Raw genomic sequence first — 57,671 nt, forward strand, 5'->3', positions numbered from 1 at the left:
GACGCTTCGAGCTTGCTCATGTCTATTCTGGCAGAGAGTTAATTGAGGTCGCTACATTTAGAGCACCACCCAAAAAAGCAGTCACTTCTGCTGCAGGTATGATTCTGCGTGATAATAATTGGGGCACCATCGAACAAGATTTTGCACGTCGAGATTTCTCGATTAATGCGATGTACTATCAACCTCGTAAAGGCATTGTCTTAGATTTTTGTAATGCTGTAGATGATATTAAGACCAAGACATTGCGTCTATTAGGCGATCCACAGCTTCGTTTTGAAGAAGATCCTGTACGGATGCTGCGAACTTTACGTTTTGCAGCCAAGCTGAATTTCAACATTGCGCCTGAAATTTTAGAAGTGTTTTCTGCTGAATTGACGATGCTATTACGTGATGTTTCACCACATCGTTTATACGACGAATCACAAAAATTGTTTACCATGGGGCATCTGCAACGTGTGATGCCAATGTTGATTGAATTTGGTATCTGGAAACAGCTTTTTGCAGAAATTCCACCGCAGATTTCAGATTTTATCGAGCGTGCTGCAAGTAATACAGATCAGCGCATACAAATAGGTAAGACCATCAATCCTGCATTTTTCTATGCAGTTTTGTTGTGGAAACCATTTTTAGAGCGTTGTGAGTTTTATGCAGCTAAAGGCATGGTTGCTGCTGAAGCTCGTGCTCAAGCAGGTTTGGATGTATTAAAACGCCAAGCAACACGTACCATTATTCCGCGTTTTGCTGAAACATTTATCCGTGAAGTTTGGGAAATGCAAACGCGTTTGCTCAATCCAAAACCGCAACAGATTGAAGCATTGTCTGGACATGCACGTTTCCGTGCAGGTTTTGACTTTATGTTGTTGCGTGAAAAATCAGGTGATGAAACGACACAAGGCATGGGGACATGGTGGGAAACTTACCAGAACATGTCTTTGGATGAAAGAGAGCGTGCCATTGGTCAATATAACCGCCAACGCAACAAGAGTCGTCGTAAAACTGCGTCAGTAGAAGAGCCAGCTGAAACTCAAAGCTCTGCTCGTATTGAACCTTTGGTTAAAGAGTCTGAGTCTCGTAGCCGACGTTCACGAAGCAAGCCAAACAATACTGGTTTTGAAGCACGTAAAGTCGCAAGTATTGAGAGTCAGACAGCTTCTGGTGACATCCATGCAGATCATCCAATATTGAAACGTAAACGTGTTCAACGTGATTTGAAAAAAGTGGTTTTTGGTCCAACACAATGAGCACAGTGACGTATATTGGATTGGGAAGCAATTTGGGCGACTCAAAGCAACTTTTAGCTGATGCTGTTCAACAGCTTAAACAATTTGGTGCAGTAAAAGTATCAAAGCTGTATCGAAGTCCGCCTATGGGACCTCAAGATCAGCCGTATTATTTTAATGCTGTCGCTCAGTTGGTCACAGCTTTAGCTCCACTTGCATTATTGGATGAATTACAAAAAATAGAAAATGAATCGGGTCGAGTACGTTTGCGCCATTGGGGCGAACGTACTTTGGATCTCGATTTGATTTTATATGGAGAGGAAAACATTCAAAATGAACGTCTCACTGTACCGCATGTCGGTATGATGGAGCGAGATTTTGTATTAGTGCCTTTGTTGGATTTAGATGCTTCATTACAAGTAAATGGTCAGCAAATCAAAGATTCTGACGTACTCAAGCACACGACATTGACTGTGCTCGCAGATGAATCTTGGGTCAATATTTAATTTAAGCATGTTCTAAGGAACTGATTTAGAGGACATCTTCATGATTAGTCTGAGCGATTTAAGACAATTCAAACAACAAGGTCGCAAGTTTTCTTGCTTGACTTGTTATGATGCAAGCATGGCAAAAGCAATGGAAATTGCTGAAATTGATAGTATTCTTATCGGTGATTCGCTGGGTATGACAGTACAAGGTCATGATTCAACATTGCCTGTGACTGTTGCAGATATGGCATATCACACCAGTGTTGTACGTCGTGGGAATCAACATTCATTTATCATGACTGATTTGCCATTCATGAGCTATGCCACTTTAAATGATGCTCTAATAAACGCACGTACTGTGATGCAAGCTGGCGCTCAAATGGTCAAGATGGAAGGTGGTGCATGGCTCAGTGAAACCGTTGAAGTACTCACTCGAAACGGTATTCCGGTTTGTATTCACTTGGGTTTAACACCGCAGTCTGTGCATGTGTTTGGTGGTTATAAACTTCAAGCCAAGACCCGTTCTGCGGCAGATCAATTGATTGCAGACTGTAAAGCTGTGGTTGAAGCAGGTGCTGCTATTTTATTGCTTGAATGTGTTCCAGCACAGTTAGGTCAAGAAATTAGTGCGTTATTTCCAAATGTTCCTGTGATTGGTATTGGCGCGGGTGCAGAGACAGATGGACAAGTCTTGGTGGTTCAAGACATGTTAGGTCTGACATTTGGACGTGTTGCTCGTTTTGTACGTAACTTTATGAAAGAGCAATCTGGCGAAACTGCAATTATGGATGCCTTTAAAGCATATCATCTTGCTGTTCAAGACAAATCCTTCCCTGCGAAAGAACATACGTTCCAAGTTGAACTGTAACTCGTCGAAATGTATCAAGCTGAGCTGTAAAAAATGAAAACTGAAACAACGATCCAAGGTTTATCTGCATCATTAAGTAAAGCGCGTAGTTCGCGAAAGACGATTGGCTTCGTACCAACGATGGGTAATCTACACGAAGGTCATTTAAATCTGGTTCGTGAAGCACGAAACTTATGCGATGTCGTTGTTGTCAGTATTTTCGTGAATCCAATTCAGTTTGGTCCAAACGAGGATTTCGATAGTTATCCTCGAACTTTGGATCAAGACAGTCAGCTCCTAGCTGAAGTTGGATGTGACATTGTGTTTGCACCGTCTGTTGAGCAAATGTATGGTGGTCAGTCACGTTTAACCAATATCAGCGTAAGCGATATCACCAATGATTTGTGTGGCGCACAGCGACCAGGTCATTTTGATGGCGTGGCTGTGATTGTGACCAAATTGTTTAATATCGTACAACCAAATTTTGCATTCTTTGGTCAAAAAGATTATCAGCAATTGGCCGTGATTAAACAGATGGTTGCAGATTTGAATATGCCAATTGAAGTGATTGGTGTACCCATTACTCGTGCGGAAGACGGTCTTGCTTTAAGTTCACGCAATGGTTATTTGTCCGATGAACAGCGTCAAACAGCACCAGCGATTTATAAAGCTTTGAAAAATGCTGAAGCCGAATTAAAAGCAGGTCAAGCTTTGGCAGATGTTATTGCGAATATTAAAGCAGATTTAGTTGCGAACGGCTTTGAAATTGACTATGTAGAAGCGCGCACACCAATGCTACAAACGATTGATCAATTTGATCAAGATGTGGTTATATTTGTGGCGGCGAAATTAGGTAAAACACGCTTAATTGATAATATTCAAGTGGCGTTCGTAGTTTAAAAGCTATTTAAAGTTTGAGTGGCGTTGATTTACTGAAACTTAATAGTATTCTAGAGCACACGTTTTAGAGTATTAAAATATAAATTGGGGGAGTGCTATGAAACGCATATTGATCGTTACAGGACAATCAGGTTCAGGTAAGTCATCTGCATTGCAGGTACTTGAGGATCTAGGTTATTACTGTATTGATAATTTGCCTTTAGCATTGCTCCCTGAAATTGTCGGAAAACTAGATCAAGAAAATAATTTAGAATTGTTGGCCTTGGGGGTTGATGTACGAAGTACACGTGCTGATCTGCAAGAATTTGATCAGGTTTTTCACCAATTACAAAATCATGGTGAAGTGGATGTCATTTATCTGACGACCAAAGATCAAGAGCTCATTGCTCGCTTTAGTTCGTCGCGTCGACCGCATCCGCTTGCCAATCGCTTTAAAAGTTTAAATGAATGTATTCAAGAAGAAAAACAACTGTTGCTTCCGATTCAACTCAAAGCCACAGTACATATAGATACTTCTGATAAAAGTGTTCATGACTTAAAAGATACATTATTATCTAAGCTTGGACAGGTCGATAATCTGATTGTGATTTTACAGTCTTTCGGCTATAAACACGGCATTCCGCTGGATACAGATTTTGTCTTTGATGTTCGACATTTGCCCAATCCACATTGGGATTTAGAACTTCGGAAATACTCCGGTTTAGATGAGCCTGTTCAAAATTTCTTGGCATCTCAAAATCAAACCAATGAGATGTTTCAAGATCTGTATGTTTTTTTAGAAAAATGGTTACCTGCTTTCGCAGAAGGTCACCGACATTATATAACGGTATCTATTGGATGTACGGGTGGGCAGCATCGCTCCGTATATATTGTGGATAGACTAAAAAAAGCGCTTGAGGCAAAATGGTCTATTCAAGTCTTGCACAGAGAAATGAAGCACTGGTCATGATTGACACAACTGTTGACGTAATTAACAAATTAGGATTACATGCGCGGGCATCTGGAAAGCTCATCGAAGTCACAACCAAATTTCGTTCATCGATTAAAATTGGGAAGGGCGATAAGCTTGTTGATGCGAAAAATATTATGTCATTGCTGATGCTCGGTGCAGGCAAGGGTACAACTTTACGTTTAGTGCTTGATGGCGCAGATGAAGAGAAAGCTTTATCTGAAATTCAAGCATTATTCGCAGCAAAATTTTACGAGGCAGAATAATCGTGGCACGTCGAACGCAACGTTTTACTGAAGATGATTTTGAATCTTTAGAAGGACGTGCAAGCAAAACCGAACAAAAGAAAGCTGTGCAACGCATGGCTGCTTTAGGTTCGCAACTCGCAGAGTTGCCGAAAAAGAAAATTGAACAACTTCCAGTGGAAGAACGTTTAATTGAAGCACTTTTAGATGTGCAACTCATTACTTCACACGAAGCACGTCGTCGCCAATTCTTACGTATTGGCAAGTTGCTTCGTAATGAAGACGAAACCATGATTTTGTCTTATTTAACTCCTCAACAAGGACTAAAAAAGCAAGCGCAATTATTACGTTGGGTCGATCGTATGATCGCTCAAGGTGACCCTGCGATTAAAGAATTCATGAAAATGCATAAGGCAGCTGAACATCATGCGATCCGTCAGCATATTTTGCGTGTACAACGTGATATTCAGAAAAACTTGGGTGAAGATGCGATTGCTGAGTCTAAGCAAGGACTCACCAATTATGTTCAGCAAGTAGCGCTTATTTCTGAAAATTCTTAATTGATTGTTATTGTTAAAACAGCGACGTTATGTCGCTGTTTTTATTTTACTTCTACGTTTTAACTGAGAAATGAGCATTATATTATGGGCTTAGAAATCCCAGAACAACTGCAAAACTTAAATGCCAATTGTGGTTTGTATGCCGTATGGATGATCCTGCAACATTGTGATATTGAGCTTGATATTCAAGATCTCGCAAATGTCTGTAACTATGATCCTGAAAATGGAACATTTACCATCGGATTGGCGGTTGGTCTTAAGAAAATGGGTTTTAAAGTCGCTTTTTATACAGAAGATGATTTGCATAAAGACCCAAGAGAATTACCAAGCTATCGTGATGCCGAACGGTTACAGATTCCGATTCATGAACCGCTTAGCTATGCAGACATTCAACATGCCATTGAAACTGGGCATTGGGTGATTGTGTATTACGACCTTTTGGATGGCGTTGGCAATCACTCTTTAGTTTACGATATCAATAATCAAGAGATTAGTTTCTTCGATCACTTCGATGTGATGACGCCAAAAGTTTTTCAACAGCAACGTCAAGCGGAAGGGATTTGTCAGCAAGCAATTGTGATCAGTCGTGAATTTTCTGCGCTTTAATTTTTGTGCCTTAAATCTTTCTGTTGAGACAGATTAAAACATAATAAAAAACGACCTTTAAAGATCGTTTTTTATCTTTAATGAAACACTCTTAGCGTTAACTAAATTCGCCTACGGAACGTTCTTTCGCCCAATCTCTTAATATGAATTTTTGTAGTTTACCTGTCGATGTTTTTGGAATTTCAGTAATCACGACATCTTTAGGCACTTTGAATCGTGCTAAATGTTGTTTACAGAATTCAATAATTTCTTCAGGGCTTGCAGTTTTACCTTCTTTAAGCTCAATAAAAGCACAAGGCACTTCTTGCCAACGTGGGTCGGGTTTTGCAACCACAGCAGCAGTCAGAACAGCAGGGTGCTGATACAGAATTTCTTCAACTTCAAGTGAAGAAATATTTTCCCCACCTGAAATAATCACGTCTTTAGAGCGATCAGTAATTTTGGCGTAGCCATCAGGTTGGCTGACAGCGAGGTCGCCAGTATGGAACCATCCACCTGCAAAGGCTTCTTCAGTGGCTTCTTTATTTTTCAAATAACCTTTCATGACAATGTTGCCACGGAACATGATTTCGCCCATGGTTTGTCCGTCATGCGGAACTGGTTCCATGGTTTCAGGGTCGATCACTTTCATACCATCTTGAAGCGGATAAGGCACACCTTGACGGGAATGTAACTGTGCTTGTTCTTGAATAGAAAGATCAGACCAACCTGCTTGCGATGCACACAATGCTGATGGGCCATAAGTCTCTGTCAAGCCATAAACATGAGTCACATTGATTCCCAAATTACGCATACCTTCAATAATGGCAGCGGGAGGTGCAGCGCCTGCGACCATCACTTCAACACGGTGTTCAATCGGTTTTCTTTTTTCTTCAGGTGTGTTGATCATCATCGACAGTACGATTGGCGCGCCGCAGAAATAATCGACTTTATGTTCTGAAATTAATTTAAAAATGAGTTCAGGATCGACCTTACGTAAGCAGATGTTGGTACCACCATTGGCTGCCATGGTCCAACCAAAACACCAACCATTGCAGTGGAACAGTGGCAATGTCCAAAGATAGGTCGCACGAGGCGTCATCCCACAGGCAATGATGTTACTGGCGGCGTTGATATAAGCCCCACGGTGATGGTAAACCACACCCTTAGGGTTGCCAGTCGTCCCAGAGGTATAACTTAAGCTAATGGCATCCCATTCATCTTGAGGTAAATGCCATTCAAAGTTTGCATCACCATTTTTGAGCCATTCTTCGTATTCAATCTTTCCAATGGATTGTGCAGTGGCATTGCCTTCATATTCGGCATCTGCTACATCAATCACGTAAATTTCTTGCGAGACCTGTTGCAATGCTTCTTTGGCTAAAACTGCAAATTCAGGGTCAACCAAAAGAACTTTAGCTTCAGAATGCTCAAGCATGAATGCCAATGTTTTTGCATCTAAGCGAGTGTTTAAGGTGTTGAGTACAGCGCCTGCCATTGGTACAGCAAAGTGCGCTTCAAGCATGGCAGGTACGTTTGGAAGCAGAACTGAAACGGTATCATTTTTGCCAACACCTAGATTTTGTAATTGATGGGCAAATTGACGACAACGATTATATTTTTCACGCCATGAAATGCGTCGAGCACCATGAATCATCGCATCCTGATCTGGGTAAATATAAGCAGCGCGTTCAAGATAACGTAATGGTGAAAGTGCGACAAAATTAGCGGGAGTTCTTGGCAATTCGTCGTACGGGCTTAAATTCATTTTTTCCAATCCATCTTCATTTTTATAATCCTGCATAAAAGATATGCAAAAAATGAATACATTACATTTATCCTTTAGTCGAGCTCAGACATGTTTTTTAATCACGAGAATAATCAAATAATTTCAATTTTATGATTTATGGTTCAATTTGATACTTTGAGTATTTATGACAGAACAATCTATACCATTAAATTAAAAATAGGTTACATTCTAATTTGAGATAAAAAATCATCATAATGACAGATGCTAAGCCACGGAATAGCTTAGTGATCAGGCAATCTCAGCATCAGTTGCGAAATAAAACAACAAAACACAGATCTGTATCAAGATAGTGCCAATAAGAGTGCAGTAATGGAGTACGCAATATGAATCTAAATCCAGATCATGGATGGTCAAACTGGTCGGGTTACTGCCAATCACAGCCAAAGAAAATTGTGACTCCAAATGATCTAGAACAGTTACAAACGATGGTTGCTGAACATGAAAAAATTCGAGTCGTTGGTGCAGGACATTCTTTTACACCGTTGGTTCAAACCAATGAAACCCTGATTTCTTTGGATCGATTTTCCAATGTACATCATGTAGATCAGACGACATGCCAAAGTACTTTAGGCGCTGGGATTCGTTTGTATGATTTGGGTGCTTATCTTCAACCTTATGATCAGGCATTGATCAATCAAGGTGATATTGATCAGCAAAGTTTGGCAGGCGCAATCTCTACAGGAACGCATGGGACTGGAGCAGATTTACAGTGTCTTTCAGCATATGTCGAAGGGTTTGAGTTGTTAAAAGCCAATGGAGAATTGATCCAATGTTCAAGGAATGAAAATATCGATATCTTTCATGCGGGGAGGGTGGCACTGGGTAGCTTGGGAATTTTGACCAAAATCACCATGCAGAATCGTGCCAAATATAAATTAAAAGAAAGGATTCAACTTGCACCTGTACAGGAGAGTCTGGATCAATTTACAGCGTTAATGAAAACGCATCGACATTTGGAATACTTTATTTTTCCTTATACGAATCAATTGATGTTGAAAACTTTAGATCTCACAGAAGATGAAATTCGACCACGAGTTGAATCTAAGCCTTCAGAAGATCAATTACTGAAATGGTGCTGTGAAATATCGCAAAAAATGCCTTTTTTGACTGGGTATTTACAGAACTTGGTGGGTGTATTTGTCAAACCGACCGAGTTTGTGAATTGGTCGAGTGAAATTTTTGCTTCACCTCGTGATACCAAGTTTAATGAGATGGAGTATCAGATTCCCATTGAGCATGGTATCGAATGTGTCAAAGAAGTCATTGCCACTTTCAAGAAGTTTAAGATCAATTCATTTTTTCCTATCGAATTGAGAGTGGTGAAAGGGGATGATATTTGGTTGAGCCCTTTTTATCAGCAGGACAGTATTTCAATTTCAGTGCATCAATATTTTAAGCAATCACCACGCAAAGTTTTTGATTTGATAGAACCCATTTTCCAGAAATATCATGGACGTCCACACTGGGCCAAAATGCATCAGCTCAATCAAAGACAACTGAAAGCCTTATATCCCAAATGGAATGACTTTATTGAGATTGGTGCTGCTGTAGATCCACAGAAGAAATTTCTAAATCCATATTTAGAACATTTGATGATGGCAAAGATTTAGAGGCGCTGAGATGAATGATTTTTTTCAACAACTCAATCGTGATTTAAAACAGCAAGGGACAGGCACTCCCCAACTGATCATCGACTCATCACGACTAGATCAGAATATTGCGTATGTCCAGCAACAGTTAAAAACGGCACCCCATCTTCAAGCACGATTAGTAGTCAAATCTTTGGCGTGTATGTCCTTGTTAAAAAAACTCAGTTGTGACTTCAATTGCAGACGTTTTATGGTCTTTCATATTGCGCATTTGTCACAGATGTTTGAGGCTTTTGATCAGTCAGATTTACTTTTTGGTAAGCCCATGCCAATAAAAGCCGTGGAGCAATTTTATCAGCAAATTTATCAGCAACATATTGAAATTAAAAATAATCAGCTGCATTGGCTCATTGACCATATTGAGCGATTAAAACAATACGTTGAACTGGCAAAGACAATTGATGTAAAGTTGCGAGTCAATATTGAAATTGATGTGGGACTGCATCGGGGTGGCGTTCGAACCATCTCTGAGTTTGATCAGCTACTTAACTACATTCGACAGCATTCGGATCTGCTTGAACTCACAGGACTTATGGGCTACGACGCGCATGTCACTAAAGTACCGAGCATCATTAAAAAAACGGAACGTGCGTATGAAGAATCTCAACAGATTTATGCAGATTATATAGATCATTTAAAAACCCATCATGCAGATCTGTGGCATGACCAATTATGTTTCAATGGTGGTGGCAGTCCAACTTTTGAATTTCATGTGAAAGATAGTGTGTGTAATGACCTATCTTTTGGGTCAATGTTATTCAAACCCAGTGATTTTGATAGTCAATATTTAAAGAATCTTCAACCTTGTTTATTTATTGCAGCGCCAGTATTAAAAGTTTTAGATGCGGTAGAAATGCCGAGCATGCCTTGGCTAAATCCATTCAAAGGATTGCATCATCAACAAGCGGTGTTTATTTATGGCGGTTATTGGATGGGCCAATATGTTTATCCGCCCAAAACACGTCCTCATTTGCTGTATGGTCGTAGTACCAATCAAGAGCTCGTTTGTATATCGAGAGATTACCCGATCCATCGAGATGACTATGTTTTTGTCAGACCGTCACAAAGTGAAAGTGTGATTCCTCAGTTTTCACATAGCTATCTTTATCAACATCAGTCTTCAGAAGTGGAATTATCTCAATGCACTTTTCAAGTATGGGAAAATTTTAGGGAATAAATGACGAATCCTTTATTCCCTATGTTGTTTATAAAATACCGCCGTAATGAATACCTGTAAGTTGATGCATTTCTTTTTTCCAAGTGGTCAGATCATCAATGCTAAATTGATTTAAATGATGGTGACCACAAGCACGTGCCATAACTTGCATCAACTCGATTGATGCACTTAAGAAATTGTGTAACTGCTGTGCAGATTTATCAATTTCCAGACGACGACGTAAATGATCTTGCTGTGTTGCAACACCGACAGGACAATCATTGGTTTGACACGCACGCATGCCTAAACAGCCAATAGCTTGCATCGCTGAGTTTGAAATGGCAATGGCATCTGCACCTAAAGCCAGTGCTTTAATAAAGTCGGCAGGGACACGCAAACCACCTGTGATGACCAAACTAATATCTGAGCGACCCAAACGATCTAAATGGCGACGTGCACGGGCAAGGGCGGGAATGGTAGGTACGGAAATATTATCTCGGAACAGTGTTGGAGCAGCACCAGTGCCTCCACCACGACCATCTAAAATAATGTAGTCCACACCAATACTTAAGGCTGCATCAATATCACGCTCAATATGCTGTGCTGAGAGTTTATAGCCAATCGGAATGCCTCCTGTTTCTTCACGAACATAGTTAGCGAAGTCTTTGTATTGTGAAAGTTCTGTCCAATCAGGGAAAGTCGATGGTGAAATGGCCGCTTGACCTTCTGGTAAATGGCGAACTTCAGCAATTTTTCCTTTGACCTTTTCACCTGGTAAGTGACCACCAGTTCCGGTTTTCGCCGCTTGACCACCTTTGAAATGAAAAGCCTGACATTTTTTGACTTTCTCAATGTCATAACCAAAACGACCCGAGGCTAACTCATAAAAATAACGTGAATTTGCTGCTTGTTCTTCTGCCAGCATACCGCCTTCACCAGAGCAGATGCCTGTACCTGAAAGTTCAGCACCTTGCGCTAAAGCGATTTTGGCTTCTTGAGACAGTGCGCCGAAACTCATGTCCGATACAAAAATAGGAATATCCAGTTTTAATGGCTTTTTGGCATTTTTGCCAATAATGACTTCTGTTGCTACAGGTGCATCATCCAGTAATGGAACTTTCCAAAGTTGTGCTGTGACCAATTGAATATCATCCCATTTAGGGACTTGATCAAATGGCACACCCATCGATGCTGTTGGACCATGGTGTCCAAATTTTTTAAGACCATTACGTGCAAGTTCTAAAATCAGTTTATTGTTTGGTTCTTCAGGACCACTTTGTGAATCTGCATAGAGACCTTGATATTGATCTCGCTGATATTTTTGTGGATTTTTGACTTCCCAAGCGGCAATTTCTTCAGCATCAACACAGACAAAACCATCTTCTATCCAAGCCTTGAATTTTTGTAAATTTTTATTGATATATCTCGGATTTATTCCTGTTTTATAGATGTAATGTGAGCCATGTAATCCACAGACAATTTTATTGTCATGGATATGTGCATCAGACATGAGTGCACCACGATGCTGACAGCGTCCATACATGACAACCACTTGTTCAGGATCGTCATCAGGGAGTTTGAGAACGACTAAATCGACATTGGAAGAAAACGCATAAGTGGGTTTTAATATTTCGAGTGTGTTCCATGGAATGAGTTTTTCTGTGCGCATATTACCTGCCTATTTTTATTCAGTGGGTAAGATTTTGATCAATGTATTCAATCAATGTAAAAGGTTATCTATATGAAGTGTTAAATGATTTATCTAAAGATTATGGCATGTTGAATGAAATTGTTCTGTTATGTGCATGTGATTCTGTAATTTATGCATAGGACAATTTACGATCTGAAATATAAACTCAATATATAAAAGCTTATTTGAATTGTTTTTTTCAAAAAAGTTTAAAAAAAAACATAAAAGGTTTATTAAAACGTGCGAGGGGTGTAAAATTTTCGCACTTTTATGATTGTTCCACCGATTTTATCTTTTGAGCTTCGCTCGATCATAATCTCGCGGTGACATGCTCCATGGTACGGGGCATCACTCCTTAAGGATTTTTATATGCCAATTATTACTTTGCCAAATGGCGATCAAAAACAGTTTGATCACGCCGTATCTGTGATGGACGTTGCCCTTAGCATTGGTCCTGGTCTTGCAAAAAATACCGTTGCTGGTCGTGTGAACGATCGCTTGGTTGATGCATCTGATTTAATCACGGAAGATGCAACAGTTCAAATTATCACGCCTAAAGATCAAGAAGGCGTTGAAATTATTCGTCACTCTTGCGCGCATTTAGTGGGTCATGCTGTTAAGCAATTGTTCCCAGAAGCAAAGATGGTCATTGGTCCTGTCATTGAAGAAGGTTTCTACTATGACATCTGGATGCCACGTCCGTTTACACTAGACGACATGGCAGCAATCGAAGAGCGTATGAAAAAGCTTATCGATCAAGATTATGATGTCATCAAAAAAATGACACCGCGTGATGAAGTGATTGCAGAATTCACAGCACGTGGTGAAGAATACAAATTGCGTTTGATTGCAGACATGCCTAACGAGACTCAAATGGGCTTGTATTACCATCAAGATTATTTAGATATGTGTCGTGGTCCACACGTACCGAATACTAAATTCTTAAAATCATTCAAACTGACTAAAATCTCTGGCGCTTACTGGCGTGGTGATGCGAAGAACGAACAGCTTCAACGTATCTACGGTACAGCTTGGGCAGACAAAAAACAGTTAGCGGCTTATATCAAGCGTATTGAAGAAGCTGAAAAGCGTGACCACCGTAAAATTGGTAAGGCTTTAGACTTGTTCCATATGCAAGAAGAAGCACCTGGTATGGTGTTCTGGCATGCCAATGGTTGGACAATTTACCAAGTCCTTGAGCAGTACATGCGTAAAGTTCAACAAGAAAACGGCTACCAAGAGATTAAAACACCGCAAATTGTGGATTTCTCACTTTGGGAAAAATCAGGTCACGCAGCAAACTATGCAGAAAACATGTTTACGACTCATTCAGAGAGCCGTAACTATGCTGTAAAACCAATGAATTGCCCATGTCATGTGCAAGTATTTAACCAAGGTTTAAAATCTTATCGTGACCTTCCAATTCGTTTAGCAGAGTTTGGTTCTTGTCATCGTAACGAGCCATCTGGTTCTTTACATGGCATTATGCGTGTACGTGGATTTACTCAAGATGATGCACATATCTTCTGTACCACTGAACAAATTGGACAAGAAGTTGCAGATTTTATTAAACTAACACTCGATGTGTATAAAGACTTTGGCTTCGAAGAAGTACAAATGAAATTATCAACACGCCCTGAAAAGCGTGTAGGTGATGATAAACTTTGGGATGTCGCTGAAAAATCTTTAGCGGATGCATTAGATGCAGCGGGCTTGGCTTGGGATTTACAACCAGGTGAAGGTGCATTCTATGGTCCGAAAATTGAATTTTCATTGAAAGACTGTTTAGGTCGTGTATGGCAATGCGGTACAATTCAATGTGACTTCAACTTACCATTACGTTTAGATGCGTCGTATGTCACTGAAGACAATGATCGTGATCACCCTGTGATGTTGCATCGTGCAATACTTGGCAGTTTTGAACGTTTTATTGGTATACTAATTGAACACTACGCTGGTTTCATGCCACCTTGGTTGGCTCCGATTCAAGCATGTGTCATGAATATTACCGATTCTCAAGCGGTTGCTTGTGAGCAAGTGGTCGCAAAACTCAAAGAAAATGGAATTCGAGCAATTTCAGACTTGAGAAATGAGAAGATCGGCTTTAAGATTCGTGAGCGTACATTAGAACGCATTCCATACTTACTGGTTCTTGGTGACCGTGAAGTTGAAGAAGGTACAGTCAATGTGCGTACGCGTTCTGGAACAAATTTAGGGACTATGTCAATTGACGCTTTCGTTGACTTAGTGAAAGCAGCCGTAGCCGAACGTGGCCGGTATATTGTGGAGTAAGAAAGATTAAACAGCCTGACCGTAACCAACAACAAGGTGCTAAAAGCAATCGTCCTGCGCTTAATGACGAGATCCGTGCAAAAGATGTACGTCTCGTTGGAGCTGATGGAGAACAAAAAGGCATCGTTTCATTAGCTGAAGCGTTGCGCGCTGCTGAAGAAGCTGAACTCGATCTTGTTGAGATTGTAGCGAATGCAGAGCCACCTGTTTGTAAAATCATGGATTTTAACAAGCATTTATTTGATCTGAAGCAGAAGCAAAAAGATGCGAAGAAAAAGCAGCATCAAGTTCAGGTTAAAGAAATCAAGTTGCGCCCTGGTACAGACGTTGGTGACTACAACATCAAGCTGCGTGCTATTCTTCGTTTCTTAGAAGAAGGTAACAAAGTCAAAATTACTTTGCGTTTCCGTGGTCGTGAGATGGCTCACCAACAGTTAGGTTTAGCTCAATTACAAAAAATTGAAGCTGACGTTGCTGAGTTTGGTGTCATCGAACAAGCTCCGAAAATGGAAGGTCGTCAAATGGGTATGTTAATTGGACCGAAAAAGAAAAAATAACATGCATTTTTGACTTAAAAAAGCACTGCGATCGCAGTGCTTTTTTATTGTGTTTTAAAATTAGATTGATTTAAAAGATAAAAAAATGAATTTATAAAACAAGAAGACCAACCTAAGGTTGGTCTTGGAAAAACGATTTAGTGGAATTGACTTTAGCTCAACTGGTCTTGTTGAGATGACTCAATAACAGCTTGGCGTTTAGCACCAATTGGAATTTGACGAGGTAATTTTTCTTCCGGAATAATCCGTTGTAGCTCAATCGTCAATAAACCATTTTCATAGTCAGCATGTTGAACCTCGATGTGTTCATCGAGTCTTAAAGACAATTTAAATGAACGACGTGCAATGCCTTTATGCAAAATTTCTACATTTTGGTCGTGTTTTTGCTCTGAAGGTTTGCCTGCAATAGTCAAAACTAAATTTTCCAGATGAATGGAAAGTTCATCTTCTTTAAAACCAGCAGTTGCGACCACAATGCGGTACTGATTATCGCCTGTTTTTTCAATATTGTATGGAGGGTAATTTGGCGCTTCGCTTTGCATTGCGTAGTCGAATAAGTCGTTGAAGCGATCAAAACCAATGCTACGACGGAATAGAGGAGTTAAACTCATGTTACTCATTGATAGAACCTCCTGAGTTCAGCAAAGTTATATAAATAAGATAAAGTCTGTTGTGCTTTGCACCGACAGCGATTGTGTAATATCGATTGATCTTTACACACTTTTTAATATCGGTATGCGATGAAAAAATTCAAGATTATTTTAAAAAAATTTAGAGCGAAATTTCAGAAATTTTAAGTTTAAAAGAGTTTGTGAGTACGTCTATACAGTATGCTGATTAGCATTATTTACATTATATTTGAGCAATTTAAAGAAAATTTAAAATTATTATAAGGCTTTATGGTCATAAAAGTATCAAAATTTATTCAATGATAGAAGGTCTAAAAACATGTTATAACCGTGTGGTGGCTCAAGAACATTGCAGAGTATGAAAGGAAGAAAAATGATAGATCTTTATTATTGGGGAACGCCCAATGGTCATAAAATTACGATTGCCTTAGAAGAAATGGGGTTGGAATACCAAATATTCCCCATCAATATTTTAGAAAATGACCAATTTCAGGCAGATTTTTTGCGTATTTCTCCTAACAATAAAATCCCTGCAATTGTGGATCAGAATGGCCCAAATGATGAACCGATTTCTGTGTTTGAGTCTGGTGCAATTTTACAGTATTTGGGTCGTAAAACTGGACTGTATTATCCAAGCGATGAACAGAAGCGTGTTGAAGTTGAGCAGTGGCTGATGTGGCAAATGGGTGGCTTGGGACCCATGCTCGGTCAAAATCATCACTTCAATAAATTTGCTCCTGAACGTATTCCGTATGCGACGGAACGCTATATAAATGAAACTAAACGCTTGTATGGTGTATTGAATAAACAGCTAATAGGTCAAAAATTCGTGGCAGGTGAATACTCCATTGCAGATATGGCGATTTTGCCTTGGTTATTGCGCCATGAATGGCAGGGGATAGAGATTGATGTTTATCCTCATGTAAAAGAATATATAGAGCGTTTAACAGCTCGTCCCGCAATTCAAAAGGCACTTTCAATTAAGGTCACATAGGTGCTAAGTGACTCTGATAGGATGAATGGATGTACTTTAATGCAGTATCAATTTTCAATGATATGATCTGTTCATACGCTCAGATGTCTTGTGATTAATGGCTTATTTTTTACTTTTTCTCTCAGCTTTTGGTGCCGCAACACTCTTACCATTACAGTCTGAAGCGGTACTTGTTGGGCTTCTTGCACAGTCTCGGTATTCCATTATTGCGCTTATTTTTATAGCCAGCATAGGCAATATTTTGGGTTCATGCCTCAATTGGTACTTAGGTTTTAAACTAGAACAATTTAAAGATAAAAACTGGTTTCCAGTCTCAGAACAACAAATGTTGAAAGCTGAGCAAACTTACCGAAAATATGGCTATTGGTCATTACTATTCAGTTGGGTTCCGATTATAGGAGATCCCATAACCCTTATTGCAGGTTTACTAAAAGAAAATTTTGTTCGATTTTTACTGATGGTATCCATAGCGAAAATCGGACGGTATCTCTTTGTTTATCTAATTTTTATTGGACTTATCTAACTTTAAAGTCTAGTCACAAGCGTTTAGATTAAAATCTATTTGATCTTCAAATTTCAGTTTATAAAATTGGTAAAACTTACGCGTTGCAGAGACTTGAGCCTTGGACACAGCATCAATAACTTTAGAATCGATGTTGACTAAATTTGAACCTTGTATGAGTTTAATATCCGAAATTTTATTTTTTCTTGATAGTTTAAATTCAAACTTAACCATTCGGTCTTGTCGTTCTAATTCCGCCTTTTGGATGCTAAGAGGTGGTTTTTGTATATATTTAAAAGCCGTTTCTTGACCTTTAATTTGTTTATTTAATACGACTGAGTTGAAGGAATATGAACAAATAGGTTTCCTGACTCGATTAGATAATGGAGGCGATTTTTTTGTTGAAGAATAATCATGTGATATAAATTTAAAATCTTGAATAACTTTAATAAACTCTTGATCACTGTCGAGCGATGTGGGTCTTAATTTTGCTACTTTTACAGCACTTAAAATTCGATTGTCTAGTTCACTTAACCCTGAGCTTTGATCAATCTTTGCTTCTATAATTTTGCCAAATTTATCTGCTTGGATGATTACTGACACAGAGCGGGGTTTACCTTCTAGGTCACCTGCTAAAAAATTAACACGTGGCTGTCTACTCCAACCTATATGTTTTGCATGCATCACATTTGAATTGACATTATTGGTCGTTGATTTTTGATCTTGTAGTGTTGAATCTGCAACAACATAAGAAGCACTGCACAGGATTAAACCTGAAATAAGTAATTTTTTCATAAGAATATAGTTTTTATAAAGTCTGCATTTCTGCTTTAATGAATTAGCTAGAGATATGAAATCTCTAGCTTTTATCAATTATTTACAAGAATCAAAACTGAATTGGATGGTATCGGTTAAAGTCGATTTTTTATAAATCCATAAAGTACGAGCTGAACGTTGCGTACGGACTTGCGAATTGGTTACTGCATCTACAACCTTTTGATCAAGTTCATTGACACCAGACAATTTTTTCAGGTCTACATCGTGAATTTTACCTTGCTTATCGACTTCGAACTTAACTTTTACGCTGCGGTCTTGGTTTTTAAGCAAGTCTTGTTCAATTTCGATTTGTGGGGCTTGGACGTATTCAAAACCAACCGATTTATCTTTTTGCTGACGATCCCAATTTTTAGACAGACCATTCACATAGCAGATGTTGTTTTCAGATTGCTGTTGATCTGGTTTGAAACTAAATGTTTGATAACCAATGAGAGATTGGGTGTTACCATTTTTGCTAAAAGGTTTAGTTTTTGCAGCATAAACGGCTTTTAATAGAATTTGATCGAGCTTCTTAACGCCTGTACTTTCTTGAATAGAAGCATGAGTAACTTTGCCATTTTCATCTGCTTTAATTCGGACAATAGCATGGCGTTCACGGTCATTTAAATCTGCATCATCATATTGGAATTGAGGAAATTTGACCCAGTCAATACGTGTGGTTAAATGAGCAGGTTCTGCAGTGCTGATCTGTGTTGCCAGTTTTTTGCTATTGATATTTTCTTTACTGTAAGTTGAAGTCGCTGCAAGACACAACATTAAAGTAAAACATAATTTTGATTTCATCATTGTCTATCTTTAATTCGATTAGATTTATTGCGATTACCCTTGAACAAGACGAGTATTCACTGAAAAATAAATACTCGCAAGTTTTAATTCTTTATTTTATGAAGCTTGGTCTGTACCTTTGGTAATGTCTACGCCAAATAAATCTTTGGTTTTAGCCCAGCTGATGACCACCACAGCCATGGTCATACAACCACCAAAAACTGTAGCCATAATTGTGCCCATATATTTTGCGGCTAAACCTGATTCAAATGCACCAAGTTCATTACTACTCGATACAAACATGCCATTCACTGCCGCTACACGTCCACGCATGTTTTCAGGTGGATAAATCTGTAAAATGGTTTGTCTGACAACTACAGATATACTGTCACACGCACCTGTCATCGCCAGGGCTAAGAGTGATAACCACATATAATTTGAATAAGCAAAGAGCAGGGTAAACACGCCAAAGCCTGCTACTGCAAGAAGCATATTGCGCCATGCATGATGGGTAGGTGGAAACTTGGTGAGCACAATCATGGTCACTAAAGCACCGATAGATGGCGCAGCTCGTAAGTAGCCTAGACCTTCAGGACCTACTTTTAAAATGTCTTCTGCAAAAATAGGTAATAGTGCAATCACGCCGCCGAATAAAACAGAAACTAGATCTAAAGAAATTGCCCAAAGCACGATTTTAGTTTTCCAAATAAAGCGGAAACCATCTCCTAAACTTCTTAAAACATTTTCTGTTTCAATACTTGGAAATTTTCTCTTACTTAAGAGATTGATTAGAATAAAACAGATCGCTAAAAGTGCCGCAACTGCAAATAGACTGGTTTCACGGCCTAAAAATGCCAACATGAAACCACCAAGCATAGGACCAATAATTACACCGCTTTGCCATCCTATCGTTGTCCATGTTGCACCATTTGCATAGAGTTCACGTGGAATGAGAAATGGTTTGAGTGATGTTGCTGAAGGATTATAAAAACCTCGAATTGTACCTAAACCAAAAATGACCGCATAAATACCCCACGACAATGCATGAACACTGATTTTTTCTAATCCATAAGCATGAAAAAGCCCCCACAATATAAGTGGCATAGGAAAGGCAAAAAACAAACATATTTTCATAATGGTTTGTTTATTAAAGCGATCGGCAAAATATCCACCCCAAAGCGATAAGGCAATAAAGGGGATTGCTTCGGCTAAGCCAATGAGCCCCAGCGTAAGTGGGTCTTTGGTAATTTGATAAAGCGAGTAAGCGACAATAATTTCTTGAATTAAAATGGCTAAGGTTAAGCAAAATTGATTCAGAGTGACGATGGAAAAATCACGATAGCGTAACGCCGCGAAAGCATCCTGTGCAGGGTTCATAAACATACAAGAGAGATTTGTTGCGCAGATTATAATACTGAATGGGTTAAATGATGATCTGGCTTATGTATTTAGATATGGAAAAAACGAATAAGCTTGCGATCGGAATATAGATAAAAATAACTGAATATGCTTTTGTTTTATACACGAATGCTTTAGAATATTCGCTCCCTTACCTGCAGGTCGTTTTTGCAATGGTGCAGACGTTCCGAACAGGTGTTCAAAAGAGGTTGTTATGCCTAAGATGAAAACTCGCCGTGGTGCAGCTAAGCGTTTTAAAGCTACTGCTAACGGTTTCAAGCGTAAACAAGCGTTCAAGCGCCACATTTTGACCAAAAAATCTGCTAAGCGTATCCGTCAATTACGCGGCTGTGTAATGGTTCACGTTAGTGACGTTGCTTCAGTTCGCCGTATGTGCCCATACATCTAAGGAGATTATAAATGGCTCGTGTAAAACGTGGTGTACAGGCTCATCGCCGTCATAAAAAAATTCTTGACCGTGCTAAAGGTTACTATGGTGCTCGTTCACGCGTATATCGCGTAGCGTTCCAAGCAGTAATTAAAGCAGGTCAATACGCTTACCGTGACCGTCGTCAAAAGAAACGTCAATTCCGCGCTTTGTGGATTGCACGTATCAATGCTGGTGCTCGCTTAAATGGTTTGTCGTACAGCCGTATGATTTCTGGTTTGAAAAAAGCAGAAGTGATCATCGACCGTCGCGTACTTGCTGACATCGCTATGCATGACGCAGTTGCATTTGCTGCTTTGGCTGAAAAAGCTAAAGGCGCATTGGCTGCTTAATCATCTTCGATGATTTGAAAAAGACCGCTTTTAGCGGTCTTTTTTATTAATTCGAGGGCTATTTTTTTGAACAAATTGCTAAAAAAATAATAACTCCGATGGTAATAATTATGAATTTGGCAAATTCATAATGTGAAACTAACCAAAACACGCCATAAAGTAGGCCAAATGCAATCGCTAAAAATATAATTAAATAAATTGTCGAGGCAAATGTAGTCATAGTTTCCTTTTCATTATTTTCTAAATCTTCTATGTCAGTATTAGAATCATTTTCAATTGATTTATTTTTAAGTAGATTTTTAGAAATAGAATTAAAACCTTGATCTACATATGCATTTTGATAATCATTAGCAGCGTAAGCAATAAGTTCAATAAATTTATCACTCAATTCATTTTGAAAATTATGAATTTGGGAATAATTCCTATCAATATAAGCTGAATCAGATGATCTACCTTCTATCGACATGTATATCTCATTTTCAAGCATATCTTGTAAATCAATTAATTTATTAACGAGTGAAAATGCTAGATTAAGGTCAGGGCTTGCTGAATTAAGAAATGGGTATTCATATGAATCAGCAGAGATAAATAAATTATTAGTTAATGTTAAGCTCAAATCTTTTTTGAATTTAAATGGGTGATCTAAAAAGTCTGAACTCAATTCTTGATAATAATTTTTCCAATTTTGAGGTTGGTCAAATTCATCTAGCGTTTTTTGTTGTTTTTGATCTAGTTTAATTAATGTGAATAATGAGTACCCACAATATTGTTGAGTCGATGGAAATCCACTAAATTCACGTGGGTCAGGAGAGGTTGAAAATGGCTTCACTTTTTCTGAATGTATTTTCACTAATGCAAGGCTTTGATGCTTATTGGAAAACACAGCAAGTGGATAATTATAGGTTTCAAAATTAAATTTTTTGAAGTTGGCTGGTAGGTCAGAAAATATATGATTAAAGGGTATGATTTGGCACCGTTCAATTCCTTGTTCATGTAAATCAACGACTAGATGCTCAATCGAATCATATACAAGCTCATTGGTTTCTAAATCTCTGACTAAAAAGACATCATTACTTACCGCGCACCAATTATGATGCATATTGTAATGATGAAGATGAGCATCAAAGTAAAGTTGGGAGTTATGTTGTAACCCTAAAATAAATTGCCAGTAATTTTTTTGCATAAGTTCTTTTAATCGGATTCTTAATATGTGTTTTAAGTGATCTTAACGTGAAAATGAGAAGTTAAGAAACAAGAAGAGAATATAATTGATGAAATCAGATACACTAGGTATCGTTCAAAATTTATGATTTCTCCAATCAATAATAATCAAAATAGTCTGCTCTATGATGATTGAATTTCTGTCAGCAATTCATTACATAATCCCAACATCAAAAACATTGGTCATTTGCAGGCAATTCAATACAGTAAATTTGTACATCATTAAAATAGCGAGAAGCAAATGCGTGTTGAAATTGAAGGTATTCAACAAGGTTCAATAGAAGTTGAGCTTAATCTAATTCCGAGAATTGGTGAGGTCATCAAAGTCATGTACGGCCCTGATGCTGAAGTTAAGGGTGAAGTAAAATCCGTTGAGCACTATATAAATCAACATGCGAATGATCATAAAGTGATATTAAGTATTCGTCCTATAGATGATTAGGCTTAAGAAAATCGTATTACAATTCGCTTATTTCGATATTTAGAATAAATAATCTGTTTTTACATTATTTCATCGAAAACAACGCATAAAAAAGGAGCCATTTGATGTTCAAATGACTCCTCAATAATGAAAAAATTCTGAATCAGAGCCCGAAATAATACGCACAGATACAGATAATCACGGTAATTAAAATCAGGGTAAATACGCTGCCTTTATTACTATGTTTAACTGGATCAGGTGCTGACATGTCTGACTTTGAGTTAAAGAAGCGTTTGGCTGAATTATTTTGTGGTAGGTCTGAATCTAATGGTGAACTCATTTCCACGTTGCGAATACGTGCATTTTTATAATGGTTTGCCACTTTAGTGATAAATTTAGCGGTCAAATCTTCAAGTTTTTGGTGGAAATGCTTGAGGCTGAGTAAGGTTTCTTGTGTCAGGGCTTCGCCATTGTCATTATAAGGATGCTTGATCTTGGCTTGGACATATTGAGCAAGTGCATCTAAACGATGTAATGTTTCATTTGCATAATCTGCATGATAATCATCAGGCAATAAAGGTAAATCTATGCTTAATTTTGGCTGTTCTGAATCGAAAGCCTGTTTTATTTGATAACCATAATATGACAGATCGCGATTTGCAGGTTCAGTGAAACCTTTAGCTAATGGATGATCAAAGAGTTCATTGTCTGTATAAACTTGAATATCTTCCCAATTTGGTTGTTGTAAATCCGCTTCAACACGTTTGATATGTGTTGCATTTAGATCAAAACGCCACATGGTTTCAATACGGAAATCTGTTTTTTGTAAAGCAGGTGCTTCAAAATCATTGTCACTTGTATACCATTCTGCCAGTTCTTTACCACAAATCCATGCCGTTTTTTTGTTGGCATAATGCGTCACGATAAAATGAGGGTAAGGCAGTAACTCAACATTTGGATTCGGATTTTTCTCATCAAGAAGTAAACTTGAATTATGCAGGCTGAGTCTGGTCACGCCTTGTTTTTTCAACCCTTCAAGCCACACTTGAAAATGCTGTGCAAGCAGATGTTGAGTTGTTAGATCTCGAAAAGTAAAGATATGTTGATTAAAGATAGAATGTTTCGCCCACAAATGAAGACTTAAGTTTTGACTTAAATATTCGTTACCGTATGTGACTAATGCGAATTGCTGCTTCCAAATTTGGTCGAGTGCCATCGTTCAATATCTCAGTGACAATGTTGATATTTTATACTTTTTATAATCGAAAATACTAATCTAATTGACGATCTAATTTTCCTGTCTGCTAGGCTTCATCCCACTGCATAAAAACTGTTAGAATATAGGGTTATATTATTTTTCCTAAAATTGTTGCTTTGAGAGTTACTATGTCACTGGAAGCCCTGACCACTGAAGCGCTCGCTGCGATTGCAGCAGCTCAAGACCTTGCTACACTCGATCAAGTTCGAGTGCAATTTACGGGTAAGAAAAGCCAGCTTGCTGAACAATCTAAAGCACTTGGCAAAATGGATCCTGAAGAACGTAAAGTTTTTGGTGCGCAAATTCATGCTGTTCGTGAGTCAATTACTACTGCACTTACTGAGCGTCAAGCATCATTGCAAAAAGCTGCATTAGAACAAAAACTTGCTAGTGAACAAATAGATATCACATTACCTGGCCGTGGTCAAAGTGTGGGCAGTATCCACCCTGTGACGCAAGTACAAGAGCGTATTTGTCAGTTCTTTACCAAAGCAGGTTTTACTGTTGCGACAGGTCCTGAAGTTGAAGATGACTATCATAACTTTGAAGCATTGAATATCCCAGGTCATCACCCTGCGCGTGCAATGCACGATACGTTCTACTTTGATGCGAATCATTTGCTTCGTACACATACTTCTGGTGTGCAGGTTCGTACCATGGAAACACAGCAACCACCGATTCGTATTGTGTGTCCAGGTCGTGTATACCGTTGTGACTCAGATCAAACGCATTCGCCAATGTTCCATCAAATCGAAGGTTTATACGTTGCTGAAAATACCAGCTTCGCTGAACTTAAAGGTTTGTTGGTTAATCTTTTGAACGAATTCTTTGAAAAAGATTTAAAAGTTCGTTTCCGTCCATCTTATTTCCCATTTACTGAGCCAAGTGCTGAAGTGGATATTATGGATGAACGTGGCAAATGGTTAGAAGTATTGGGCTGCGGTATGGTGCATCCAAATGTACTTCAAGCTGCGGGCATTGATCCTGAAAAATACAAAGGTTTTGCATTTGGTTTAGGTGTAGAGCGTTTTGCAATGCTTCGCTATGGTGTGAATGACTTGCGTATGTTCTTCCAAAATGATGTGCGTTTCTTACGCCAGTTTGCTTAACGAATTTATTTATATAACCTCTCCCTGACCTCTCCTAAAAGGAGAGGGGTTGTTAGTATGCGACGCAGGATTCTCCGCCTTATAAAAAGGGGGAGTTAGAGGGGGATTTAAGAATTTAGATATAGGTTTTTATCAATGAAAATTAGCGAAAATTGGTTACGCACATGGGTCAACCCAGCGGTTGATAGCGATACCTTATCGAACCAGTTGACCATGCTAGGTTTGGAAGTGGATGATCTTGCACCAGCTGCAAAGCCTTTTACAGGCGTAGTTGTCGGTGAAGTCTTAACTGTTGAACAGCATCCAGATGCAGATCGTCTACGTGTAACGACTGTCAATATTGGTTCGGGTGAACCACTACAAATCGTCTGTGGTGCGCCAAATGTACGTGCAGGCATGAAAGCACCTGTTGCGACCATTGGTGCAGTGTTGCCAGGTGATTTCAAAATCAAAAAAGGCAAACTTCGTGGTGTTGAATCACAAGGCATGCTGTGTGGTGCTTCTGAAATTGACCTTGAAGATAAAATTGATGGTCTATTAGAACTTCCTGCAGATGCACCAGTAGGTGTGGACATTCGTGAATACTTAAATCTTGATGACAATGTCATTGATATCAGCATCACGCCAAACCGTGGTGACTGTTTTAGTATTCGTGGTGTGGCACGTGAAATTGGTGTGATTAACCAACTTCCTGTAACTGCACCAGCGATTCAAGAAGTTGCAGCCACTATTTCTGATGAGAAAAAAGTGGTTGTTGAAACTGATGGTTGTCCACGTTATTTAGGTCGTGTGATCAAAAATGTCAACACTAAAGCACCAACGCCTGAATGGATGGAACGAGCTTTAGCACGTTCGGGTATTCGTCAACACAGCATTTTGGTTGATATTACCAACTACGTTTTAATTGAATTGGGTCAGCCTTTACATGCATTTGATGGTGGTAAAGTTGAAGGTGCTATACATGTTCGTCAAGCGACAGCAGACGAAAAATTAACCTTATTGAATGATCAAGAAGTTGAATTGTCTGAAGATGTGATGGTCATTGCAGATGATGCCAAAGCACTCGCAATTGCAGGCATTATGGGTGGCTTATCTTCATCAGTGACAGATGCAACCACAGAAATTTTCTTAGAATCAGCATTCTTTGCTCCGCTTGCGATTGCAGGTCGTGCACGTAAATTCGGTTTGCATACCGATGCATCACAACGTTATGAACGTGGTGTAGATTTTGAATTGCCAATGATCGCAATGCACCGTGCTTCTCAATTGATTTCTGAACTTGCTGGTGGTGAGTTTGGTCCAATTACCGTTGCTGAAAAAACTGAAATTTTACCAAAACGTGAAGCGATTGAACTCAATCAAGCACAAGTGGATCAACTTCTTGGCTATAAAGTTGAATCTGATTTTATTACGGATGCGTTAACACGTTTGGGTTGTACAGTCATTGTAAAAGCACAAGGTGAGTGGAGTGTTGTTCCACCATCACATCGTTATGATATGGCGATTTATCAAGATTTAATTGAAGAAGTAGCACGTATTCACGGCTATGACAATATTCAAATCAGCTTGCCTGTGATTGATGTGAAATTAGCGAAGCACCAAGATCAATTTGAATTGCCTCAGTTACGTCAAACTTTGGTAACCTTGGGATATCAAGAAGCGATTAGCTTCAGCTTTGCAGACTTGAAACTTGAAAAACAGCTCAATCCAAGCGTGAATCCATTGGCATTGGCGAACCCAATTTCAAGTGATTTAGCGGTAATGCGTTCAACATTACTTTCAAGCTTAATTCCTTGTGTTCAATACAATATTAACCGTCAACAAAGCCGTGTTCGTTTCTTTGAATTAGGTTTGCGTTTTGATTATCAAGATGCTCAAGATATTGATGGTCTCAAACAAATTCCAACATTGGCAATGATTTCAGTTGGTGCAAAAACTGCTGAATCTTGGCATGGTAAAGCACAGCCAATGGATTTCTTTGACTTAAAAGGTGAAGTGGAAGAAGTTTTAGCAGCGGCGCGAGTTAAAGTGGAATATGTGCGTTCTGAGCGTGCATGGCTACACCCTGGCCAGTCTGCTGAAATCTTAGTCGATGGAAAATCAGTCGGTTACCTCGGTCGCTTGCATCCATCATTGGAAGAAACCCTCGATTTGAACACAACTTGGGTTGCAGAAATCGATCAATCGGCTGTTTTGCAAACTTATGTATCTAATTTTACAGAATTATCACGATTTCCATCGGTTAGACGTGATATTGCGCTTTTAATTAGTGATAAGATTAATGTTAGTGAAATTCAGCAACTTATCGAAAAAACGGGTGGTGAGCTTTTAGACTCTACTTGGTTGTTCGATGTGTACACCGGTCAAGGTGTTGAAGATGGCAAGCGCTCATTGGCATTTGCTGTGTTATGGCAACATCCATCGCGGACACTTGAAGATGCTGAAATTAAATCCGGAATGGATAACATTATTCAAGTGTTGCAAGACACTTACCAAGCGACATTGAGGACCTCATGACAGCATTAACAAAAGCAGAAATGGCTGATCATTTGAGTGAGCTTACGAGTTTAAATCGTCGTGAAGCAAAACAAATGGTCGAGTTGTTTTTCGAAGAAATTAGCCAAGCATTAATTGCTGGTGAACATGTGAAATTATCTGGTTTTGGTAATTTCGAACTACGTGACAAACGTCAACGTCCAGGTCGAAATCCAAAAACAGGTGAAGAAATTCCGATTTCAGCACGTCGTGTAGTGACATTCCGTGCGGGTCAGAAATTTAGACAGCGTGTTGGTACGGAGCAAGTTGATTAAGATCAGCTGCTTCAAATTATTTTAAATTGTTGAGGCCTCGAATAGTTCGCTATTCGGGGTTTTTTTCATCCTTAAAATATTTGATTTCTTTTAAAGACTTAGATTCTCAAATGAAGTGCAACAGAGATTAAATTATCGATGAAAATCCGTTCTTTTGCTCCATATACGGCGAAGCGACAGAGGGGTATTAAACTTAAGCTCTTCCTAACGTTCGCTTATGCTTCATATTAAAGAGGCATTTTTTTACTTGCTCAGGTGAGGCAGTTTTAGCATAAGCTTTAATGGATCAAAGAACGTTTGATCACAGAGATTTATTGCTTGTACAGAATGTGGCGATGTCGAAGCTTTTATTTTTCTAATCTATAAATAGTCGGCATAAAAAAAGAGAACCAGAGGTTCTCTTTTTCGTAATAATCGAATCGATTATTGAGCAGCAGAAGCAGCAGCAGTAGCGTCAGCAGCAGCAGCAGTTGCATCAGATGCAGAAGCAGCAGCGTCAGCAGCAGCAGCGTCAGCTTGAGAAGCAACTTCAGCAGTAGCAGCGTCAGCAGCTACAGCAGCTTCAGATGCAGCTTCAGTAGCTTCAGATGCAGCAGCAGTAGCGTCAGCAACAGCATCTTCAGTTTTTTTAGCACAACCAACGAAAGCTAGTGTAGTAGCAACGGCAGCAGCAATAGCAATTTTTTTGAATAACATGGCATCACTCTCATTAAAATAAATTGAGACATAAAAAACCTAAGTTAGTCTGTTGTGTGCTTTTATTATTCCTAACGTTAGTTAGTGGGTAATAACGCATGGAGCAGTCTAACTGGTATGCGCACATGCTATCACTGCGGATTTCGAATTGCTACTAGGGAATGCTAAAAAAGTGAAAAAAAAGCTTAAAAATAGGTCGTTTTTTAACATAAAATTACAATCAAGGCTAAAAGATAGATCGGCATTTTGTTTTGTAAGCATTTAAAACTTAATGGTTTTTAATTTAAAAAGATCAAATAATCAAAAATTTATAAATAACTTTACATGGCATCTCTGGAATTGTAGCGTTGTGTAAAAGATGTCAACGAAAAAAAAGACCCTCATTCCGAGGGTCTTTCATTTGGTATCTTGAATTAGTTGGCTGCTTTGCGTTTCATTTGATCAAAGAAATCATCATTGGTTTTGGTTTCTTTCATACGATCAAGCAAGAATTCCACTGCTGCTAATTCATCCATTGGGTGTAGTAGCTTACGAAGAATCCAAACTTTACGAAGATTGTCTTCAGACATTAAACGTTCTTCGCGACGAGTACCTGATTTCTTGATATTCATTGCAGGGAAGACACGTTTTTCAGCGATACGACGATCAAGCGTAATCTCTTGGTTACCTGTACCTTTGAATTCTTCGTAGATCACTTCATCCATCTTACTGCCTGTTTCAATTAAAGCAGTTGAGATAATGGTCAGTGAACCACCTTCTTCAATATTACGTGCAGCACCAAAGAAACGTTTTGGACGCTCAAGGGCATGAGCATCTACACCACCTGTCAAGACTTTACCTGATGATGGAATAACAGTGTTGTAGGCACGTGCTAAACGTGTGATCGAGTCAAGTAGGATGACCACATCTTTCTTGTGTTCAACCAAACGTTTCGCTTTCTCGATGACCATTTCTGCCACTTGAACGTGACGAGCGGGCGATTCATCAAATGTAGATGCAACCACTTCACCACGAACAGTACGTTCCATCTCTGTTACTTCTTCAGGACGTTCATCAATAAGAAGAACAATCAGGAAGACTTCAGGGTTATTACGTACAATCGATTGAGCAATGTTTTGGATCAACATTGTTTTACCCGCTTTTGGCGGTGCAACAATAATTGAACGTTGACCTTTACCAATAGGTGCAATGAGATCGACAACACGTGCTGTTAAATCTTCAGTTGAACCATTCCCTAATTCCATGATCATTTGTTCAGTAGGAAAGAGTGGTGTTAAGTTCTCAAATAAGATTTTATTGCGTGAATTTTCAGGCGTGTCGTAGTTAATTTGGTTCACTTTTAATAATGCAAAATAGCGTTCGCCTTCTTTAGGTGGACGAATTGTGCCTGTAATCGTATCCCCAGTACGTAAATTAAAACGACGAATTTGTGAAGGGCTCACGTAAATATCATCAGGTCCTGCAAGGTAAGATCCCGCTGCAGAACGCAGGAAACCAAAACCATCAGAAAGAATTTCAAGAACACCATCACCAAAGATTTCTTCACCATTCATTGCATGGCGTTTCAAAATGGCAAAAATAATGTCCTGTTTACGGTTACGTGCCATTCCTTCAAGGCCCATGAACTCAGCAATTTTGATGAGTTCGCCTATCGGTTTTTTCTTGAGTTCAGTTAAATTCATAAATTGGTCAGATTGAAGTAATGATGTGTGAAACACAGTAGAAAAGAAGCAAAAGTCGTCCGCAGTTCAAGGAAAGAGTTGCAACTGAAATTGCACAATAACAAACTCAGAATCTAGTTAGTTCTTTCGAGGAGAAATGTGTAAGAACAATTTCTTTAGCCGAGCGGCGATCTTATGTTTTGTGTCTTGTAAGAAACGAGGATGAAATCCAAGTGATTCTTGAACATGCAATATAAGTGAGATACATGGTTTTGTCAATTTAAGCTTTAAAAAAAAGCGCTATAAAATCATAGCGCCTTTTTCTCTAGATTCTAACGTTTTAAATGAGCATTTAGAATTAGATGTTTTCTTCAATAAAAGCAGCCAATTTTGACTTTGGCGCAGCACCTACTTGTTGTGCTACAACTTCACCATTCTTGAACATTAACAATGCAGGAATGTTACGAATGTTATAGTTGACAGCAGTTGCTTCACAAGAAGTGACGTCAACTTTAACAATTTTTACTTTACCTTCGTATTCATTCGATAATGCTTCAAGTACAGGTGCAATTGCTTTACAAGGCGCACACCAACCTGCCCAGAAATCTACAAGTACGGGAGTTTCAGAATTTAAAACGTCTGCTTCAAAGTTCGCATCCGTTGTATTTACAATATTACCAGACATGGATTTTGCTCCAAATATTTTAAAGATGATCTGCTTATCTATTGCTATAAGTATTACATAGTCATCTTTAACAAAGTAGGGGGATGCGTTAATTTTCGATATTTATTGTGAGTTTGTCCAATTGATGCTCACGATATTCACAATCGGATAATTACGCAATTAAATTTTCTAAAAATTAAAAGTTGCTTAAAATTGTTTGATTAAATGGCTTTTAAATTGTGAATATGTGAATTAATCTAAGCACAATCTGGAATAAACTTGTCTAAATAATGTCTGATTTTTTGATTGATGAAGAATTACTTGCTGCAATTGATATGGGATCCAATAGTTTCCATTTAGCCATTGCACGTGTAGACCATGGGGAAGTAAAAAAAGTCGCTTCAATGTCAGAAAAAGTTCAGCTTGCAGCTGGCTTAGATGAAAATAAAAATTTGACTGAAGCTGCTCAGCAGCGAGGTTTAGCGTGTTTAGCACGTTTTGTTGGGCGTTTAAGTTCTGTACATACCAACCGTATGAGAATCGTGGCAACCAATGCTTTACGCCAAGCAAAGAATGGTCATGAATTTATTCAAAAAGCTGCCGAAATTTTACCCAAACATATTGAAATCATTGCAGGTCGTGAAGAAGCTCGCCTGATTTATTTGGGTGTTTCTCATACGATGGCAAATAGTGGTCGTCGTTTGGTGGTTGATATTGGTGGTGGTTCGACGGAATTGATTATTGGTGAAGAATTTGAGCCTATTCACACCGAATCTGTACAAATGGGCTGTGTTTCATTTACTAAAACGTATTTTAGTGATGGCGAAATTAATCAAAAGAATTTTGATAAAGCTGTCGTTGCAGCGCGCAAGGAAATTTCAGGTTTAGCCAATACTTATAAAGCTGCGGGTTGGGATACAGTTGTTGGTTCAAGTGGCACAATCAAAGCCTGTCGTCAGATTGCGGTAAATATGGGCTGGAGTGATGATCAAGAATCATTGACTCGTGAAGGTCTGGAAAAACTCAAACAAAAATTACTCAAATACAAACATATTTCTGAAATGGAATTTGAAGGTCTTAAAGAAGACCGCCGAGCAGTTTTGCCAGCAGGCATTGCAATCTTACATGCTGTATTTGAAGTCTTAGGCATTGATAAACTGGTGTATTCAGATGGTGCGCTACGTGAAGGGGTCATGTATGACCTGTTAGGTCGTTTCCAACACGAAGATATTCGTGACAGAAGTGTACAAGCCCTCATGGGACGCTATGGTGCAGACCATAAACAAGCACAGCGCGTGGTCGATACCGCTCAGAAGCTGTTTAACTCGGTTGCTAAGGCATTGAAACTTAACAATGATGATAGTGATTTGCTTCGAAGAGCAGCTTATTTACATGAAATTGGTTTAGCGATCAGTCATAGTGGTTATCATCGTCATGGTGCTTACTTGTTACAGCATTCCGATATTCCGGGCTTTTCACAAATCGATCAAAATTATTTGTCACATTTGGTCTCTCATCATCGTCGTAAGTTACGTGTTGAAGCAAAAAATGATGTCTTTAAAGTCGGTGGGAACAAGCTTGTCTACCTAAGTTTGTTGCTTCGTTTAGCTGTATTGTTAAATCACAGTCGTAGCGATGAGATGCTTCCTGCCATTGAATTAGTCGTTATAGATGAGCAACAATGGCAACTTAGTGTTTCTGGTGATGCCAAACAATGGCCTCTGTTGGTTGCAGACTTGCACGATGAGCAAGTTCAATTTAAACATTGGAATATTGTTTTGAATATTCAGTCGGAAAAATTTATCGATTCTTAAGTAAATCGATAAACAGAAATTTATCAATTAATGCGTTAGTGCTTAATTTAGATTTAGGAATATTCATCGACTTATGAAAAATAAAGCTGCTCAGTCTAAAGCATGGAAAACGGTTCAAATTGCTCGCCATCCAGATCGTCCACAATTTTTGGATTATGTCGGTGAAATTTTTACTGAATTTGATGCCTTACACGGTGACCGTCTCTATGGTGATGATGGTGCAATGATTGGTGGTTTGGCACGTTTTAACGGTCAGGCTGTGATGGTCGTCGGTCAGCATCGTGGTCGTAGTACCCGTGAAAAATTGCAACATAATTTCGGGATGAGTAATCCTGAAGGTTACCGTAAATCACAGCGTCTCTTAGATATGGCTGAACGTTTCAACCTGCCTGTATTTACCTTTATTGATACCATGGGTGCATATCCAGGTGTAGGCGCGGAAGAACGTGGTCAGGCAGAAGCCATTGCAACCAGTTTGGCACAATTGTCGAGTCTAAAAGTTCCTGTGATTGCGACAGTGCTTGGTGAAGGCGGTTCAGGTGGTGCGCTGGGTATTGGTGTAGCCGATCGTGTGGTGATGTTATCTCACAGTATTTACTCGGTTATTTCACCAGAAGGCTGTGCGTCTATTTTGTGGAAAACTGCTGAAAAAGCTGAACAAGCCAGTGAAGCTTTAGCCTTGACTGCGGACAAATTAAAAGAGTTAGGCATTGTGGAATATGTGGTAGATGAAGGCGAAGGCGCGCATTTACATCCATATGATGTGATGGAACAACTTAAAAATGTGTTACAACAAGCACTTGATGAATTACTTCCAATGGATGCTGATGCAAGATGCGAAGCACGTTACCAACGTTTAATGAAGTTTGGCAGCGACAATTCAGGTCTGGCTTCTTAAAACAACTGTCCCAATTTGGTGATGACACCAAATTTTTAATCGGATGTAGCGGCGGCATGGATTCCATGCTGTTGTTATTTCTGATGTCTGCTTTATGCCCTGAGCGCATTCGAGTGCTTTATATCAATCATCAGCTGCAAAAAGTCAGTGATGATTGGGCCATATTTATTGCACAGCAATGTGAATTACTTCAAATTGAATGTCATATTCAAGCAGTTGATGTGCTCGAAGGCAATGTTGAAAGCCAAGCACGTGAAGCACGTTACACAGCATTTAAGCAACATTTAAAAGAACAAGAAATTTTAGTCCTTGCGCACCATCAACAAGATCAAGCGGAAACATTTCTATTGCGTCTTTTCTCTGGTACTGGAGTGCAGGGCTTAACAGCAATGAAAGTTATTGACCATCGAGATGAATTTTCGATTTGGCGTCCTTTATTGGATATTTCGCGTGAGCAAATTTGCCAATGGGTTGAACAGCTCAAAATTCCTTATGTCGATGATCCAACAAATTTAGATACACATTATGATCGAGCATGGTGTCGGCACGAACTTTGGCATATTTTGCAAAGCCGATTTCCTAAAATGCAGCAGTCGATCACACGTACCAGTTATTTGATGCAAGATGCCAATGAAATTTTAAATGAAGTTTTAGCACAAGATTTAGACATGTGTGGTACGTATGATGAGCTTGATCTTGAACGATTAACAAGTTTATCAACGCCAAGACAGCGTCAATTGTTATCAGCATGGATGCGAGGACAGGATACATACCGTCCATCATTTGATATGGTACAACGCTTGCAAGATGAAGTGATTCATGCGAAACAAGATGCTCAATCTGCTTTGCATTGGAATGGTTTTTATTATGTAAGGTATCAAGAGGTTTTGTATCGTTTAGACAAGGTCAAATATTTACAGAATAAAGATACTGAATCTGTACCATGTATGATGACATTTCAGTTGCATCAACAATGTGATGTGTTATCTGGCATATTTAAAATTGAGACAGCGGAAATGGGCTTAAGTTTTGCATTACTTGAACGTGAGCTTTTATTGAAGCCTAGAGCAGGCGGTGAAAAAATTCATCTCTATGGTCGCGTAGGTGCATGGCCATTAAAGAAAGCAATTCAAGATGCACAAATTTTTCCATGGTTACGCCATACAATTCAAATATTAACCATAGATAATGTTATGCTTGGTGTTTTTACACCTAAAGGGTTTTGGTTGGCTCAGTCTCAGTATTGTGAGGTTGGAGGATGGCAGCCAAAGTTAATCTCTTCGTTATAAAAAGATTTAAGGTCGAGTGTGATTCATGAGTACTGCGTTAAATTGTAATATTTGTTTTATTGGTGGTGGTAACATGGCTCAAGCCCTGATTGGTGGCTTGCTCAGTCGTGGTTTACCTGCGACTCGAATTACCGTATCTGATCCAGTTGAACAAGTACGTGAAATATTACAAGCGAAAGACGTTCATGTGACTAATAATAACATTGACGCAATTCGTGATGCAGACATCGTGGTTCTTGCGGTAAAACCTCAAGTATTATCCACAGTACTCAAGCCATTGAATGGTTTATTTACAGATAAATTGATCGTGTCGATTGTTGCAGGTGCTGAAATTCAGACCATTGCTCAATTTACAGGTTCAGAACTCATTGTTCGTGTGATGCCAAATACACCTGCTTTGGTGCAAACGGGTGCACATGGGTTATTTGCATACCCAGTGGTTGATGCAGAAAAACGAGAATTGGCAAGTCAGGTATTGGCAGCAACAGGATTAACACTTTGGGTTGATTCAGAAGCTCAAATTGATGCGGTGACCGCTGTATCAGGTTCTGGCCCAGCATACTTTTTCTATATGATGGAAAGTATGATTCGTGCTGGTAAAAATATGGGCTTAGATGAAAAAGTTGCGACTGCTTTGACTTTGCAAACTGCACTGGGTGCTGCTCAAATGGCAATTACCAGTTCAAATACGCCATCAGAACTTAGAAAAAATGTGACTTCGCCAAATGGGACTACCCAAGCGGCTTTAGAAGTTTTTGATCGTGCTCAAATTTCACAAAATATTCAGACAGCACTTGCTGCTGCTCAGAAACGTAGCCAAGAGTTGGCTCAAGAATTAAGTGATAGTGCTAAATAATCAATTTTATTAGGAAAGTTGAAGTATGGCAGCGAACCCTGCTCTAATTTTTGACATTATCATTAATGTTGCAATTCTACTGGTTTTTTTCCGCTTTTTAATGCAATTGGCGGCAGTAAGTCCTTACAATCCAGTGGTTTTATCGACTGTTAAAGCGACTAAAATCGTCGATGTTTTTGGCAGAATTTTACCTACTGTGGGCCAAGGGCGAGTGAATCTTGCAGCTTTGGTACTACTGGTATTGCTGTATTTTCTGAAAATGTTTGGCATTAAATATTTGAATGCTCAACCGACAGGCAGTACGGTTTATTTTGTAGTTTCAACTTTATTGGCAATGCTTCAATCATTGATCACGATTTTGAAATATATTTTGTTTGCTTACATTATTAGTAGCTGGATTGTGATGTTAACGCAGTCTCGTTCACCTTATATTGAAGTTTTACAGGAACTAGCTGAGCCTATGCTTGCTCCTTTCCGTAAAATTATGCCCAACATGGGGATGATTGATTTGTCTCCAATCTTGGCATTTTTCACCTTATATATTGCAGAGATGATGATTAAATCGATTGGTTAATATGCTAGAAATAAAAAAGGACTCGAGTGAGTCCTTTTTTATTTATGGTATAGAAGGTGGATCTCATCCAGTCTCCTTTTGAAAAAAGGAAGATAGAATGTCTTACAAACATTTTTAATAAGAGGATAGTATTTTATTTTTGGCCTATATCATTTTCGTAGAATGCCTATTAGTATTTCTTTTAAGTTAGATTTTTTAATTATTTTCAATATGCTTATAAAAAAATTGATCTTTTGTTTGAAAAAATATATCAAAACTACTGCTCATCCATGAATCTACACAACTTTGTTTTGTATAAATTTCTGCAATCGCTGAAATGTAGTAGTCAAGCCAATCTTCGATTCGATCAAAGGATGCTTTGGGACGTAGATTCGCATAGAGATTCTTTAAGTTTTCTGAAATACTTTGAATGTTTGGATTAAATAACCAAATGATGAGATCATTTTCTTTAAATTGTGATGTTTGGTATTTTCCTATTTCCTTTGTGGGTTCTATAGCTAATAGTTTTGCTCCGTTTTCACTATATTGTGAATATAAAAGTTTGGAAGATTGAATTTGCTCATGCTGTCCAACTTCCATTTCTCTAATCTGTCTTGAAATGTTTAAGCAGGTTGGAAGTTTTTTAAGGTCTGAATCTGCATTATTGGTAAAAAGACGGACTGCTTTATCAATGACATAGTGTTCACCTGTTCCCGTAATGATCCCCCCGTGCCAAGCATATAATTTAGAACTAATCTGTTCTTTTAAAAGATCATTTTTTTTATTTTCTAGGGTCAGATATTTGTTGTCTACAGCAACAATAATACTATCTTTGAGTTGAACAGCGACAATAAAAGTCATATTTAAAAGTGGTTAATTTATGCTAAAGTAAGTTTAACTATAAAATTATAAATGGCATAGTCATGGCTGGCGGTTCGCAAATCATCATTTCATCTGATGGTATAACAATAAAAACACCTAGAGAATTTAAAGTTTTCGCTGGGCAACATTTTTTTTAAAAGTGGTGAAAAAGTAGCTATACATACACCTCTTCTTCCCGAAAATAACTCTACATCGTTAAGATACCAATTTATTGATGATGATGGCATTCCTTATGAGAATACAAGATATTCGGCATATTACGCTAATGGTCGTGAAGTAAAGGGTATTACGGATAAAGATGGTTATACTCAAGTATTATTCAGTACAACTGAGCAAAATATAAAATTTATCTTAGATATTTGAGATTAATAATGACAACAGATGATAAAAAATCTTCAACAGCAAAAACTACTACTGAAGGCAACCAAGTTACTCAAAAAATTACTCGAAAAGTACAATTTTTTTTACTTTTTTGGGTTGCTGAAAAAGATAAGGCTAAGAATTTATTTCAAGAGGCTGCTCAAACAAGAAATATTATATTAAAAACAGAGCCTTGGTATGACCCTTTAATACATAAAGTACATCTCCCTGATATTACTAACTTTAGTAGTATCCAAAAAGCAATCGATTATTGGGTGAATTTTTATGGAGGAGAAACAAAAGCAGCAGTAAAAGAAGTGAGTTTTTTTTCACATGCTGCTACTCAAGGACCACTTATTTACAATGCTTATCAGTTTGATCCTAAGGAAATACTTATTTTAGTTGAATCTGGTAAACATCAACAGATGCTTGAGTCTGAATGGGCAAAATTAAAATATTATTGGGCAAATGGAGAAACAAGATTAAACTTCTTTGGTTGTAATACAGCAAAGTTAGATGCAAAAACAAAAAAATATGAAAAGGCTTTTGCTCGAAAAATATCTGCATATAAAAATTGTCAAAATGTCGTTGTAGCAGGACAACCAAGTTCGTCTTATCCGTCATTTTTGCCAGATCTAAGAATAACTGCAGAGCATATTGCTGTACATAAAGGTATTGGTTGGGATTATGCACCTACTTTCATGGTAGCAAGTGAAGGTGATAATGGTCTTAAAGCTATCACTACACGTAACGCTAAAATATTAACGATGAAATTTTTCAAAAATAAATTGCGTTTAAAAGATGATTTTCAATCTATTTTTAATGATTATCGAACAACACGGAATTCTGCCAAAACACCTGAATTAGCCAAGGTTCACGAATGGAATAAGTTAGGATATCGCTACCGATGAATAGATTTAAACATTTATCAAGCATAATAATTTTATTTTTTATAATAGGATGTAGTCCAATGAATGGACCAAATAACGTCACTTATGAGTTTAATATTGATCCTGCTGTAGATTTAAGTGGTTTAAGAGTAAACTTATATATTTATGGTAAAAGTACAGGATCATCCTGGTATAGCTATGACAAAATTATAACAGTAATTGATAAAGGTAAAGTTTTAGATAAAAATTTCAAAGATAATACTGATATTTCTTACATAATCGAGGCTGTTGATACTAAACGAGGACATTATTTTTACTATGATGATCCCTATGAACATGATGGTTTACGTACAGATTATATTCGAACATTTATTTTTTCTGATGACATGGTGAAACAAATCACTCATATTATTAGAAATCAGTATGAAAGTGATGCAGTCTATGAAAAGAATCTTCACTATGTTGAAAATAAAGATAATAAAAAATTAGAATTTTTTCATCCTAAGATAAGCAAATATCATATGTCTCAACCAGCACAGGAATGGCTAGATAAAGAAGTAGAAATAATGGGATTTGAAGGTTTAAAAACTGGACCTAAAATCAAAGAGAAAGATATTCTTCGTTTAAAGAATATTACAGATGCCCAAAAACAAGAATTGATTAAAATCCATAGTCAGCTTAAGTTTAATGATCCTTGAATTGAATATTGTTTTTATTTGTCATTAATTCGTGATAATTTTATTGTGAAATTGATATTTCAGTATTTAATTTAATGCAGAATATAGATAAATATGATGAATAAAATTATTTTAAGCAGTATCTTATCTTTAATTTCAATATTATCTTTTTCTATTGTAAATCGTGATTGCTCATCTAATCTTTATGGTATTTTTTCTATTTGGTTAATGGAAACAACTGGGTTCCATGAATATAGTTTTTTTATTCACGGATTTTTGATTAATTTTTTTATTTTATGTATTTTTTATTTTTTATTTTTTTATTTTTTTAAAAGAAAAATATCAAATAAATTGATTTTTATTCTTGTTATAACTTTAGCAGGTCTTTGTGTACACTTTGTATTTAAAACCGTTGTAAGAATACATATGGATTCGAGAAATTTAGTTCCTAAAGAATTTCTAGAAGACACAATTGATAGAAAAGTAACATTTTTCATGATCAATAGGGATATGGAGTGTCGTGAGTAAACTTTTATCAGTTTGTAAAATAGAACTGATTTTTAAATGAATATAATACAGCTTATACAAAAATTAATAGTATCAATAGTAAAAAGCCCAATCATTACTGATTGGGCTTTTTCGAATTTTAGGGTTTAATGCGCTTCATCCCAATTTAGACCTTTACCGACTTCAACCACTAAAGGCACAGACAGTTTCACAACACTTTGCATCGTTTCAGCAATTTTCACTGCCAATTCATCTGCAATGGCTTCATCCACTTCAAATACCAATTCATCGTGTACTTGCAGGAGTAATTTAGCTTGGTCTTTTGGCAAGATTTTATCGACTTCAATCATGGCCATTTTAATGATTTCTGCCGCAGAACCTTGTAGTGGCGCATTAATCGCAGCACGTTCAGCCGCTTTACGAATCATCATATTGCGTGCGTCGATGTCTGGTGTATATAGACGACGACCCGTAATGGTTTCCACATAACCTTGTTCCAGAGCGACTTGACGGGTACGTTGCATATACTCGTAAATACCTGGGTAACGATGGAAATATTGCTTAATATAGTTTTGAGATTCTTCACGGGTAAAACCAAGCTGACGAATCAAACCGAATTCAGACATACCATAGAGTAAACCGAAGTTCACCGCTTTGGCTTGACGACGTTGATCATGAGTCACATCTTCAAGGGCAACATTCAACACTTCAGCCGCAGTACGACGGTGCACGTCCTGACCATGGTTAAAGGCATCGACCAACGCTTCATCTTGAGAGAAATGCGCCATTAGACGTAATTCAATTTGTGAATAATCGGCTGCCAGTAATACGCGACCCTTCGGTGCAATAAACGCTTTACGAATTTGGCGACCAATTTCTTCACGCACTGGAATGTTCTGTAAGTTAGGATCGGTTGAAGACAAACGACCAGTTGCAGTCAACGCTTGATGATAACTGGTATGTACACGATGCGTACCATCATTGGCTTGTTTCAACAAACCATCGGTATAAGTGCTTTTCAGCTTAGTTAAACCACGATATTCCAGAATCAATTGTGCAATTGGATGATCAATTTTTTCTAAAATGCTTTCACTGGTACTGTACTGACCCGTTGCGGTTTTCTTGCCACCTTTGATTCCCATTTTTTCAAATAGGATTTCACCGACTTGTTTTGGTGAGCTGACGTTAAAGCTTTCACCTGCAATCTCAATAATCTGTTTTTCAAGATTTTGAATGGTTTCAGAGAACTCATTGCCCAATTGATCTAAAAAGGCTAAGTCGAGCTCAATGCCATTTTCTTCCATCGACGTTAAAACAGATGCAGTCGGCATTTCAACCTTATGCAAAATATCAATTAACGGTGCTGTTTCTTTCAGTTTACGGTCGAGCACTTCATACAAACGATACGTCACATGCGCATCTTCAGCGGCATAGTGTGCTGCAGTTTCAATCTCAATCTGATTAAAGGTTTTTTGTTTTGCACCTTTACCTGCAACCTGCTCAAATGTTGTGGTGAGATGGCTCAAGTAAACACGAGCAACATCATCCATACCATGACGTGTTGCCACTGCATTTAAAACATAAGATGCCAGCATGGTATCGAAATACCAACCTTGCAGATGAATGCCATGATTTTCCAAAATATGCGCATCGTATTTTAAGTGATGACCAATTTTTTCAACTTGTGGATTTTCAAGAATTGGTTTGATTTGTGCGATGACATCATCACGATTCAGCTGTTCAGGTGCACCTTCATAATCATGCGCAAGGGGAACGTAGTAGGCATCCTTGGCATCAAACGCCACCGAAAAGCCAACCATTTCAGCCACACGATAATCCAAGCTTGTCGTCTCTGTATCAAAAGCAAAACGTGTTGCCGTGCTGAAACGTTTAAAGAAGTTTTCCCAATCTGCTGTAGTTAACACAGTATGATAAGTCGCTTGACCGAGTTGATCATCGACACTAGTTGAAACTGCTTGATCTTCGATGACATTTTCTGATGGTGCCTGAGCACTTTGTTCAATGACTTGAGAGGTCTTTTTATAAGCTGAATTATTTGGATTGTTTGGATGATCAAGCGATTGCAACTGATTTCGGAATTCTAGTTCGGTATAAAGACGACGAAGTTCAGGCACATTTGGATCACAGAGTTTTAAATCGTCATAAGTGAGATTGAGTTCTAAATCACAAACAATACTTGCCAACTGATGATCGAGTGTAATGCCTTCAACATTGTCTTTGAGGCTTTGACCTACTTTGCCTTTAATCTTGTCAACGTTTTCTAAGATGCCGCCAATTGAACCATATTCGGTTAGAAGCTTTGCTGCGGTTTTCGCGCCGACACCTGGCACACCCATAATGCCATCAGAGGCATCTCCCATGAGGGTTAAATAATCAATAATTTGATTTGGCCAAACACCAAATTTTTCAAAGACACCATTCACATCCATAGGTTTGTCTTTAAAACTGTCTTCTAGCGTGACTTTGTCTGTGACCAACTGTGCCATGTCTTTGTCGCCAGTTGAGATCAGGACTTGATGACCTTCTTTCTCAGCACGCTTTGCCAATGTGCCAATGATGTCATCGGCTTCTGCGCCAGGAAGAACATGCAAAGGAATACCTAAGGCACGGATTAGATTATGCAAATAAGGAATTTGTTCGGCTAAGTCTTCAGGCATACTTGGACGATCACCTTTATAAATCGGTGATAGTACGTGACGAAATGTTGGTTCTGGTGTATCAAAAATCACCGCCATATGTGTGGGTTGCACACGACGCATCAGTTTTTGAATCGCAGAAATCGCACCACGAATCGCATTGGTGTGTAAACCAGTTGAGGTGGTTAACGGTGGCAGTGCATGGTAAGCACGAAATAAAAAATATGACCCATCGACCAAGACAAATGGTGGCATCGAAACCTTCCTTATGCAAATAACGGTTTTATTGTACGTGATTTTTTTGTATTACGCTGAAACTTGATGATGACCAAGGTTACCGAATCTCTGTCGAATTTAGCAAAATACTGAAACAAGCTGTTGTATCATGCAGAGTATAAAAGGAAAGTTGAAATAAGATCATATGTTTAAAGGACAAAACGAAATCCGCATGATGTGGTTAATGGTGCTGATGATTGTCGGTATTGGGGCCTGGTTTTTAAACGTCCATGCTTTGGCTTATCTATGTGGAATCGCTCTAATCGTCAGTGTGATTCAGTATGTCGATGCGATTGAAAAACCCACACAGTCAATGGCCCAACAAGGTCAAGTTAAGCTGACGCATACGTCTCGTATTCCCTTGTATATAGCGTCTATTGTGGCTGTGGTTGGGGGCTTTTTACATTTAAGTGGGATGATGGCACTTGGAATTACACTATGGGTGTTTTTCTTTTTAAGGTGGTTGCGCCGTTTAGAAAATAATTTAAATACTTTGCAATCCAAATTAAAACACTCGACTCAGATGCCTTTAGACTCACATCCTGATCTTCAACAAACAACCAATTTATCGTCACAAGCCGTAGGTCATACAACAGAATCATCTTCAAATGAAATTGGATTGCAACAGCAAATTCAACAATGGCTGTTTACAGGTAATCCTGTGTTAAAAGTGGCGATTCTGATTCTTGTCATTGGTGTGATCTTACTGCTCAGATTTGCAACTGAGCATTGGCAATTGAGCCTTGCATTTAAATTGACAATTGTCGCGGGTGTCAGTGCTTTAGTCACGATTCTGGGTTATCTACTCATTCTAAAAAATCGTAGTTTTGCACTTGCGCTTGAAGGATTGGGGCTAGCAGGCTTATTCCTGACCTTATTTTTTGCCTATTACAATCACGTGATTCCATCATTATTTGGTGCTGGGCTGTGCTTTATTGTGATTATGGCCATCACCTTGTATTTAAGTTTAAAACAACAAGCCATTGAACTGGCCTTGATGGCAATGTTGATTGCCTATATTGCACCGTTCACTTTGCCTGTTCGTGATGCCACAGCCGTTGAATTGGTCACTTATTATTTAGTTATTAACATTGCTGTTGCGATTTTAAGTACTTTAAGACCGTGGAAAATACTTAATCAAATTGCATTTTTGGCAACCACCGTCATTGGCGGTATGTATGCCATCATTCATGGTTATGTGCATGAACGGAACATGATGACGATTTTAGTCATTGCACATACGGCTATTTTTGTTTGGCTGAGTTTTCGCTTCAGTCAACTCATTGCCAAATCAGATATTGAACAATTTAAACTGAAACCTGCCTTAGATATTGCCCTAATTTTTAGCGCACCGATCGTGGGATATATCTTTATTTATCTGATGTATTTTCATGAAACCACATGGCAAGCGGGTATGAGTTTAGGGTTTGCTGTGGTCTATGCAGGCTTGTATCAACTGGCGAAGAAAAATCAGTCGATTGGACTAATTTCCCAAAGCTATTTTAGTTTAATGCTGATCTTTTTAGCGTTGATTCCTCCAATATTATTGCCTGATCAATGGAGCGTCATGGGTTGGGCGATTGAAGGTGCATTGATTTACCTCATCGCTTTATACCGAGCATCTGTGATTAGTCGATATTTAGCGATGGGGCTATTGATTGTTGCAGGGCTTTCAAGTCTCTACTATCTTGTTGACTCAACTGAATTCCCAACCATGATGTTCTGGGTGCTCAGCCTTAGTTATTTGACCGTGGTTCTGGGCGCAAATGCTATTCGCAGATTTAGAGAGCAATTGTCGTTTATTAGCATCTTATTTTTAAGTATGTTGATGTTGTCTGCATGCATCATGTTGATTTTCTTGCTTCTAGATTATTTTTCTGGGGCAACGCAATTTGTGCATACTCTAATGATCGTGGCAGTTGTTTATTTCGTATTGAATGAATGCATGATCCGTTCGCGAGCAACGTGGTCATGGTTATTGCCTAAATGGTTTGCACTGGTTCCTTTGCTGGTTTTTGCCTTATGTATTGTCCTTGAATCCAGTCAAAATGGCGTTATTGTATGGCACTCAGCTTTTGAGCGGATTGAGTTTTTATTGGCATGTCTATTGATGACAGGGGCGTGGCTCCGACCGATGCTGGGTGTGCGAGCTGAAAAAGAGTGGGTGAGTTTAGGCACACTATTTTCTCTGGCTTTGGCAAGTTTAGCCCTGATTCCTCAGATGCCGTTTATTAGTGTGGTGATCTTGCCACTGATCTTTTGTGCATGGAGTTATAAACAAACAACCTCAGCAGATTGGCAAATCTTCTGGCAAACACGCAGTACCTTATTGCTTATGATGCTTTGGATCATTTGTTCACAGCTCTTTTCACAGCAAGCCTTTCAGGGCTATTTATTACCTATTTTGAATCCGTTTGATGTGGTGAGCTTAGCTGTTTTGGCTGGTTTTATTTGGGTGCTGACTTTACAAATGAAGCATGGTCTGGACAAGGGTATTGTGGCGGTATTGATGGTGCTGAGTTTACTGTGGCTCAGTAGTTATATAGTCTTACGTGCTTTACATGTGTATTGGGGAACGCCGTATAACGATTTGGCATTGTGGGACAATGCTGTGGTGCAACTGAGTCTGACTTTGCTCTGGGTCAGTTTGGCATTTGTCACCATGAGTTTAGCGAGTCGAAGAAAATTACGCCCGATGTGGATTTTAGGGGGCAGTATTTTGGCGGTGGTGACTTTAAAACTGGTGCTGTTTGATCTGTCTCATGTCGGTACGATCATGCGGGTTTTATCGTTCTTAGGCGCAGGTGGAATCATGCTGATCATTGCTTATATCGCACCGATGCCTGAATCAGATCAACACCTTATTTCTAAATCTAATGAAACATGATGACTGGCTAAATATAAAAAAGTCCCTGTATTGAAACAGGGACTTTTTTTAAAACATGTTTTAAAGCGAATGCTCTTGGATTGATCACTTAGCCATTTTTAGGTTCGCGTTTGATTTCTTTTTCATTTGCGTATTGATCAATTTCTTCATCGGTTAATGCAGTTTGCGGTGGACGATCGACAAAGCCCATTTTCGGTACGGGGATTTCAATTTCATTTTCAACGAAGCCATTACGAATACGTTCTTGCATTTCATCTCGCACTTTTAAAAAGTTACCTTGTTTGCACCACACAGCAAAGAGTAATTCAATAGACGACTCACGAAAGGCTGTGACGGTCACAGCAGGCTTAGGGTCGGCGAGAACCAAAGGGTAGGAGTTCGCAACTTTGAGCAAGACTTCACGGACTTTAATAATATCCTCATGGAAATTGATCGCAAGGGTAATCGGGATGCGTCGTATTGGATATTTGGACAGGTTATGTACTGGGGCTCGAATGAGTTGTTCATTCGGTAAACGCACATAAACATTATCCTGCGTTAAAAGTTTTACAGACAGCAAGTCAATTGAGATCACTTCACCTTCAATGGTATGTCCACGAATAAGCGTGATCTGAATGGTGTCGCCAATTTCAAATGAACCTTCACCAATTAAGAACAAACCACTAATTAAGTTGGTTGCAGAGGTCTGAGAAGCGAAACCCAAAGCCACAGTTAAGATACCCGCAGCACCAATAAAGACACTGAGTTTAAAGCCAGCTTCCTTAAGGCTTGCCATAACAAAAATAATAAAAATAAAGTAAAAAATACCACGACGCCACACCAGTCGCTGATGGGCATTAAAACGATTTCCAATGGTGCGAATAAAGGTGTTGGACACCACGCGTGCAAAAATAAACCCGATAAAACACAGCACAATTGCAATTAAAATTTCAGTCAGGCGATCGGTATTAATATTGGTAAAGATGCCTTTTATACTGTTCGTGACATCTTGAGTAATATCTGTTTTTGCCATGTTGCCCCCTAGAAAAATGAATCGAACATATTAAATAAAGCACCACCTAGAGAGCGTGCTTGGTTGACATAACTGACTTCACCAGCCAAGGGTGGGGTCTTATTTTCAATTTTAATTCGAGCAGGGCGGTCTGTACCTTCATGAATGACTTTAATTTGCGACGTCCATAAGCGTCCCGTACTTTCACTATAAAATAAAGGCAATGCAGGAACAGGGACATTCATACGGTCAAAGCGTAATTGTTGACTGCTGACATTGTGAAATACAATCGGTGTAACTGCACGGAAGGCACGACGCGTAAGTTGTTTTAGTTCAGTTCGACCATCGACCGATGTGGCATAACACATCTCACCACTTTGATGGTCTGGACCAAACCATGTGTCTTTCGGTTGAATCACTGGAATATCAAATAAAGGATCACGCTGACCATCGACATAGCCTGCAATCCATAATGGTGTACTAATATATAGCGTGCCACGTTGCCCCGCAGGAATATAAATCGGATCGACAGGGCGAATCACCACAGAACGATCTGCCAAACGTGGCAAAAGCTGAAAAGTTTGTGGCGTTTCACGAAACATATAACGTTCTATATGAACAGGTTTGGGAAATGCAAAATGCACATCGGTAATTTCTTGCCATTGTTGTTCATAATCATATTGATAAGGCGGGCGATAGTATTCCAAGCGCCACTCTTGCAAGCCACGAGTTAGCCTTAGAACAAGCGAACCAAATTGCCAAGCTCTAGATTGGTTGAGTTCAAATTTTTGCTCGCCCCACCATTTAATTGTTGGAATTCCTGGCTCTAAATGATCATGATCAGACAAGGTCATACATCCTTAAAATAAGATTTGGTATAAAAACAGACTTCACGCTGTCTTAAGCTTAGAGTACACTCAAATGAATTCTAATCAATTATTATAAGTCCGAATGCAAGTACTCAAACAACTACAAATACCGTATAGTTTTGCAAAAAAGCATGGCGTCTTACTACGTTATGAAGGCGATCAAGTTTTTATCGTACGTCGACAGGATACCTCAGCCATTGCTATTCAGGAAGCCCGTCGTTTTTTAGGACGTCAAGCGCAACATCAACTCAGTTCTGAACAAGATTTTAATCAGATGCTCAGCGCCAGTTATGCAGGTGAAACAGGGGAGTCTCAACAAGTTGCCGCAGGTTTGGAAGATCATCCGGACTTACTCAGTTTAGCCGATCAAGTGCCTGAAACAGAAGACCTAATGGATCAGGAAGATGATGCACCGATCGTCCGACTCATTAATGCCTTATTGTCCGAAGCGATTCGAGTGGGTGCATCCGATATTCATATTGAAGCATTTGAGAAAAAATTATCGGTTCGTTTACGGGTCGATGGTCAACTGCGTGAAATTGTGCAGCCACGCCGTGAACTGGCACCGCTGTTGGTGTCACGTATTAAAGTCATGGCGAAACTGGATATTGCGGAAAAACGTGTTCCGCAAGATGGTCGTATCTCGTTAAGACTTGCAGGTCGTGAAGTGGATGTGCGTGTATCCACGCTTCCATCATCACATGGTGAACGAGTGGTAATGCGTTTGCTTGATAAGCAAGCAGGTCGCTTAAATATGACGCACTTGGGTCTCATGAAAGATGATTATGAGCGTTTGACCCAGTTGGTACATCGTCCACATGGCATTATTTTGGTGACTGGTCCAACAGGTTCGGGGAAGACCACCACGCTTTATGCGGCACTATCTGACTTAAATGATGGTTCGAAAAATATTTTAACCGCTGAAGATCCGATCGAATATCAACTTGAAGGTATTGGGCAGACTCAGGTCAATACCAAAGTGGATATGACCTTTGCTCGTGCTTTAAAAGCGATGCTTCGTCAAGATCCAGATGTGGTGATGGTGGGTGAGATTCGTGATTTAGAAACCGCTGAAATTGCAGTTCAAGCCTCACTGACAGGTCACTTGGTGCTGTCAACTTTACATACCAATACTGCCATTGGTGCGGTGACCCGTTTAAAAGATATGGGCATTGAACCATTTTTATTGTCCAGTTCTTTGATTGGCGTAATTGCGCAGCGTTTGGTTCGTACACTTTGTTCGCATTGCCATACGACTAAACCTGCCGATGATTTTGAACGTGGTTTATTCGCCAATTTGAATTTGCAAGGTGAGCTTCAATTGCCGCAACCGAAAGGCTGTGATCATTGTTCGCATACGGGATTTATGGGACGAACTGCGATTTATGAAATTGTGCCTGTGGATGAGCAAATGCGTCGGCTGATTCATGGCAATGCAGCGGAATATGAGCTTGAGGATTATGCACGTAAACAATCGGGTTCAATTCGGGATGATGGTTTGCGTAAAGTTTTGGAAGGGAAGACCACACTTGAAGAAGTGTTAAGAGTGACCAATGAAGCGGCGGAGTGAAAGGTACACTAAATCATTTTGTAAATTCATTACCACTTAATTAAAATAATTAAGTGGTAACTTAAAAGTTATAAATTCTTTATATAGTCTGTTAGAAGCCTTGTTTTACTTGCTAATTTAACATCTTGTTTATCTGCTTTGTTGAATCCAGATTTATCTATAATTTCTAAACATCTATTAAAAGACCTTAAAGCTTTACCTTCATTGTTTAATATCGTTAAAAGCTTTTCACAGTATTTGTCCATCTTCTTACTATTAAATGGAGGTAATTGCTCATCGTTATTTAAAAGTCTAAAGAGCATTAATATATGAAATCTAACTTTTTTATAGCTTGAGTCTATACTGCCCTTACGAAAGAAAGTTTCTAATTTATAATAGGCAAATGCACTTGTGTAATAAGGAGAATAGGTATGATCACTATTAAAAATTTGTGCCTTTTCTTCATTGAGTTTTTTTACTATAGTACCAAAAAAGCTGGTTACGTTATGAGGTTCATCTAGAAACATAGCTGCAAAAGATTTAATTTGATAAGGAACTGTAATGATTTTTGATTTAAGGACTGAGTTATCACCATTGTATTGTTTAGATCGTCTTTCATAATAAATCTTACTTTCACCTGTATAGGAGTTATAATATTGCTCTAAGCTTCTTTGGAACTGTGTTAAAGATGCAAGTTGCTCTTTTTTTATCGGAGTTTGGTTGTTAGTTGCTAATGTAATTCTAGTTTTAACTTCTTCATCATTTGTTGCGATTAGTTTAACAGGTATGGAAATATTCAATATATTATTATTTTTACGATTATTATAAAGAACATTACTTGTTTGACAACCATTTACAATTTGATAATCCGTGATTGTAAATTGGTCTCCTGTTGGAGAAATAGTACTAGCAACAATAGTTATACCATTATTAAGCACACTAAATATTTCTGATCCTTCATTAATAACTGTGGATGCTATTCCTCCGTTTACATCAGTATTATCACCTTGGAAGTCGCGTACGTTATCCTCGAATACATTTAATAAATTATCGTCTTCATCAGATACAATTTTAATGAATTCATTATAAGGTAATAGTCCAATGTATGCTTGGGATACACCATTTATTTTAGGAATTGTAATTCTATTATTAAAATTAAAAGTGGTTGATGTGGATTCTTTAGTCTTTCTATAAGCATTTGAAATTTCTCTTGCTCCATATAGTGTAAAAGTTACTTTTTCAAATAAATTTGTTCCTTCTAGAGTGTCTATACTACTTTCTTTAATACCTAATAAATTTGTATCATTAGTCCATTTTCCTGTTGTTACATAATATAATTTTAGAGTAGGATTTTCTCTAAAACTTGCAGCATTTTCAAATAAATGGTTAGATATTTCAGCGAAATTTTCAATATCTTTGTTTCTTACTAATTTTGGTTGAGTACTAAAAAAATCTTTTACACCGAATACAAAATTATTCATTTCGGAACCATCGAAATTTGAAGAGGTTTTAGATTGAATAAAAATATACTCTACTTCAAGAAAATTATTTTTTTTAATAAATCATTAATTTCTTCTATATTTTCAATATGTTGACCATTAACTATAATCGCAATTCCATCTATTCCAGTATCATTTCCATCACCAACTGTAATCGAATCGATATCAAATGTTTTATTATAATCATTTGAAACGATTGTATAATTTACCAATTTTTCAAAATCTTTTGATACACCTTCTGACTTTATTTCGAGATTTTTTAGCAGTTCTGTAATCAAGCTTTCAGTAATTCTATCCATAAAAGGTCTATCCAATTCAAGTTTAGTTACATTCGGTTGTGATAGATATTAATTGAATTTTATAGAAAAATAAAAATAACTTTAAAAAAATAGAGTATTAGATAGCCTGAAAATAAATTTCAGGCTTCATTAGATCAAACAATCACATTCAAAGTCACATCAATATTGCCACGTGTCGCATTCGAATATGGACACACAATATGCGCAGCATCTACAAGCTTTTGCGCCTCGTTTTGCTCTAAACCTTCCAAATGAATATTCAAAGTCGCTGCAATCCCAAAACCTGTAGGAATTGGACCAATACTCACTTCACCTTCAATATAAGCATCAGGTGTAATTTTGAGTTTGTCACGGTTTGCCACAAACTTCATCGCCCCTAAGAAACACGCCGAATAACCTGCTGCAAAAAGCTGTTCTGGATTCGTTCCGCCCCCTGGACCACCCATTTCTTTTGGCACAGCCAGTTTGACATCTAAAATACCGTCCGATGATGTTGCATGACCATCACGACCACCTGTTGCTTTGGCATGTGCTGTATAAGCAATTTTTTCTAAAGACATGATCAAATCCTATGACTAAATGTATAGATGAACTTTGATCGTGACTGATTTTATTCAAGAAAGAAGCAGGGGAATTGTAATTTTTTGGATATAAATATTTCAAAGAATGGTTTTAGAGGGGGTGGGTGAAGAGCGTGTAAAAAATCAGAGCTGAAGCAGTCTACGATGTTGCATCAAAGGCATCGACTCACGAACTTTAGCTTGTTCTTCCAAATCAAAAGGCACGGTAATCAATTGAGCACCTTCATCAGTCACAATGTCGAGCAGTTGTCCACGACTATTCGCCGCAGCACTGTGCCCCCAAGTTTGACGTTTTTCACCATGCCAACCTTGTTGAGCAGCACCTAAAACCTGACATTGACTGTCCATAGCACGGGCTTGAATTAACATTTGCCAGTGCATTTGACCCGTGGTGTAGGTAAATGCAGAAGGAGCAGTCAAGATATTTGCACCTTTGCTCCGCAAACTTAAAGCCAGTTCAGGAAAGCGCAAGTCATAACACACCATCAAACCGATATTACCAAAAGGTGTTTTGGCAACGATCACATCATCACCAGGTTCAAAAAACGTAGATTCCTGATACCCACCCACAGCATCACCCACTTGTACATCAAACAAGTGAATTTTGTCGTAACGAGCTTCAGTACGTTCAGGACTAATGCACAAACTTGTTGTGCGGACACGACCATCGGGCACGACTGTGCCATCTGGGCGGTAAGGGCAAGGCAATGTACCTGCCACAATCCAGATTTGATATTGATGGGCGAGCGTCTCTAAACGTTGTTGAATTTCTTCAAAACGTTCAGCGGTTTCTCGTTGTTTACCCGCAGCAAAACAGGCAAAGTTCTCAGGAAACACAATCAAGGATGCACCTTGAACTTTACTTTTTTGAATTAATGATTCAATCACACTGAAGTTTTCTTCAATGCTATTTTGCGAATTCATTTGAGCAATAGAAAGTAAAGTCATGACGCCATCCTGATGTGAATGAACTTTTTATTTTAGAAACTAGATACTATGATCGATGGTATCTTGCTGCTTTTCGAGTTGTTTGACTAAAGGTTCAAACATGTTTTGATTGCTTTCATTCAATTTCATCAATGTTCTATGTGCATCAAGAACAGTCGATAACATTGTGTTATGTGAAATGTGTTCATCGAGTAATTCACGCGTACAAACATTCGGATCACCACAATAATTGAGGATCACGAAAACCTGCCCTAAGCCCATGCTATTGGCAAGCGTTGTAATATCTGGATTGGTCGATAACATTACAGCTTGAATTTGATGTATCTGTTTAAGCTTTAAACCGAGCTTGGCTAAAATACCTAAAACAGTACTATCTATAAATGTGGTTTGGGTTAAATCAACAATAGCGCCTACGACGTTCTCTTGTTGTTCAATCCGAGACAAAAGTTTGTCTAGACTAATGCAAGATTGGGCTCGCACTTCACCAATAAGTTTGAAGATATGCGTTCCGTTCAAGCTTGCATATTCAACATGACCTGTTGACATATAAATGCCATTTGCAGAGAAGGATATTAAAATTATCACATAGCGCAACCCTATACTCAAGTGGTCTTCTATCGGATTAAACGCTGTTCTTATCTATCTTATTGATTATATAGTTAATTGATTCTTCTGATACTTAAGATGGCAATATCATCTGCAACATGCTCAGGGGCTTGGAATGATTGATTTTGCAAGTGATAGACCAATTGTGAAAATTGTTCGTTCAATCCACCTTCAAAAGGCTCTAAAGCACCATCTGAACAAATAATAAACCGAGCATGACGATTTAAGGTTGTCACATGTTCTTCAATCTCAAGTTCTTCAGTCAGACCAAGTGGGAAACTACTGGTGTTTAAAACACGTGGTGGTTGATTGGGTTCAAAAATAATTGCAGGGGGGTAATGACCCGCACTTGACCATTTCAACTCATGGGTTTCCAAATTTAAAATACCTGCAAGCATAGTGATATGCTTTTCGATATTTTCTTGTACTAACATACCATTGAGCTTCTTTAATAACTCACGTGGGGTTTTTGAGCGACCATGAAACGCAGCCATCCAAGAGGTGAGTAAAGAGCTGGTTACACCATGTCCTGAAACATCAGCAAGATAAAAAATAATTTCTTTATCGCTTATTTTCCAGTAATCGTACCAATCTCCAGACAAATACGCTGACGGTTTAAACAGGGTTTCGACTTTATAGTTTTGTAGCTCTATAGGATTGGGAAGAAGTTTCTTTTGCAGTTCGGCAGCTGAAGGCAGATCACGACTATCTTGGTTACGCTTATACTGCGCATCAATTTTAAGAAGTGAATGTTCAGGATTTGCAGGCAGTCGTGTCCAAATCCAACCCGCCAACGCACCCATTTCCCATGCTTGAGAAAGTTCAGTACCTTCATTTTCACGACCGATCACAATCGTAGGCAATGACCATTGATAGTGAAGAAAGTCATTTACGTCGGCAATGGCGATGATGGTTGAATCATATAACTCAATGTCTTCAATACGAATCATCTGCAAACTTGGAAGTGTATTAAGCACTTCATCTAAATTCGGGATAGTTCGTGTAGGTTGAATGAAATACATATGGTTGAGTATAGATCCTAAAAGAGCTTGAAGAACTCTATGTTAGTCTAAGTATTTGACTTATCCAAGTATTGTGACTAACTCAATTGAAATTAGCCACAGTGCTTATCATAAAAAGCGATTTAAAAACAATGCTTACTGCGGATCAGCAGTTGCTGTTTCATCAAGATCATCATTAATAAATAAGTCTGAATCTTGTTGTACACCTTTTTTCTCAGCAATTTCGAACGCTTTACGTTGTAAATAGATATCACGTAATGCTGCGTATTTATCACCCTGTAACACATCTTCTACATCTAATAATTGTGCACGAGAGTCAATACCACCTGCGAGGTAGTCTCCATAATAAACACGATCTTTTTGGAACACATATTTTTGTAGACGACCTTGGCTATCGACAATACGACCAAAACCATCTCGGAAAGTACTTGGACCAAGTACAGGCAACATAAGATATGGACCAGAAGGGACACCATAATAGCCCAGTGTAGTGCCCAAACTTTCTTCTTCAGTTTCTAAACCTAAACGTGAAGCGGGATCGGCCAACCCTAAAGTGGTGACTGTATTTAGCGTAAAACGTCCCAAGGATTTTACGGCACGAACAAATCGACCTTGCGCAGCTTGGTTAATCGCATTCCAAGGTTCTCCCATATTTTTACGGAAGCCACGATATGAGCCACGAACATCTGAAGGCACTTTTGCCTTATATTGAAGAGCAACAGGGCGGGCAAATTTTTGGTCAATATAATCGTTTAAGTCATAAATTTGTCGGTTTAAAGGTTGTAGTGGATCTTTAACATGATCTTCTTGAGCCGCAGTAGCATTAACCTTTAAGTCATCAATCTTAATCCCTTTAAGCTCTTTCAATGCTTCCAGACGAGGATGTCTAACAGATTTATCATCATCTATGGTGAGTGCCTCAGATGAAGTCGCATTCTGTTCCGTCTTTGTACCGAGATTATTACTAGGCGAATTATTTTCTATAGAACTATTCTCTATATATGCTTTATCACTTGTTTGGGCACTGACGTGAGCGCTTAAACCTGCGATGAACATACTCGCCCATAATAAATTTATACGACGCATTATATTTTCCTAATTAAAATATTCGAATAAATGACACATTGATTTGAAGATGTGTTTGTTTTTTATTCTTTAAAAAGATTGCCTACCCCAATATTAAAGCAAAATTGAACAAAAAGTAGAACTTTAAGATGAAAGAGCTCGAAAAACATACATATGTTCACATTTATATTAAAAAAGGGGTTGCAACGGTACTAAAATGCTGTAGAATGCACATCCATCGGCGGTGATGTTAAATAAAACTTCTGATAAATCAATAACTTGATTGAATGATTTAAGATTTCTGCGAGAGATTTTAAAGATTTAAAAAAGATGATTTGTTAAGGAAAATATTTAGTTGAACTGGTTGACTTTCTAGAGATAGAGAGTAATATAGCCGACCTAGCTTGCTACTGACGAAGTAACAAGAAGATCATTAAGAGATTATGAAGAACAACTTGTGTGGATTTTTACTGGTTGATTGATCGAAATTATTTTCATTGATTGATGGTAGAAATTACTCGAAGTTTATTTGAGAAATTAATGTCAGAAAATTGATGAGCCAAGATTGGCGCCCTTTAAGGCGCTACGAAGTATTAAACTGAAGAGTTTGATCATGGCTCAGATTGAACGCTGGCGGCAGGCTTAACACATGCAAGTCGAGCGGGGGAAGGTAGCTTGCTACCTAACCTAGCGGCGGACGGGTGAGTAATACTTAGGAATCTGCCTATTAGTGGGGGACAACATCTCGAAAGGGATGCTAATACCGCATACGCCCTACGGGGGAAAGCAGGGGATCTTCGGACCTTGCGCTAATAGATGAGCCTAAGTCGGATTAGCTAGTTGGTGGGGTAAAGGCCTACCAAGGCGACGATCTGTAGCGGGTCTGAGAGGATGATCCGCCACACTGGGACTGAGACACGGCCCAGACTCCTACGGGAGGCAGCAGTGGGGAATATTGGACAATGGGGGGAACCCTGATCCAGCCATGCCGCGTGTGTGAAGAAGGCCTTTTGGTTGTAAAGCACTTTAAGCGAGGAGGAGGCTACTTGGATTAATACTCTGAGATAGTGGACGTTACTCGCAGAATAAGCACCGGCTAACTCTGTGCCAGCAGCCGCGGTAATACAGAGGGTGCGAGCGTTAATCGGATTTACTGGGCGTAAAGCGTGCGTAGGTGGCCAATTAAGTCAAATGTGAAATCCCCGAGCTTAACTTGGGAATTGCATTCGATACTGGTTGGCTAGAGTATGGGAGAGGATGGTAGAATTCCAGGTGTAGCGGTGAAATGCGTAGAGATCTGGAGGAATACCGATGGCGAAGGCAGCCATCTGGCCTAATACTGACACTGAGGTACGAAAGCATGGGGAGCAAACAGGATTAGATACCCTGGTAGTCCATGCCGTAAACGATGTCTACTAGCCGTTGGGGCCTTTGAGGCTTTAGTGGCGCAGCTAACGCGATAAGTAGACCGCCTGGGGAGTACGGTCGCAAGACTAAAACTCAAATGAATTGACGGGGGCCCGCACAAGCGGTGGAGCATGTGGTTTAATTCGATGCAACGCGAAGAACCTTACCTGGTCTTGACATAGTAAGAACTTTCCAGAGATGGATTGGTGCCTTCGGGAGCTTACATACAGGTGCTGCATGGCTGTCGTCAGCTCGTGTCGTGAGATGTTGGGTTAAGTCCCGCAACGAGCGCAACCCTTTTCCTTATTTGCCAGCGGGTTAAGCCGGGAACTTTAAGGATACTGCCAGTGACAAACTGGAGGAAGGCGGGGACGACGTCAAGTCATCATGGCCCTTACGACCAGGGCTACACACGTGCTACAATGGTCGGTACAAAGGGTTGCTACCTAGCGATAGGATGCTAATCTCAAAAAGCCGATCGTAGTCCGGATTGGAGTCTGCAACTCGACTCCATGAAGTCGGAATCGCTAGTAATCGCGGATCAGAATGCCGCGGTGAATACGTTCCCGGGCCTTGTACACACCGCCCGTCACACCATGGGAGTTTGTTGCACCAGAAGTAGGTAGTCTAACCGTAAGGAGGACGCTTACCACGGTGTGGCCGATGACTGGGGTGAAGTCGTAACAAGGTAGCCGTAGGGGAACCTGCGGCTGGATCACCTCCTTAACGAAAGATTGACGATTGGTAAGAATCCACAACAAGTTGTTCTTCATGAAGATGTATCTGAGGGTCTGTAGCTCAGTTGGTTAGAGCACACGCTTGATAAGCGTGGGGTCACAAGTTCAAGTCTTGTCAGACCCACCATTCTGACTAACGCAGTATGAAAGTACTGAGGCGAACAGAGCGTAAAGATATATCGAATCTATAGATGATAAGCTGGGGACTTAGCTTAGTTGGTAGAGCGCCTGCTTTGCACGCAGGAGGTCAGGAGTTCGACTCTCCTAGTCTCCACCAGAGTTTCGAAATAACAAAGCAACGCTTTGTCGAAACGCAAGACAAGCAGCTACGCTGCGCGTAGTGTTTGATCATATAAGTACTGCTTTGCGCAGGCTTTAATCGAACGAAGTCGTAGATTATAGAATTTAATAAGAAGTTAGCGTAATATGCGCGTCTTGTTAACTTCTGTGATTTATCACAGTTGACCACGATCTGACGAAGACGTGGTGAATCATTAACAGAATATATTTGAGTTGAAATAATTTGTTCAAACTCATACAAAAGCGGAAACGAAGTAACGCAAGTTATGGAGTTGAAGTGATTGAATGAGAACTAGCGAAATTAACTGAATCAAGCGTTTTGTTATATGAATCTAATTGAAGCTGTATAGTGCTTAAGTGCACAGACGCCAACTGTATGATTGACTAAGAAATTGGTTGATCTGTTGCTTATCCTGCTTGTAGGGATGAACGACTGTTTGGGGTTGTATAGTCAAGTAATTAAGTGCATGTGGTGGATGCCTTGGCAGTCAGAGGCGATGAAAGACGTAATAGCCTGCGATAAGCTTCGGGGAGGCGGCAAATATCCTGTGATCCGAAG

At 38.9% G+C, this 57,671-nt stretch carries 51 protein-coding genes, 2 tRNA genes and 2 rRNA genes (2 of these 55 cut by a window edge); 33 read left to right on the forward strand and 22 right to left on the reverse strand.

From position 1 onward, the window contains the following. The 8 genes from pcnB to G8E00_RS03205 form a co-directional block, all read left to right on the forward strand. Positions 1-1,241: the 3' portion of a polynucleotide adenylyltransferase PcnB gene (pcnB, locus tag G8E00_RS03170; protein ID WP_166008446.1), read on the forward strand. 229 nt of this gene lie to the left of the window's left edge; 1,241 of the gene's 1,470 nt are visible here — the last part of the coding sequence; the start codon falls outside the window, past its left edge; it ends in the stop codon at positions 1,239-1,241. Next, a complete protein-coding gene (gene folK / locus G8E00_RS03175) occupies positions 1,238-1,726 on the forward strand; it encodes a 2-amino-4-hydroxy-6-hydroxymethyldihydropteridine diphosphokinase (RefSeq protein WP_166221922.1) in 489 nt (162 codons plus the stop codon). The genes pcnB and folK overlap by 4 nt, the downstream gene beginning before the upstream one ends. Positions 1,727-1,766: 40 nt before the next feature. Then, a complete protein-coding gene (gene panB, locus G8E00_RS03180) occupies positions 1,767-2,576 on the forward strand; it encodes a 3-methyl-2-oxobutanoate hydroxymethyltransferase (RefSeq protein ID WP_166008444.1) in 810 nt (269 codons plus the stop codon). A gap of 33 nt (positions 2,577-2,609) precedes the next feature. Continuing rightward, positions 2,610-3,455: a pantoate--beta-alanine ligase gene (gene panC / locus G8E00_RS03185; protein ID WP_166221924.1), complete on the forward strand. Its 846-nt coding sequence runs from the start codon at positions 2,610-2,612 to the stop codon at positions 3,453-3,455. A 97-nt stretch (positions 3,456-3,552) separates the two neighbouring features. Continuing rightward, on the forward strand, positions 3,553-4,404 hold the full coding sequence (gene rapZ / locus G8E00_RS03190; RefSeq protein WP_166221926.1) for an RNase adapter RapZ: 852 nt from the start codon (positions 3,553-3,555) through the stop codon (positions 4,402-4,404). Beyond that, positions 4,401-4,670 (forward strand): HPr family phosphocarrier protein, encoded by a 270-nt coding sequence (locus tag G8E00_RS03195; RefSeq protein WP_166008441.1) that lies wholly within the window; start codon positions 4,401-4,403, stop codon positions 4,668-4,670. The genes rapZ and G8E00_RS03195 overlap by 4 nt, the downstream gene beginning before the upstream one ends. 2 nt (positions 4,671-4,672) lie before the next feature. Beyond that, a complete protein-coding gene (gene yjgA, locus G8E00_RS03200; RefSeq protein WP_166008440.1) occupies positions 4,673-5,209 on the forward strand; it encodes a ribosome biogenesis factor YjgA in 537 nt (178 codons plus the stop codon). 84 nt (positions 5,210-5,293) lie between these two features. Beyond that, positions 5,294-5,815 (forward strand): cysteine peptidase family C39 domain-containing protein, encoded by a 522-nt coding sequence (locus G8E00_RS03205; RefSeq protein WP_166221928.1) that lies wholly within the window; start codon positions 5,294-5,296, stop codon positions 5,813-5,815. Between the two features lie 97 nt (positions 5,816-5,912). Here G8E00_RS03205 and G8E00_RS03210 read toward each other — a convergent pair whose 3' ends face one another. Further along, positions 5,913-7,562, reverse strand: a complete 1,650-nt coding sequence (locus G8E00_RS03210) for an acyl-CoA synthetase (RefSeq protein WP_166226386.1) — start codon at positions 7,560-7,562, stop codon at positions 5,913-5,915. A gap of 365 nt (positions 7,563-7,927) precedes the next feature. Here G8E00_RS03210 and G8E00_RS03215 point away from each other — a divergent pair, with 365 nt between their 5' ends. After that, positions 7,928-9,214: a D-arabinono-1,4-lactone oxidase gene (locus tag G8E00_RS03215; RefSeq protein WP_166221930.1), complete on the forward strand. Its 1,287-nt coding sequence runs from the start codon at positions 7,928-7,930 to the stop codon at positions 9,212-9,214. Between the two features lie 10 nt (positions 9,215-9,224). Then, positions 9,225-10,430: an alanine racemase gene (locus tag G8E00_RS03220; RefSeq protein WP_166008437.1), complete on the forward strand. Its 1,206-nt coding sequence runs from the start codon at positions 9,225-9,227 to the stop codon at positions 10,428-10,430. Positions 10,431-10,458: 28 nt separating this feature from the next. Here the strand turns inward: G8E00_RS03220 and G8E00_RS03225 are convergent, their stop codons facing one another. After that, entirely contained in the window at positions 10,459-12,078 is a 1,620-nt protein-coding gene (locus G8E00_RS03225; RefSeq protein WP_166008436.1) for a glutamate synthase-related protein, read from the reverse strand. 390 nt (positions 12,079-12,468) lie between these two features. Here G8E00_RS03225 and thrS point away from each other — a divergent pair, with 390 nt between their 5' ends. Together thrS and infC are read left to right on the forward strand one after the other, a co-directional pair. Continuing rightward, positions 12,469-14,391, forward strand: a complete 1,923-nt coding sequence (gene thrS / locus G8E00_RS03230) for a threonine--tRNA ligase (protein ID WP_166008435.1) — start codon at positions 12,469-12,471, stop codon at positions 14,389-14,391. Between the two features lie 5 nt (positions 14,392-14,396). After that, positions 14,397-14,948, forward strand: a complete 552-nt coding sequence (gene infC, locus G8E00_RS03235; protein ID WP_166008973.1) for a translation initiation factor IF-3 — start codon at positions 14,397-14,399, stop codon at positions 14,946-14,948. A 152-nt stretch (positions 14,949-15,100) separates the two neighbouring features. Here the strand turns inward: infC and G8E00_RS03240 are convergent, their stop codons facing one another. Further along, positions 15,101-15,568, reverse strand: coding sequence for an Hsp20 family protein (locus G8E00_RS03240; RefSeq protein WP_166221932.1), 468 nt, complete (start codon positions 15,566-15,568; stop codon positions 15,101-15,103). Positions 15,569-15,950: 382 nt separating this feature from the next. Between G8E00_RS03240 and G8E00_RS03245 the strand changes: the two genes are divergently transcribed. Both G8E00_RS03245 and G8E00_RS03250 read left to right on the forward strand, forming a co-directional pair. Further along, positions 15,951-16,571, forward strand: a complete 621-nt coding sequence (locus tag G8E00_RS03245; protein WP_166221934.1) for a glutathione S-transferase N-terminal domain-containing protein — start codon at positions 15,951-15,953, stop codon at positions 16,569-16,571. 97 nt (positions 16,572-16,668) lie between these two features. Further along, positions 16,669-17,094, forward strand: coding sequence for a YqaA family protein (locus G8E00_RS03250; protein WP_166221936.1), 426 nt, complete (start codon positions 16,669-16,671; stop codon positions 17,092-17,094). A 9-nt stretch (positions 17,095-17,103) separates the two neighbouring features. On the opposite strand, the gene G8E00_RS03255 is transcribed toward G8E00_RS03250, so the two are convergent. The 3 genes from G8E00_RS03255 to G8E00_RS03265 all read right to left on the reverse strand — a co-directional run bounded on the left by G8E00_RS03255 (position 17,104) and on the right by G8E00_RS03265 (position 20,052). Further along, complete coding sequence (locus tag G8E00_RS03255; protein WP_166221938.1) at positions 17,104-17,868, reverse strand: energy transducer TonB; 765 nt, start codon at positions 17,866-17,868, stop codon at positions 17,104-17,106. A 78-nt stretch (positions 17,869-17,946) separates the two neighbouring features. Beyond that, positions 17,947-18,696: an energy transducer TonB family protein gene (locus G8E00_RS03260; RefSeq protein WP_227591388.1), complete on the reverse strand. Its 750-nt coding sequence runs from the start codon at positions 18,694-18,696 to the stop codon at positions 17,947-17,949. A 96-nt stretch (positions 18,697-18,792) separates the two neighbouring features. Beyond that, positions 18,793-20,052, reverse strand: coding sequence for an MFS transporter (locus G8E00_RS03265; RefSeq protein WP_166221940.1), 1,260 nt, complete (start codon positions 20,050-20,052; stop codon positions 18,793-18,795). Positions 20,053-20,287: 235 nt separating this feature from the next. Between G8E00_RS03265 and rpmI the strand changes: the two genes are divergently transcribed. After that, positions 20,288-20,482, forward strand: coding sequence for a 50S ribosomal protein L35 (rpmI, locus tag G8E00_RS03270; protein ID WP_004278281.1), 195 nt, complete (start codon positions 20,288-20,290; stop codon positions 20,480-20,482). Positions 20,483-20,493: 11 nt separating this feature from the next. Next, positions 20,494-20,853 (forward strand): 50S ribosomal protein L20, encoded by a 360-nt coding sequence (gene rplT / locus G8E00_RS03275; protein WP_166008428.1) that lies wholly within the window; start codon positions 20,494-20,496, stop codon positions 20,851-20,853. Positions 20,854-20,911: 58 nt separating this feature from the next. Here the strand turns inward: rplT and G8E00_RS03280 are convergent, their stop codons facing one another. Next, positions 20,912-22,036, reverse strand: coding sequence for a hypothetical protein (locus tag G8E00_RS03280; protein WP_166221942.1), 1,125 nt, complete (start codon positions 22,034-22,036; stop codon positions 20,912-20,914). Between the two features lie 279 nt (positions 22,037-22,315). Here G8E00_RS03280 and G8E00_RS03285 point away from each other — a divergent pair, with 279 nt between their 5' ends. Beyond that, positions 22,316-22,516 carry a hypothetical protein gene (locus tag G8E00_RS03285; protein WP_166221944.1) on the forward strand — a complete coding sequence of 67 codons (201 nt, stop codon included), beginning with the start codon at positions 22,316-22,318 and terminating at the stop codon, positions 22,514-22,516. Positions 22,517-22,658: 142 nt separating this feature from the next. On the opposite strand, the gene G8E00_RS03290 is transcribed toward G8E00_RS03285, so the two are convergent. Then, entirely contained in the window at positions 22,659-23,711 is a 1,053-nt protein-coding gene (locus G8E00_RS03290; protein ID WP_166221946.1) for a hypothetical protein, read from the reverse strand. 170 nt (positions 23,712-23,881) lie between these two features. Between G8E00_RS03290 and pheS the strand changes: the two genes are divergently transcribed. The 3 genes from pheS (at position 23,882) to G8E00_RS03305 (ending at position 27,672) form a co-directional block, all read left to right on the forward strand. After that, positions 23,882-24,862 carry a phenylalanine--tRNA ligase subunit alpha gene (pheS, locus tag G8E00_RS03295; RefSeq protein WP_166221948.1) on the forward strand — a complete coding sequence of 327 codons (981 nt, stop codon included), beginning with the start codon at positions 23,882-23,884 and terminating at the stop codon, positions 24,860-24,862. A 135-nt stretch (positions 24,863-24,997) separates the two neighbouring features. Next, a complete protein-coding gene (gene pheT / locus G8E00_RS03300) occupies positions 24,998-27,379 on the forward strand; it encodes a phenylalanine--tRNA ligase subunit beta (protein ID WP_166221950.1) in 2,382 nt (793 codons plus the stop codon). Beyond that, positions 27,376-27,672, forward strand: coding sequence for an integration host factor subunit alpha (locus tag G8E00_RS03305; RefSeq protein ID WP_166008422.1), 297 nt, complete (start codon positions 27,376-27,378; stop codon positions 27,670-27,672). Before pheT ends, G8E00_RS03305 begins: the two co-directional genes overlap by 4 nt. 423 nt (positions 27,673-28,095) lie before the next feature. Here the strand turns inward: G8E00_RS03305 and G8E00_RS03310 are convergent, their stop codons facing one another. The 3 genes from G8E00_RS03310 to trxA all read right to left on the reverse strand — a co-directional run bounded on the left by G8E00_RS03310 (position 28,096) and on the right by trxA (position 30,714). Beyond that, positions 28,096-28,368, reverse strand: a complete 273-nt coding sequence (locus G8E00_RS03310; protein WP_166008421.1) for a hypothetical protein — start codon at positions 28,366-28,368, stop codon at positions 28,096-28,098. Positions 28,369-28,781: 413 nt separating this feature from the next. Beyond that, the gene (rho, locus tag G8E00_RS03315; RefSeq protein ID WP_166008420.1) at positions 28,782-30,050 is read right to left on the reverse strand and encodes a transcription termination factor Rho; all 1,269 of its coding nucleotides are present in this window, start codon (positions 30,048-30,050) and stop codon (positions 28,782-28,784) included. A 337-nt stretch (positions 30,051-30,387) separates the two neighbouring features. Next, positions 30,388-30,714, reverse strand: a complete 327-nt coding sequence (gene trxA, locus G8E00_RS03320) for a thioredoxin (RefSeq protein WP_166008419.1) — start codon at positions 30,712-30,714, stop codon at positions 30,388-30,390. A gap of 269 nt (positions 30,715-30,983) precedes the next feature. On the opposite strand from trxA, the gene ppx reads away from it, so the two are divergent. The 5 genes from ppx (at position 30,984) to G8E00_RS03345 (ending at position 36,124) form a co-directional block, all read left to right on the forward strand. Next, positions 30,984-32,507, forward strand: a complete 1,524-nt coding sequence (gene ppx, locus G8E00_RS03325; protein WP_166008418.1) for an exopolyphosphatase — start codon at positions 30,984-30,986, stop codon at positions 32,505-32,507. A gap of 73 nt (positions 32,508-32,580) precedes the next feature. Beyond that, entirely contained in the window at positions 32,581-33,405 is an 825-nt protein-coding gene (locus tag G8E00_RS03330) for an acetyl-CoA carboxylase carboxyltransferase subunit alpha (protein WP_166221952.1), read from the forward strand. Beyond that, positions 33,342-34,694 (forward strand): tRNA lysidine(34) synthetase TilS, encoded by a 1,353-nt coding sequence (tilS, locus tag G8E00_RS03335; protein WP_166221954.1) that lies wholly within the window; start codon positions 33,342-33,344, stop codon positions 34,692-34,694. The genes G8E00_RS03330 and tilS overlap by 64 nt, the downstream gene beginning before the upstream one ends. Positions 34,695-34,719: 25 nt before the next feature. Further along, positions 34,720-35,550, forward strand: coding sequence for a pyrroline-5-carboxylate reductase (proC, locus tag G8E00_RS03340; protein ID WP_166221956.1), 831 nt, complete (start codon positions 34,720-34,722; stop codon positions 35,548-35,550). Positions 35,551-35,575: 25 nt separating this feature from the next. Beyond that, positions 35,576-36,124, forward strand: a complete 549-nt coding sequence (locus G8E00_RS03345) for a YggT family protein (RefSeq protein ID WP_166008414.1) — start codon at positions 35,576-35,578, stop codon at positions 36,122-36,124. Between the two features lie 195 nt (positions 36,125-36,319). Here the strand turns inward: G8E00_RS03345 and G8E00_RS03350 are convergent, their stop codons facing one another. Beyond that, entirely contained in the window at positions 36,320-36,964 is a 645-nt protein-coding gene (locus G8E00_RS03350) for a hypothetical protein (protein ID WP_166008413.1), read from the reverse strand. A 392-nt stretch (positions 36,965-37,356) separates the two neighbouring features. Here G8E00_RS03350 and G8E00_RS03355 point away from each other — a divergent pair, with 392 nt between their 5' ends. Then, the gene (locus tag G8E00_RS03355; protein ID WP_166221958.1) at positions 37,357-38,256 is read left to right on the forward strand and encodes a hypothetical protein; all 900 of its coding nucleotides are present in this window, start codon (positions 37,357-37,359) and stop codon (positions 38,254-38,256) included. A gap of 59 nt (positions 38,257-38,315) precedes the next feature. Beyond that, on the forward strand, positions 38,316-38,933 hold the full coding sequence (locus G8E00_RS03360; RefSeq protein WP_166221960.1) for a hypothetical protein: 618 nt from the start codon (positions 38,316-38,318) through the stop codon (positions 38,931-38,933). A 632-nt stretch (positions 38,934-39,565) separates the two neighbouring features. Here G8E00_RS03360 and polA read toward each other — a convergent pair. Continuing rightward, positions 39,566-42,331 carry a DNA polymerase I gene (gene polA, locus G8E00_RS03365; RefSeq protein ID WP_166221962.1) on the reverse strand — a complete coding sequence of 922 codons (2,766 nt, stop codon included), beginning with the start codon at positions 42,329-42,331 and terminating at the stop codon, positions 39,566-39,568. A 166-nt stretch (positions 42,332-42,497) separates the two neighbouring features. On the opposite strand from polA, the gene G8E00_RS03370 reads away from it, so the two are divergent. Next, positions 42,498-45,239, forward strand: a complete 2,742-nt coding sequence (locus tag G8E00_RS03370) for a DUF2339 domain-containing protein (RefSeq protein ID WP_166221964.1) — start codon at positions 42,498-42,500, stop codon at positions 45,237-45,239. An 88-nt stretch (positions 45,240-45,327) separates the two neighbouring features. Here G8E00_RS03370 and G8E00_RS03375 read toward each other — a convergent pair whose 3' ends face one another. Next, complete coding sequence (locus G8E00_RS03375; RefSeq protein WP_166221966.1) at positions 45,328-46,251, reverse strand: mechanosensitive ion channel family protein; 924 nt, start codon at positions 46,249-46,251, stop codon at positions 45,328-45,330. Positions 46,252-46,259: 8 nt separating this feature from the next. Beyond that, the gene (locus G8E00_RS03380) at positions 46,260-47,078 is read right to left on the reverse strand and encodes a hypothetical protein (RefSeq protein ID WP_227591293.1); all 819 of its coding nucleotides are present in this window, start codon (positions 47,076-47,078) and stop codon (positions 46,260-46,262) included. Between the two features lie 103 nt (positions 47,079-47,181). Between G8E00_RS03380 and gspE the strand changes: the two genes are divergently transcribed. Continuing rightward, positions 47,182-48,669: a type II secretion system ATPase GspE gene (gene gspE / locus G8E00_RS03385; RefSeq protein ID WP_166221968.1), complete on the forward strand. Its 1,488-nt coding sequence runs from the start codon at positions 47,182-47,184 to the stop codon at positions 48,667-48,669. Between the two features lie 68 nt (positions 48,670-48,737). Here gspE and G8E00_RS03390 read toward each other — a convergent pair whose 3' ends face one another. The 7 genes from G8E00_RS03390 to G8E00_RS03415 all read right to left on the reverse strand — a co-directional run bounded on the left by G8E00_RS03390 (position 48,738) and on the right by G8E00_RS03415 (position 54,689). Next, positions 48,738-50,129: an AIPR family protein gene (locus G8E00_RS03390; protein WP_196781999.1), complete on the reverse strand. Its 1,392-nt coding sequence runs from the start codon at positions 50,127-50,129 to the stop codon at positions 48,738-48,740. Positions 50,130-50,179: 50 nt separating this feature from the next. Continuing rightward, a complete protein-coding gene (locus G8E00_RS16330; protein ID WP_196782000.1) occupies positions 50,180-50,446 on the reverse strand; it encodes a hypothetical protein in 267 nt (88 codons plus the stop codon). Between the two features lie 134 nt (positions 50,447-50,580). Further along, entirely contained in the window at positions 50,581-51,006 is a 426-nt protein-coding gene (locus tag G8E00_RS03395) for an organic hydroperoxide resistance protein (RefSeq protein ID WP_166221970.1), read from the reverse strand. Between the two features lie 144 nt (positions 51,007-51,150). After that, positions 51,151-51,975 (reverse strand): carbon-nitrogen hydrolase family protein, encoded by an 825-nt coding sequence (locus tag G8E00_RS03400; RefSeq protein ID WP_166221972.1) that lies wholly within the window; start codon positions 51,973-51,975, stop codon positions 51,151-51,153. Between the two features lie 39 nt (positions 51,976-52,014). Beyond that, positions 52,015-52,521: an anti-anti-sigma factor GigB gene (gigB, locus tag G8E00_RS03405; RefSeq protein WP_166012927.1), complete on the reverse strand. Its 507-nt coding sequence runs from the start codon at positions 52,519-52,521 to the stop codon at positions 52,015-52,017. A gap of 113 nt (positions 52,522-52,634) precedes the next feature. Continuing rightward, positions 52,635-53,603 carry an RsbU family protein phosphatase GigA gene (gigA, locus tag G8E00_RS03410; RefSeq protein WP_166012926.1) on the reverse strand — a complete coding sequence of 323 codons (969 nt, stop codon included), beginning with the start codon at positions 53,601-53,603 and terminating at the stop codon, positions 52,635-52,637. A 135-nt stretch (positions 53,604-53,738) separates the two neighbouring features. Continuing rightward, positions 53,739-54,689: an MlaA family lipoprotein gene (locus G8E00_RS03415; protein ID WP_166221974.1), complete on the reverse strand. Its 951-nt coding sequence runs from the start codon at positions 54,687-54,689 to the stop codon at positions 53,739-53,741. Between the two features lie 574 nt (positions 54,690-55,263). Here G8E00_RS03415 and G8E00_RS03420 point away from each other — a divergent pair. From G8E00_RS03420 to G8E00_RS03435, 4 genes are all read left to right on the forward strand, one after another. Beyond that, positions 55,264-56,801, forward strand: a 16S ribosomal RNA gene (locus tag G8E00_RS03420). A 61-nt stretch (positions 56,802-56,862) separates the two neighbouring features. Then, a tRNA-Ile gene (locus tag G8E00_RS03425) sits at positions 56,863-56,939 on the forward strand. Between the two features lie 74 nt (positions 56,940-57,013). Beyond that, a tRNA-Ala gene (locus tag G8E00_RS03430) sits at positions 57,014-57,089 on the forward strand. Between the two features lie 472 nt (positions 57,090-57,561). Next, positions 57,562-57,671 (forward strand): 23S ribosomal RNA (locus G8E00_RS03435) (it continues 2,782 nt past the right edge of the window). Together the 16S and 23S rRNA genes with 2 tRNA genes alongside form the textbook arrangement of a ribosomal RNA operon.

This window comes from Acinetobacter shaoyimingii (genome assembly GCF_011578045.1).
Lineage (GTDB): Bacteria > Pseudomonadota > Gammaproteobacteria > Pseudomonadales > Moraxellaceae > Acinetobacter > Acinetobacter shaoyimingii.

Excerpts from the sequence above, each read along its gene's own strand:
- folK (WP_166221922.1), top strand. The coding sequence starts at position 1,238 with ATGAGCACAGTGACGTATATTGGATTGGGAAGCAATTTGGGCGACTCA.
- panB (WP_166008444.1), top strand. The coding sequence starts at position 1,767 with ATGATTAGTCTGAGCGATTTAAGACAATTCAAACAACAAGGTCGCAAG.
- panC (WP_166221924.1), top strand. The coding sequence starts at position 2,610 with ATGAAAACTGAAACAACGATCCAAGGTTTATCTGCATCATTAAGTAAA.
- rapZ (WP_166221926.1), top strand. The coding sequence starts at position 3,553 with ATGAAACGCATATTGATCGTTACAGGACAATCAGGTTCAGGTAAGTCA.
- G8E00_RS03195 (WP_166008441.1), top strand. The coding sequence starts at position 4,401 with ATGATTGACACAACTGTTGACGTAATTAACAAATTAGGATTACATGCG.
- G8E00_RS03205 (WP_166221928.1), top strand. The coding sequence starts at position 5,294 with ATGGGCTTAGAAATCCCAGAACAACTGCAAAACTTAAATGCCAATTGT.
- G8E00_RS03210 (WP_166226386.1), bottom strand. The coding sequence starts at position 7,562 with ATGAATTTAAGCCCGTACGACGAATTGCCAAGAACTCCCGCTAATTTT.
- G8E00_RS03215 (WP_166221930.1), top strand. The coding sequence starts at position 7,928 with ATGAATCTAAATCCAGATCATGGATGGTCAAACTGGTCGGGTTACTGC.
- G8E00_RS03220 (WP_166008437.1), top strand. The coding sequence starts at position 9,225 with ATGAATGATTTTTTTCAACAACTCAATCGTGATTTAAAACAGCAAGGG.
- G8E00_RS03225 (WP_166008436.1), bottom strand. The coding sequence starts at position 12,078 with ATGCGCACAGAAAAACTCATTCCATGGAACACACTCGAAATATTAAAA.
- thrS (WP_166008435.1), top strand. The coding sequence starts at position 12,469 with ATGCCAATTATTACTTTGCCAAATGGCGATCAAAAACAGTTTGATCAC.
- G8E00_RS03240 (WP_166221932.1), bottom strand. The coding sequence starts at position 15,568 with ATGAGTAACATGAGTTTAACTCCTCTATTCCGTCGTAGCATTGGTTTT.
- G8E00_RS03245 (WP_166221934.1), top strand. The coding sequence starts at position 15,951 with ATGATAGATCTTTATTATTGGGGAACGCCCAATGGTCATAAAATTACG.
- G8E00_RS03250 (WP_166221936.1), top strand. The coding sequence starts at position 16,669 with ATGGCTTATTTTTTACTTTTTCTCTCAGCTTTTGGTGCCGCAACACTC.
- G8E00_RS03255 (WP_166221938.1), bottom strand. The coding sequence starts at position 17,868 with ATGAAAAAATTACTTATTTCAGGTTTAATCCTGTGCAGTGCTTCTTAT.
- G8E00_RS03260 (WP_227591388.1), bottom strand. The coding sequence starts at position 18,696 with ATGATGAAATCAAAATTATGTTTTACTTTAATGTTGTGTCTTGCAGCG.
- G8E00_RS03265 (WP_166221940.1), bottom strand. The coding sequence starts at position 20,052 with ATGAACCCTGCACAGGATGCTTTCGCGGCGTTACGCTATCGTGATTTT.
- rpmI (WP_004278281.1), top strand. The coding sequence starts at position 20,288 with ATGCCTAAGATGAAAACTCGCCGTGGTGCAGCTAAGCGTTTTAAAGCT.
- rplT (WP_166008428.1), top strand. The coding sequence starts at position 20,494 with ATGGCTCGTGTAAAACGTGGTGTACAGGCTCATCGCCGTCATAAAAAA.
- G8E00_RS03280 (WP_166221942.1), bottom strand. The coding sequence starts at position 22,036 with ATGCAAAAAAATTACTGGCAATTTATTTTAGGGTTACAACATAACTCC.
- G8E00_RS03285 (WP_166221944.1), top strand. The coding sequence starts at position 22,316 with ATGCGTGTTGAAATTGAAGGTATTCAACAAGGTTCAATAGAAGTTGAG.
- G8E00_RS03290 (WP_166221946.1), bottom strand. The coding sequence starts at position 23,711 with ATGGCACTCGACCAAATTTGGAAGCAGCAATTCGCATTAGTCACATAC.
- pheS (WP_166221948.1), top strand. The coding sequence starts at position 23,882 with ATGTCACTGGAAGCCCTGACCACTGAAGCGCTCGCTGCGATTGCAGCA.
- pheT (WP_166221950.1), top strand. The coding sequence starts at position 24,998 with ATGAAAATTAGCGAAAATTGGTTACGCACATGGGTCAACCCAGCGGTT.
- G8E00_RS03305 (WP_166008422.1), top strand. The coding sequence starts at position 27,376 with ATGACAGCATTAACAAAAGCAGAAATGGCTGATCATTTGAGTGAGCTT.
- G8E00_RS03310 (WP_166008421.1), bottom strand. The coding sequence starts at position 28,368 with ATGTTATTCAAAAAAATTGCTATTGCTGCTGCCGTTGCTACTACACTA.
- rho (WP_166008420.1), bottom strand. The coding sequence starts at position 30,050 with ATGAATTTAACTGAACTCAAGAAAAAACCGATAGGCGAACTCATCAAA.
- trxA (WP_166008419.1), bottom strand. The coding sequence starts at position 30,714 with ATGTCTGGTAATATTGTAAATACAACGGATGCGAACTTTGAAGCAGAC.
- ppx (WP_166008418.1), top strand. The coding sequence starts at position 30,984 with ATGTCTGATTTTTTGATTGATGAAGAATTACTTGCTGCAATTGATATG.
- G8E00_RS03330 (WP_166221952.1), top strand. The coding sequence starts at position 32,581 with ATGAAAAATAAAGCTGCTCAGTCTAAAGCATGGAAAACGGTTCAAATT.
- tilS (WP_166221954.1), top strand. The coding sequence starts at position 33,342 with ATGCGAAGCACGTTACCAACGTTTAATGAAGTTTGGCAGCGACAATTC.
- proC (WP_166221956.1), top strand. The coding sequence starts at position 34,720 with ATGAGTACTGCGTTAAATTGTAATATTTGTTTTATTGGTGGTGGTAAC.
- G8E00_RS03345 (WP_166008414.1), top strand. The coding sequence starts at position 35,576 with ATGGCAGCGAACCCTGCTCTAATTTTTGACATTATCATTAATGTTGCA.
- G8E00_RS03350 (WP_166008413.1), bottom strand. The coding sequence starts at position 36,964 with ATGACTTTTATTGTCGCTGTTCAACTCAAAGATAGTATTATTGTTGCT.
- G8E00_RS03355 (WP_166221958.1), top strand. The coding sequence starts at position 37,357 with ATGACAACAGATGATAAAAAATCTTCAACAGCAAAAACTACTACTGAA.
- G8E00_RS03360 (WP_166221960.1), top strand. The coding sequence starts at position 38,316 with ATGAATGGACCAAATAACGTCACTTATGAGTTTAATATTGATCCTGCT.
- polA (WP_166221962.1), bottom strand. The coding sequence starts at position 42,331 with ATGCCACCATTTGTCTTGGTCGATGGGTCATATTTTTTATTTCGTGCT.
- G8E00_RS03370 (WP_166221964.1), top strand. The coding sequence starts at position 42,498 with ATGTTTAAAGGACAAAACGAAATCCGCATGATGTGGTTAATGGTGCTG.
- G8E00_RS03375 (WP_166221966.1), bottom strand. The coding sequence starts at position 46,251 with ATGGCAAAAACAGATATTACTCAAGATGTCACGAACAGTATAAAAGGC.
- gspE (WP_166221968.1), top strand. The coding sequence starts at position 47,182 with ATGCAAGTACTCAAACAACTACAAATACCGTATAGTTTTGCAAAAAAG.
- G8E00_RS03390 (WP_196781999.1), bottom strand. The coding sequence starts at position 50,129 with ATGAATAATTTTGTATTCGGTGTAAAAGATTTTTTTAGTACTCAACCA.
- G8E00_RS16330 (WP_196782000.1), bottom strand. The coding sequence starts at position 50,446 with ATGGATAGAATTACTGAAAGCTTGATTACAGAACTGCTAAAAAATCTC.
- G8E00_RS03395 (WP_166221970.1), bottom strand. The coding sequence starts at position 51,006 with ATGTCTTTAGAAAAAATTGCTTATACAGCACATGCCAAAGCAACAGGT.
- G8E00_RS03400 (WP_166221972.1), bottom strand. The coding sequence starts at position 51,975 with ATGACTTTACTTTCTATTGCTCAAATGAATTCGCAAAATAGCATTGAA.
- gigB (WP_166012927.1), bottom strand. The coding sequence starts at position 52,521 with ATGTCAACAGGTCATGTTGAATATGCAAGCTTGAACGGAACGCATATC.
- gigA (WP_166012926.1), bottom strand. The coding sequence starts at position 53,603 with ATGTATTTCATTCAACCTACACGAACTATCCCGAATTTAGATGAAGTG.
- G8E00_RS03415 (WP_166221974.1), bottom strand. The coding sequence starts at position 54,689 with ATGCGTCGTATAAATTTATTATGGGCGAGTATGTTCATCGCAGGTTTA.